This is a genomic window from Cellulosimicrobium cellulans (genome assembly GCF_042723955.1).
In the GTDB taxonomy this organism is placed as follows: Bacteria; Actinomycetota; Actinomycetes; order Actinomycetales; family Cellulomonadaceae; genus Cellulosimicrobium; species Cellulosimicrobium cellulans_H.
The window spans coordinates 1-55,036 of the sequence record NZ_JBHXIC010000002.1; the positions used below are offsets into that span (position 1 = coordinate 1).

The window sequence follows — 55,036 nt, forward strand, 5'->3', positions numbered from 1 at the left end:
GCCGCCCTGCCGCCCCCCACCCCCCCGGCGGCCCCCCGCCCCCCCCCGCCCCCCCGCGGGGGGGCCGGCCCCCCCGGCGGCGATCGTCGCGGGGGTGGTCACTTCGACTGCGACCAGAACGTGTCGATGAGCGTGGCCACGGTCGTCGAGACGGCCGCGACGTCCTGCGTCGCGAGCGGCGTCAGCTCCATGACGGCGTCGCCCACCTGGGCCGCGTCGTACGCCGCGGGGCGGTACGACGTGTCACCGGGGTTGTAGGCGTTCTCGCCCTCGCCGAACGCGCCGATCATCGCGCCGAGGACCGGGCCGACCGTCGAGGACGGGTCGTCGCCGAGGTCGACCGGCGGGACGTCGAGCGCGTCCTGGGCGAACGTGGCCGCCACGTCCTGCTCGGACAGGTACTTGATCCACTGGAGCGCGCCGTCCTTGTTGCCCGTGGTCGCGGAGACCGACAGGCCGGTGAGGCCGAACGGGGCGAGCTGGAGGTCGTCGATCGCGCCGCCCTCGGGGGCCGGGACCGGGAACGTCACGATGTTCTCGGCGTCCATGCCGTTCTGGGCGAGGAAGGCGAGGGTGAACGTGCCGCCGATGTCGAACGTCGACTTGCCCTGCGCGAACGCGATGTCCGCGTCGTCGATCGTCAGCGACTGCGTCCCCGGCATCCAGTAGGGCTGGATCTGGTTGTACGTCTCCAGCACCTTGACGCCGTGGGGCGACGCGAAGTTCTTGGCCGGGTCCTGGCCGAACAGGGCGCCGAAGTCGTCCTTGCCGAGCTGGCCGTAGGCCATCGGCTGCATGAGCCACTCGAGGCCCGTCGTGGACGACTGGAAGCCGATGCTCACGCCGCCGTCGTCGGGGTTCGTCTGCTTGACGGCGTCGAGCGCGGCGACGAACTCCTCCCAGGTCTTGGGGGCTTCGGTGACCCCGGCCGCCTCGAGGCGCTCCTTGTTGGCGTAGACGATGCCGAACGTCCCGATCGTGAAGGGCACGGAGAACCGCTGGCCCTCCTCGATCCCCGCGGTCTTGGAGCCCTCGGCGAGCGACTGCTCGTAGTACGCCGGGGTGACGGTCCCGTCCTCCGCGACGGCGGGCAGGAAGCGCGAGCTCCAGTCGTCGTCGACGTCGTCGGACAGGTCCTCCAGCAGCCCAGCGCCCCCGAACGTGAAGTCGTCGCCGTGCGTGTGGACCTCCATGACGTCGGGCAGGTCGCCCGTCTGCGCGGCCGCCTGCACCTTGGTGATGAACGCGTCGTCGGGGGTGTACGCCTGCACGTCGACCGAGATCCCGGTCTCCTCCTCGAACGTCTTCGCGGCGTTCTGCAGGGGCTCGACGTGGGACTGCTTGAAGGTCCACATGGTCAGGCTCTCGGGGTCGCCCTCGCCGGAGCCGCCGCCGTTGCCGCCGCCACCGGCCGGCCCGCTGCACGCGGCGAGCGCGCCGGCGAGCAGGGCGGAGGTGGCGATGGTCGCGGTGATGCGGGCGGGGAACGGACGACGTCGGTGTCGGTTCACGGGAAGCCTCTCGGTCCACGGGCGACGCCGGGGCAGCGTCGCGGTTCCGGAAACATAAATCAATTCGATGTACAGTGTCAACGACGGCGACCGGACGCCCCCTCGCCCGGCCCCGCCCACCGTCGCGCGGAAGGCCCCGCGCGTCCCCGAACCCGCGGAACGAGGTCATCGATGACAGCAGCGCAGCAGCCCGGCACGGACGGCACCGGGGCCGCCCTCCCCGAGGTCGGGACCGAGGTCGTCCGGGAGGTCGTCCGGGAGGTCCTCGCCCCCGCGCCGTGGACGCCCGAGCGCTCGGGCGCCGGGGACGAGGGCCTGCGGATCACCGCGGTGCGCACGTTCCTCACGGGCCCGCAGGGCTGCCCGTACGTGGTGGTCCGCGTCGAGACCAACCAGCCCGGCCTCTACGGGCTCGGGGACGGCAGCGACCCGCAGCGCCCCGTCGCTACGCGCACCGTGATCGACGAGTACCTCGGCCCGATGCTCGTCGGCCGCGACCCGTCCGACATCGAGGACCTGCACCGCCTGCTCCTCAACAGCGGCTACTGGCGCGGCGGCTCCATCGAGCACAACGCGCTCGCGGCGGTCGACGTCGCGCTCTGGGACCTCAAGGGCAAGGTCGCCGGCCTCCCCGTCCACCAGCTCCTCGGTGGCAAGGCCCGCGCGTACGCCGACGCCTACACGCACGTGGACGGCGCCGGCGCCGCCGAGGTCGCCGAGAAGGTCCTCGCCGCCGTCGAGCGCGGCTACCGGCACGTGCGCGTCCAGGTCGCCGTCCCCGGCCGCGACACCTACGGCACCGCACCCCGCGACGAGGCCGAGGCCGCGCGCCGCCGGGCCCGCACCGACCGCTGGGACACGCTCGCCTACCTGCGCCACGTGCCCGGCATCCTCGCCGACGTGCGCGACCGCGTCGGTCCCGACGTCGAGCTGCTCCACGACGCCCACGAGCGCATGACCCCCGCCGAGGCCCGGCAGTTCGTGCGCGCCGTCGAGGACGCCCACCTGTTCTTCCTCGAGGACGCGCTCGCGCCGGAGGACGCCGCCCACTTCCCCGAGCTGCGCGCCGCCGGCACCACCCCTCTCGCGGTCGGCGAGCTCTACCACGACCCCCGCGCCTACCTCCCGCTGGTCGCGGGTCGGTCGATCGACTTCGCGCGGATCCGCATCCCCACGCTCGGCGGGCTCACGCCCACGCGCAAGCTGGTCGCCGTGTGCGAGATGTTCGGCGTGCGCACCGCCCCGCACGGGCCGGGCGACGTCACGCCCGTCGGGATGGCGGCCAACATGGCGCTCAACATCTCCTCCCCCGCGTTCGGCGTCCAGGAGGCGGCGACCTTCCGCGACGCGACGCTCGAGGTCTTCCCCGGCGCCCCCGTCCCGACGGACGGCCACCTGCTCGCGCCCGAGGCCCCCGGCCTCGGCGTCGACTTCGATGAGGCCGCGGCCCGGAGGTACCCCGTCGGCGCCCCGCTCGAGCACGACCGCTGGGCCCTCCTGCGCGCCACCGACGGCAGCGCCCACCGCGCCTGACGCACCGACTGCCAGGGATGGCTCTGAGTTGCGGAGCCGCACGCCACGTCAGGATCCGGTGTTTTGTTTTCCGGGGTTGTGCAATATCGGCAGCGCCCCTACCTTGAGCACCACTGTCCGATGTTCGACGACGAATGTTGAGGGGAAACAGTGATGCGCAAGGGAACGAAGGGGGCCTCGGCGCTCCTTGCGGTGGCGGTCTCGGTAGGGCTGATGGTGTCGACGGCGGCACCGGCGTCGGCCGGACTGGCGTCGCGGCTGTGCAGCACCGGCGGTGAGGTGTTCGGCGCCTCGAACTCCTCGACGGTGCAGTCGGCGGCGAGCGGAAACTGCGGCACGGTGGGCGTCCGGGGCTACTACACCCACGTGGGCGGGGCGTCGTGGACCACGTGGACCTACCAGAGCGGCTCCAACGCGGTCGCCAAGCGGACCGGTACCAACTTCACCAAGGCGAACCACAGCGGGGCCGGTACCGGCACGTTCACCACGTACGTGTGATGCCGCGGTTCGCACGCTGCCCCGGCATGCTCGCGGGAGCCGTCCTGGGCGCGCTCCTGGTGGCGAGCTGTTCCGGCACGGGCTCCGGCTCCGACGACGTCCCGCACTTCGACGCGTTCAACGCCGACGAGGACCTCTCGCTCGCCAGCCCGGCGCAGCGCGAGGCGCTCGCGGACGGGGAGGTGACCCAGGACGAGTACACCGAAGGGTTCGAGCGGTTCAGGGCCTGCCTGCGCGCCGAGGGCTACGAGCTGCGTGACGTCGAGCTCGTCGGAGTCGTGTGGCAGGCCGGGATCCCGACGGAGGCGGTGGACTCGGGCGTCGAGGGCGAGTGCTACCCGCGCGAGTACAAGTTCGTCGACATGGTCTGGCAGACGTCGCACAGCGAGGAGACCACGTTGTTGGAGGCGTTGCGCCACTGTCTGCGGGAGCGCGGCCTGGGCGTCCCGTCGACGATCGACGAGGCACAGCGGGCCGTCGCCGGCGCCGGCCTGGAGGAGGCGACGTGCGTCGCGGAGTACGACGCCCTGTGAGGAGCGACCGATCTCGCGGCTGGGTTCGCCTGGTCCCCTTGGTGGCGCTGTGGGCGGTGCCCGTGGTGGCCGTCGCCGTAGCGTTCCCGCTCGTCGACGCCGCGGAGGAACGGAGCGTCGCCGTGGCCGCGCCGACGGTCGTGGAGGTCGGCGCCCGGTCCGAGGACGGACGGATCGCGGTCGAGGTCGCGACGGTGCGCGCGGAGGCGCCCGAGGTCCGTGCCCCGGCGGCAGGCGTCGTCACCGCTCTCGCAGAGCCGGGGCCCGTCGAGCCCGGCGCGGCGCTGTTCGCCCTGGACGGTGTCGACGTCCTTGCGTACCGCGGCAGCCCCTTGTGGCGCGACCTGGGCCCGGGTGACCGCGGTGCCGACGTGCGGGCGCTCGGGGACTACCTCGTCGCGCTCGGCCACCTGGACCCCGCGCGGGTCGACGACCGGTACGGCACGGCGGTGCGCGAGGCGGTCCGCGCGGTGCAGGACCGCCTCGGGGTCCCCCAGGACGGACGGTTCCGCACCTCGTACGTCGTGCGCGTCGACGACGCCGTCCCGTCGGTCGCCGGTCCCCTCGTCACCCTCGGGGACCGCGTCGAGGCGGGGGACGCGGTGCTTCAGGGCGCGCAGCCGGTGGAGGCGCTCACCGTCGCCCCGATCGCCGAGGGCGGCGGGCTCGGGCAGCTGGGGCGAGAACCGGTCGTGCTGCGCCTCGGCGAGGTCGAGGTGCCCATGTCCAGCACGTCGCCCCAGGGAGCCGAGCTGGCCGAGCTGGTGGCGGTGCTCGAGGACGCCGCCGCCACGGGCACGATCGAACGAGTCGTCGACGAGTCGACGTCGACGGTGCGCTACCGGGGCGGGATCCTCGCCCTGCAGGACGCGGTCGAGCGTGGCGCCGTCCCCTCGACGGCCGTGCGCGTGGACCACGACGGCGCGACGTGCGTCCTGCTCAGCGACGGAGACGCGGCAGGCGCACGCCCTCACCGGCTCGAGGTCGCCGAGCCCGGGAACGAGCTCGCGACGGTCCTCGTCGACGCGGACCTCGTCGGCGCCCACGTGCTGCGCGACGCGACCCAGGCCACCGGGACGCCAGGGTGCGGGGAGGGACCGTGAGGGTCGACGTGATCGACGCCGCGATCGCGTTCGACGCCGTCACGGTGTTCTCCGGGCTCACCGCGACGTTCGACCCCGGGCGCGTCACCGCTCTCGTCGGTCCCTCGGGGAGCGGTAAGTCATCGCTGCTCGCCGCCGTCGCGGGGTATCAGCATCTCGCCGCGGGGCGCATCGAGCTCCACGATCCCGACGGGACGAGCCGACCGCCCGCGCCCGGCGTCGTCGCCTGGGTACCCCAGGGGTCCAACGCGCTGGGACGCCGCTCGGTCCTCGACAACGTCCTCGTCGCACCGCTCGCGGCGGGCCGCCCCGGACGGGAGGCCCGGGACACCGCGCGCGCCGCGCTCGACCAGGTCGGGCTCGCGGACCGGGCCGGCGACCAGGCTCGGCGCCTGTCCGGCGGCGAGCTCCAACGGGTCGCGCTCGCGCGCGCCCTCGCGTCGGGCAAGGAGCTCATCCTCGCCGACGAACCGTCGGCGAACCTGGACGCCGCCAACACCGAGCTCGTCGCCCGGATCCTCGCCGGGCTCGTGTCGCACGCGACGATCGTCCTCGCGACCCACGACCCCACGCTCGTCGCCGCCGCCGACGCGACGGTCCCGCTCCGGCCCCAGGCGGTCGTCCGTGCGTGACGGCTGGCGCGTCACCGACCTCGCGCGCGAGGCCCTGCGCAACACCGTCGGTCGCTCCGCCCGCATGCTCCCTGCCGTCGCTCTCGCCGTCGTGCTCGGGTCGGGGACGGCGGCCTTCGTCGCGCTCGAGACCGCGTCGCTCCAGGACGAGCTGGACGACCTCGCCGGGCGAGGGCGGGGCGTCGTGAGCTACATGCAGGCAACTCCAGATCGACCCGCACTCGTCTCGCGCGCCTCGTGCGAGGCGCTCGCGCGAGCACCCGGGGTCGAGGCCGCGGGCGCGGTCGTCCCGGGCGGCAGCGCGCTCGTCGTGCCGGTCGGCCCGGACGTCCCTGTGCAGCGCGCATCAACCTCTCTCGTGCCCGGGCTCGCCGACGTCGACGCCCTCGTCGGCGGGGGCCTGCTGGACCAGGCCGGAACTGCGGACCAGCGAGTTCTCGTCGGCGACGAGACGCTCGAGTCCGCGCAGGCCCCGACCTTGCGTGAGGGGGTCGGGACAGGACGATCCATGACCGTGCCGCTCCGTCCCGACGACGCCCTGGTCGAGCGCTGCGTCGTCGTGCTCGATCCCCTGGTGGCCCTCGACGACGTCGCCGCGACCCAGATCGCCACGCTGCACGTGAGCGGCAACGCCGTGGTCGGCACCGAGGCGCTGCGGGCGACCAGCGACCCGGTGCAGGCGTTCCTCGACCGTCCGAGCCGCTTCCTGCCCGTCCTCCTGGGACTCCTCGGCGCCGTCACCACCGCTGTCATGTACCGGCTGCGCGCGAGCGAGCTCGCGGTCTACCGGCTCTCGGGCACGTCCGCACGCTCGCTGCTCGTCCTCGTCGCGCTCGAGAGCCTCTTCGTCGCGGGCGTCGCCGCGACGGCGACGACGCTGGCCGCCGTCGCGCTCCACGCCCGGTTCCTCGATCCGACGACGCCCGTCCTGTGGGGGCTGGTCCTCGCCGGGACCTGGGCCGCCGTCACCCTCGTCGCAACCGTGGACCTCGCGCTCCGACGCCCGACGGACCTCGCGAAGGACCGCTGACCCCGGTCGGCGGGACCTCGCCCTCAGCCGAGGAGGAGGGCCTGGGGCTGGGGCGAGAGGGTCTGGTCGAGCACGAGGCAGGCGGCGCCGACGGCGCCGACGTCCTCGCCGAGGTGCGTGCTGACGACGCGGATGTCGTGCATCTTGTCGACGAACGGCGAGCTGGAGATCATCGGCTCGACCGTCGCGAAGAACCGGCGTGAGAGCAGCGGCCAGTTGGGGCCGCCGAACACCACGAGCTCGGAGTCGAGGAGGGCCGCGGCGGCGGCGACGCCCGTGCCGACGCGGCGCGCCCAGCGGTCGATGATGACCTGCGCGCCGCGCTCCCCCGCCGCGGCGAGGTCCACGAGCCGGGCGAGCTGCTCGCCCTCGACGCTCGGGCCTCGGCCGGGGACGGCGTCGAGCACTCCCGCGGAGACCGCCTCGTTGACCAGGGCGCGCGTGGTGCAGTTCGCGTCGAGGCCGCCGACCTCGCCGGCGTTGCCCGACGCACCGCGCAGCACGACGTCGTCGACCACCACGCCCATGCCCGACCCGGCGCCGAGGTAGAAGAAGAGGAAGTTGCCCGAGTGGGTCGCCGCGCCCGCCCACCGCTCGGCGACCGCGGCGGCGATGACGTCCTTGTCCATGAGGACGGGGAGCCCGGTCGCCTCGGCGAGCCGGTCGCGCAGCGGGACCCGCCCCCACCCTTCGAGCCGGGGCGGGTCGACGACGGACCCGCTCGCGAGGTCGATCGGCCCCGGCACGGCGATGCCGAGCCCGAGGATGCGGTCCCGGTCCGCGCCGGACGCGTCGATGACGGCGTCGATCGTCTCGGCCATCGCGGCGATGGTCGACTCCTGGTCGACCACCGCGGGCGTGGGGCGCCGGAGGCTGTGGACGACGCGGCCCGCGAGGTCGAGCACCACGTACGTGATCACCGCCGGGTCGAGGTGGACGCCGAGCGCGTACCGGCCGCCGGGCACGATCTGGAGCACGGTGCGCGGCTTGCCCGCGCGGCCGCTCTTCTTGCCCGCCTCGGCGACGAGGCCCGACTCGAGGAGCCGGCGGCAGATGTTCGAGACCGTCTGCGCCGACAGGCCCGTCGCGCCGGCGAGCTCGACGCGGCTCAGCCCCTCGGGCGCGCGCCGGATCGCGTCGAGGATGACGGACTCGTTGAAGTCGCCCATGCGCGGCAGGTTGGTACCGCGGCGCGCCGCGGACTGCGCGCCCGCCTGCGGCTCCGCCTGGTCGATCGTCACGCCCTGCCTCCTTGCTCGCGCCCGGTCGACGACGACCGGGCCGGGCGCCCGCCCCGCCACATCTTCCCACCGGCGGGCACGGTCCGGCCCCTCACGCGACCTGTCGGGCGAGGAGGAGCGACCAGGGCGCGAGCGTGCGCTCGACCCGCAGGACGCCGTCGGCCGGGACGACGACGGACTCGCGCCGCGTCGCGCGGGCGGCGGTGTCGAGGAGCGCAGTCTGCTCACGCGTCGGGGACGACGGCGCTCCCATCGCGCGCCACGCGGCGACCGGGTTGGCGTGCTCGGGGTCGAGCGTCTCGAGCTCGACGACGGCGCCGGGCGCCAGGCCTTCGACGACGAGCGCGACGTCGAGGGGTGATCCGGCCGACTCCGTCTCGTCGGCGACGGTGCGGTCGTCGAACGAGGCGGGGACCGAACGCGTGACCTCGGCCGGGTAGTGGTGCACGAGCGCCGTCACGCGGCCGGTCGCGTCGTCGCGCGTCACGACGCCGTCGTCGGCGGTCGCGAGCAGGGTGCCGCCGAGCGCGTGCAGCATGCGGTAGGCGTGGAACGTCGGCTTGGGCACGCCCTGGAGCGTGATCATGCCGAACCCGCCGTGGAACATCTCGTCGCCCGCGCCGCCCTCCTCGAAGACGTCGGTGAACGTCCAGTACGCGAGCGAGTCGACGGTCCCGATCGAGCGGAGCACGGAGCGGACGACGTAGACGGCCGCCGGGACGGTGTCGTGCGTGAAGTCTCGAGGCGAGGACGACGAGTTCCACTCGGTGAGGTGGATCTCGGCGTCGGGGAACGCGCTGGCGTCGACCAGGCGGCGCAGAAGGGCGAGGTCCTTCGGGGTCGCGTCGACCTCCCGCGTCAGGCGCGCGCCCTGGCCGTGCTCGTCGAGCGCCCAGTCCGTGGGGTACGGGTGGGTCGAGACGAAGTCGACCGGCAGGTGTTCACGCTCACAGAAGTCGAGGAACGCCTCGAGCCAGACCGGCTTCCAGTCGAGGGAGTCGAGATCGGCGCCGAGCGTGGCCTCGTGCACCTGGAAGTCCTCGGTCTCGCCGTCGAAGCGCGCGTCGGGGACGAAGTTCGACGTCGCCGGGCCGCCCACGCGCAGGCGCTCGTCGACCGCCTTCACGGCGCGGGCCGAGGCCGCGTAGAGCGCGAGGTACTCGCTGCGCGTGCCGCGGAAGAAGCCGCGCAGGTTGGCCTCGTTCCACACCTCGAAGTACCACTCGCGGACCTCGGCGAGGCCGTAGCGCGCGACCCAGTGCTCGACGAGCGAGCGCACGAGGAACGACCACCGGTCGAGGTCGACGGGGGGCGCGCCGTGCGCGCCCCACCAGAACACGGTCTCCGTCTCGCGGGCGAGCGCGCGGGGGCTGAAGCCGAGCTCGACGAACGGCCGCACCCCGGCGTCGAGCAGGGCGTCGAAGAGCGCGTCGACGTACTGGAAGTTGAGGACGGGCGTGCCGTCCTCGCGCTCGGTGTAGACGAACATGTCGTCGTGCAGGAGCCCGTGGAACCGCACGTACTCGAACCCGCACTCCGCGCGCACCGTCGCGAGGTGGCGCTGCCAGTCGGCACGCAGCCCCTCGTTCGCGCGCCCGGCGCCGACGACCGTGCTCCAGAAGTGGGCCAGGGGTCGCCCCGCCTCCGTCGCGCTCGCGTGCAGGGTGATCGGCTCGGCCACTCGTCCTCCTCGTCGGGGTGCGCGCGACGTGCCGGCGCACGGGCGCTCGACGCGCTCGCGCCGTTGCGACGAGTATAAATCAAACTGATGGATTTTCTGCTCGGCGGTGCCGGCCTGCCACCTTCCGGCCTGCTCCGCGTCCGTGGGCGGGTCCGCGTAGGTTGGTCCCCATGCGGATCGGAGCCCACCTCGACCAGTCGGACGTCGTCGCGCAGGCCGCGAGCATCGGCGCGGACGTCGCCCAGATCTTCCTCGGCGACCCTCAGTCCTGGAAGGGACCGGAGTTCACCTTTCCGGGCGGCGCGGAGGCCCTGAAGGACGCCGCCGCAGCGGCGGACCTCGAGCTCGTCGTGCACGCCCCGTACGTCATCAACGTCGCGAGCCCCAACAACCGGATCCGGATCCCGAGCCGCAAGCTGCTCCAGCAGATCGTGGACGGCGCGGCGGCGGTCGGCGCGACGGGCGTCGTGGTCCACGGCGGGCACGTCACCGCCAAGGAGGACCCGGAGAAGGGGTTCGACAACTGGCGCAAGGCGATCGACGCGCTCCAGACCGACGTCACGGTCTACGTCGAGAACACGGCGGGCGGGGACTTCTCCATGGCGCGCCGCCTCGAGCGCATCGAGGGCCTGTGGGCGGCGATCCAGCAGGCCGACGGCGCCGAGAACGTCGGCTTCTGCCTCGACACGTGCCACGCGTGGGCGGGCGGCATCGACCTCACGACGGCGGTCGACCAGGTCCGCGCGATCACGGGCCGCGTCGACCTTGTGCACCTCAACAACAGCCGCGACACCGCGGGCTCCGGCGCGGACCGCCACGCCGGTCTCACCGCCGGCACGATCGACCCGGAACTCCTGCTCGGCGTCGTGCGTGCGGCCGGGACGTCGGTCGTGTGCGAGACGCACGCGGACGTCCCCGCCGACGTCGCGTGGCTGCGCGAGCAGGTCGGCTGACCCGGTGGGCGACGCGACGCCGATGCGGCTGCACAACACGACGATCGACACGCGCGACCCCCGCGCGCTCGCCGAGTTCTACCGCCGGCTCACCGGGTGGACCTACTGGCCGGGACACGAGGTGCCCGACCCCGAGGGTGACCGCTGGCTCATGCTCGAGGTCCCCGGGAGCACGTCACGACTGGCGTTCCAGCGGTCCGACGCGCTCGTCACGCCGTGGCCCGGCGGCGCGCGCGTGCACGTGGACCTCTGGGTGCCGGACCTCGATGCCGCCCACGAGCACGCGCTCGCGTGCGGCGCACGGCCGCTGACCGGCACGCCCGAGGAGGAGGGTCACACCGAGGACCCGTTCCGCGTCTACGCCGACCCCGAGGGTCATCCCTTCTGCCTGTGCGCCCCGCCGCTCGACCACCCGTGAGCCGACGCCGGTCCCGCTGACCGGGTCTGGACGAGCCGGCGCACGGGCCCCGGCGGACACTGGGACCATGCGCCCGCCCTCGGATGCCCGCACGGCGCTCGTCGCGACGCTCGTGCTGCTGGCCATGAGCGTGCCGGCCGCGTGCTCGTCGGAGTCGCCTGCCCCGACGTCCTCGGTCGGTGCCCCGAAGGGGGTCGCGACCGCGCCGCCCGGCCGGTCGGCGGCTCCTGACCCGGCGGCGTCCGCGCCGTCGACGCCGTCCGCCCCGGCGGCGACCGCGTCACCGGTGCCGGACGAGGCGGCACCCGCTGCGGCGGCGGCCGAGGCGGTTCCGCCGGAACCCACCTTCACCGCGACGGTCTCCGCGATCGGCGCCGACGTCGCCGCACGCATGACGCCGACGTCCTGGCGCGAAGGCTGCCCGGTGCCGCTCTCCGACCTGCGGTACCTGACGGTGAGCCACCGCACGTTCGAGGGCGACGTCGCGACCGGGGAGCTCGTCGTCCACGCGGACGTCGCGGACGGAGTGACCGACGTGTTCCGCGCGCTGTTCGACGCCGGATACCCGATCCGGTCGATGCGCCTCGTCGACGACTTCGGCGGGGACGACGACGCGAGCATGGCGGCGGACAACACGTCCGCGTTCAACTGCCGACCCGTCGCGGGCACGGACCGATGGTCCGAGCACTCGTACGGGCGTGCGATCGACCTCAACCCCGTCGAGAACCCGTGGGTCCGCGGCACGGCGGTCGCACCGCCCGCCGGTGCCGCCTTCGTCGCGCGCGAACCCGCGCCCGGCGTCATCCTGCCCGACGACGTCGTGGTGCGGGCGTTCGCCGCCGCCGGCTGGTCGTGGGGCGGGTCCTGGGAGAGCCCCGTGGACTACCAGCACTTCTCGACGACCGGGCGGTAGCGGGAGGCGCGCCGCTCGCCCACGCCCGGACCCGGGCCGGGCGGTCAGTAGCCCGACCCGGCTGCGGGGGCCGCGTCCTTGATCTCGGTGCCGTCCGGTGCGACGACCCACCAGACCTCGTTCACTCCCTGGCCGGACACGTCGCCCGGGGCCTGGTCGCCCGCGTACGTGTAGACCGGGCGGCCGTCGACCGTGACCTGGAGCTCGCCGTCGACGCCGGTGATCGTGCCGACCTCGGCCGTGACGCCCTCGACCTCGGGCTCCGCGCTCTCCGCGTGGACCGCGGGCCACGCGGCGGCGCACTCGCCCTCGCACGCGCTCGTCCCCGAGCCCTTCGTGTCCTGGTCGTAGTAGTAGACGGTCATGCCCCGCCCGTCGACCACGACGGTGCCGAGCGAGGTGTCGTCCGTACCGAGCACCGGCCCGGCTCCCGACGCGCCGTCGCCGGTCGAGTCGTCGTCGGTCGACGTCGGCCCGGAGGAGGTGGGGCTGTCGTCGTCACCGCCCCCGTACAGGCCGCCGCCACCCCCACCGGAGCAGCCGCCGAGCACGCCGACCAGCGCGGCGACGAGCACGACGGTGGGAGCGGCGCGGACGGAGCGGGCCGGGACGGTGGTGGTCAGGGTGCGTCGCATGTCGACTCCTCGAGAGGACGGTCGGGGTCGCGAGCACGGCCCCTACTCTCACGACGTCGCGACGCGGCGCGAGGTTCAGCCGGCCGACGCGCGTCCTGCGAACCGACGGTGCGGGCGCCCGGGACGGATCCGGGTGAACCGATCGGCCGGCTGCCTCGTCTCCCTGGGTGACGGGGTCGACGGAGGATGATCGGGAGGAGCGGACGTGCGCAGGAGGACGAAGGTGCTGGTGGGGGTCGGGGTCGGCGTCGTGGTGCTGGGCGGTGCTGCCATCGCGTTCGGCCCGGGCCTGTACGCGGACTGGAACAACCGCGCCGCGGCCGAGGAGCCGACGCTCGACGCGGCGTCGGGCGACGCCGGCGCGCTGGACCCGGCGAGCCTCGCGGGCGACTGGACCGTCGCCGACGGCTCGTACGCGGGGTACCGCGTGCACGAGGTGCTCCAGGGCGAGGACGTCACGGTGACCGGCCGGACGGACGAGGTCACGGGGTCGTTCACCGTCGCCGACGGCGCGCTCACGGACGCGACGATCGAGGTCGACATGGCGAGCGTCGCGACCGACGAGCCGCCGCGCGACGCGTACTTCCGGGGCGACGCGCTCGAGGTCGGCACCTACCCGACCGCGACGTTCGCGCTCACGTCACCCGTCGAGCTGCCCACCGGCTCGAAGGACGTCGAGCTCGCGGGCGACCTGACGATCCACGGCGTGACGCAGGCCGTCACGGTCGAGGCGCAGGTCGGCACGACGGCCGACGGCGTCCAGGTGGTCGGCAGCGTGCCGATCACGTTCTCCGACTTCGACGTCGAGGCGCCGAGCCTAGGGTTCGTCACGGTCGACGACGCGGGCAGCGTCGAGTTCGGCCTCGACCTCGTGCCGGCGTCCGGGTCGTGACGGACGGGGAGGTGCCGCGCGTGCGCGCCGACGCCGACGACCTGCTGCGGGCGGTCCACGCCGCGCACGGTCGGGCGCTGGAGCGCTACGTCGCGCGCCTCACCGACGACCCGGCGCAGGCGCAGGACGTGGTGCAGGAGACGCTGCTGCGCGCGTGGCGCCACCCGGAGGTGCTCGAGCGGCCGGAGGGCTCGGTGCGCGCGTGGCTCTTCACGGTCGCGCGCAACCTCGTCGTCGACGAGCTGCGCAGCGCGCACCACCGCCGCGAGCTCGCGAGCGCCGACGTGCCCGACCACGGCGAGGCGGACGCGACGCAGGCCGTCCTCGACGCGTGGCTCGTCGCGGACGCGCTCGTGTCGCTCTCGCCCGAGCACCGGGCCGTCGTCGTCGACGCGTACTACCACGGGCGTTCCGTGGCCGAGATGGCGTCGGCGCACGGCGTCCCGCCCGGGACGGTGAAGTCCCGCATGCACTACGCGCTCCGCGCGCTGAGGCTCGCGCTGCAGGAGAAGGGAGTCTCGTCATGACCACCACCCCTCCCCCGGACCCGTACCGCGAGTGGGACGCGGCCTACGTGCTCGGCGCGCTGAGCCCGCGCGACCGGCGCGCGTTCGAGCAGCACCTGGCCACGTGCCCCGCGTGCCGCGAGGCGGTCGGCGAGCTCGCCGGCATGCCCGGCATCCTCGGCATGCTCACCGCCGAGCACGCCGACGCGCTCGTGGACGGCACGGGCGACGCGGGCGCCCGGGGCGACGCACCGGGCGGGTCCGACGGCGTCGTCGTCCCGCTCGCGGTCGTCGCGGCCGGTGCCCGGCGCCGTCAGGTCCGACGCCGCGCGCTGCTCTCGGCCGCCGCCGTCGGGCTGGTCGTCGCGGGGGTCGCGGGCGGCGTCGCGGTCTCACGGCCCGACGACGTCCCGCCGCCGGTCGCGACCGGCACGACCGAGGTCGCGCTCGAGCCGGTCGGCGCCGCGGACGTGCGCGCCGAGCTCACGCTCACCCCGGCGGCGTGGGGCACGCGCCTCGACTGGTCGTGCTCGTACCCCGTCGGGGAGTGGGAGGACGGCGCGACGTACGAGCTCGTCCTCGTGGACGACGCCGGCGCGCGCGAGGTCGTCGCCACGTGGTCGTCGACGGACGCGGGGTCGTCGGACGGGCTGGGCGCGTCGTCCGCCGTCCCCGTCGACGGGATCGCACGCCTCGAGCTCGGGGTCGTGGGGCTCGACGGCGCGCTGGCCGCAGCCGACGTGTGAGGCCGGACGGAACCTCAGGAAAAGCGCTGGTTGAATCCTCAACCAGCTTGCGGGAACACTGAGCAAGATCGCGCCGATCCCTGCAGACGCCCCGCGGGAACGCTGAGGCGCCCCCCGGAGGCTCCTTGTCGACAGCACTCGTCGACCTGGAGCACCTGGTGAACACCACTACCGCACGCACCCCCCGACCCGGCACCGAGGCGGCCGCCCGCCCCCACGTGCGGCCCGTCGCGAGCGTCGTCGTCATCATCCCGGCGCACGACGAGGAGCAGGCGCTGCCCGCCACCGTCGCCTCGCTCGCAGCCCAGACGCGGCGACCCGACCGGGTGCTCGTGGTCTCGGACAACAGCACGGACGCGACCGTCGAGGTGGCGCGCGCCGCCGGCGCCGACGTCATGGAGACCGTCGGCAACACGGCGCGCAAGGCCGGCGCCCTCAACCAGGCGATCGCGTCCGCGACCGAGGACGTCGTCATGGTCCTCGACGCCGACACGACGATCGCCCCCGCGTTCGTCGAGGAGGGCCTCGCCGTCCTCGCCTCCGCGCCGCACGTCGCCGCCGTCGGCGGCGTCTTCCGCGGCCGGCCCCCGCACGGCTACCTCCAGTACTGCCAGGCCAACGAGTACACGCGCTACGGCGTCCAGGTGGACGTGACCGGCCGCACCGCCGTCCTCACCGGGACCGCCGCGCTCGTGCGGCGCGCCGCCCTGGAGGAGGTCGCCGCGGCCCGCGGCACCGTGCTCCCCGGCGAGCGCGGTGACGTCTACGACCGCCACGCGATCACCGAGGACTCGGAGCTCACGCTCGCGCTCCGCACCCTCGGCCACGAGCTGCGCTCCCCCGTCACGATGACCTGCACCACGGAGCTCATGCCGACGTCGGGCGACCTCCACCGTCAGCGCGTGCGCTGGTACAAGGGCATGCTCGACAACCTCGGCGAGTACGGGCTCACGCGCACCACGTGGCGCTACGTCGGTCAGCAGGTCATGCTCGCCCTGGGCACGCTCATGATGGCCGCCTACCTCCTGCTCACGGCTGTCACGCTCGTCACCGGCACCTTCACGCTGTCCCCGCTGTGGGCGGCCGTCGGTCTCGTCTTCGTCGCCGAGCGCCTCGTCACCGTGTGGGGCGCGGGACGCCGGGCCCGGCTCCTCTCCGTCCTGGTGCTCCCCGAGCTCCTCTACGACCTCGCCCTGCAGCGCGCGTTCGTGCACGCCGCGGCGCTGTTCGTCACGCGTCGGCAGACGACGTGGAACCACGTCGCCGCCTCCGCCTGACCCCCTCCCCCCACCTGTCGGCTCCGCCCGGTGCGCGCTCGCGCCCGGGGCGTCGTCGGCGTGCCCATCACCCGTCCCGGAAGGACAGCACCATGTACAACTCGACCCTCGCCCAGACCGCCCCCGTCCTCGCCGTCACCGGCGTCGCGACCGCCTTCCACGTCGTCGCCGCCTGGACGATCCTCGTCGCCGGCCTCGCGCTGGTCACGACCGCGCGCGTCCTGCGCCGCCGGGCGATGGCCCGCACCGCGCGCTGACCTCTGGCCTCCCCCGGTCGCGCGCGAGCGCCCCGGGGCGCTCAGGGGGGCTCAGTCGTCGTCGCCCGGCACGTACGGGCCGCGACGCAGCTCGAGGTCGATCTGCTCGGCGTCGAGCAGGTCGAGCGCGTGCCGCAGGGCCTGCGAGCTGTACGCCCCGGAGGTCCGCGCGGCGAGCAGCGCGACGCGCTGCGCCGCGATCGCGCGCAGGCGCAGCTCCTTGTACTGGGCGAACAGCTCGGCCGACGTCGCGGCGTCCGTGTCGCGGTTCTCCAGCTCGCGCACGACGTCGCGGCGCACGCGGGCGACGACGTCGCCGTCGTACGTGCTCCCGTCGGACCGGCGCAGGTCGGGCGCGTCGATGACGGCCACGGCGGCGGCGTCGAGCTCGACGCGGACGGCGCCGCGGTCCTCGTCGGCCCGGGACGACCCGCCGGCCAGGCCCAGCCGGCGGACGACCCACGGCAGCGTGCCGCCCTGGACGACGAGCGTGCCCGCGGCGACGCCGAATGCGACGAGCACGAGGAACGACCGCTGCGGCGTGTCGGTGGGCAGGGTCTGCGCCGCGGCGAGCGTCACGACGCCGCGCATGCCCGCCCAGACCAGCAGCGTGCCCTCGCGCCACCCCAGCGGCTCCGCCGTGAGGTAGTCGATGTCGGCCGCGCGGCGGCGCAGCGAGGTGCGGATGCGCCCGACCCGCGCCTGCGGGACCTCCTTCGGCCCGCCCGTCCGGGGCGCGTCGCGGTGACGCCCCGAGGGCTCGTACGTCTCGAGCGGCGCCTCGGCCGGACCGAACCGCGCGTCGATCTTCTCCTGCATGCCCTGGATCACGCCACGCATCGACTCGCCGCGGCGCGCGCGACGCGCCAGGGACCGCAGGAGCGTCGCGACGTACGCCGACCGCACGACGAGGATGACGACCGCCGCGAGCGCCGCGATCCCGACGGCCCGCCACAGGCTCCCGTGCGCCTCCTGCACGTCAGTGACGAGCGCGAACAGCTCGAGGCCCATGAGGAGGAAGACGCCGCCCTCGAGGAGCAGCTCGACCGTGCGCCAGTTCGACTCCTCGGCGAGCCGGTGCTGGGGGCGCAGGTACTTGGCGGCGCCGTTGCCGGTGACGAGCCCGGCGGTCACGACCGCGACGAGGCCCGACGCGCCGAGCTCCTCCGTGGGGAGGTACGCGATGAACGGGACGACGAACGAGACGGCGGTGCTCAGCGCCGGGTTGGCGAGCCGACGTCGGACGGTGAGGCCGACGAACCCGACGAGCGACCCCACGAGCACCGCGACGACGACGGCGAAGACGAAGTCGCCCGCGACCGCCCAGAGCGAGAACGCGGGAGCCACTCCGTCGCTGGCCACCGTGAGCGCGATGGCGGCGATCGCCGACCGCAGGAGCACGAGCGCGGAGGCGTCGTTCAGCAGGCTCTCGCCCTCCAGCAGCGTGACGACGCGCGGCGACGCCCCGAGCCGTTTGACGATCGACGTCGCGACGGCGTCTGTCGGGCTGACGATCGCGCCGAGCGCGAAGCCGGCCGCGAGCGGGATGCCGGGGATCAGCCACGTGAAGAGGTACCCGAGCAGCACCGTGCTGAGCAGCACCAGCACGACCGAGAGCCCGCTGATCGCGGTGAAGTCGCGCCGGAAGTCCATCGTCGGCAGGCCCACCGCGGCCGAGTAGAGGAGCGGCGGCAGGATGCCCGCGAGGATCCACTCGGGCTCGAACTCGATCTCCGGCACCGCGGGCACGAAGCTCACCGCGACGCCGACCGCGACGAGGACGAGCGGAGCGGCGACGCCCGCCTTGGGCGCGAGGATGTTCACGCCGACGATCGCGACGACCGCGAGCGTGCCCACGACGATGAGGGAGAGGATCTGCTCCTCGGTGAGGCTGAACGGGAACTCCATCGGCACCTCCGGCGGCCGCGGCAGCGCGCGGCTCGGCGCGCGGGGACGGGTCCACGCTAACCGCCCGGACCGCCGTCGGGCCGCGCGCCGAGCCCGGGACCAGGGTCCACGGCACCGTGCCGAACCCGGGTTCGCTCCTCACGGCGGGCTGGTCGTGGGGAGGGATCCCGGGTTCGGCACCCTGCGGGCGGTCGACAGCGGGTCCTCCTCAGGACGGTGGCCGCCGCCGGGTCGGGCGCGCGAGGATCGGCGGCATGAACGCCGTCGCCTCTCCGCCGCAGGACGCTCCGGTCCGGCCCGTCACGCCCGACGTCGCGACGGGCCGGTGGGCACGCCTCCAACCCTGGGTGCTGCCCGGCTTCCTGGCGCTCGTCGTCGGGCTCTTCCTCCTCGCAACCCCGACGTGGGGCCGGTCCGGGGCTGCCGGGCTGTGGGAGTCCCCCGTCCTCACGGACGACCTCCTGCTCGGCGCCGGCCTCGTGCTTCCGCTGCTCGACCTCTGCGTCGTCGGGGGCGTGCTCGTCTCCCGCCGCTCTCCCGTGCTCGGCACGGCACTCGCGACGCTCCCGTTCGTCACCGTCGTGGTCACGGGCGCGTTCGTGTGGGGCTGGTGGCTCGGGGTGCTGTGCGTCGCGGTGGTGGCAGCCGTCGACGGTTGGCGCCGGGCCGTGATCCCCGGCCTCGTCGCGATCGGGCTCGCGGGGCTGTACGCGTGGCTGCCGATCGTCGCCCTGCTGCCGATCGGGCCCGTGTGGGCGGTGTCGAGCAACGACCCACGATGGACCGAGATCACGGAGTCCGGCACGACGAGCGAGATCTCCTCCGCGCCTGGCGACCACCTGATCGTCTGGGTGCTGTACTGCTTCTGGGGCGTCGCCGCGATCGCCGTCGCAGCGCTCCTCGGGACCCAGGCACGGTGGCGGGGGGCCGCACGTCGTGCGGCCGTCGCGACGCGGCGCGCCGCCCAGGCGCAGGCCGTCACCGCGGAGCGGGCGCGGGTGGCGCACGACCTGCACGACGTCGTCGCGCACCACGTCTCGCTCGTCGCCGTGCGGGCGGAGTCGGCGCCGTACGTCCACCCGGAGCTCGACGACACCGCGCGCGCCGTCCTCGCCGACATCGCGACGGACGCGCGCGAGGCGCTGGGCGAGCTGCGCCAGGTGCTCGCGGTGCTCCAGCGCAGCGAGGACGCCGCGCCCGACCTGGCGCCGCAGCCGGGGGCGGGGGACGTCGTCGGACTGGTCGAGGCGGCACGGGCGGCGGGCCAGGACGTGACGCTCACGGGAGGGTTCGACGCCGTGCCCGCCGCACCGGGCTACGCGCTCTACCGTGCCGCGCAGGAGGCGCTGACCAACGCGCGGCGCCACGCGCCCGGCCGTCCCGTCGTCGTCGACGCGCGGGTCGTCGGACCGGACCGGCACCGCACGGCGGTGCTGCGGGTGACGAACCCGGTCGACGGCGCGGAGCAGAGCGGCGCGGGCGCGGCCGGGCGCGGCCTCGCCGGGATGCGCGAGCGGGTCGAGGCTCTGGGCGGCACGCTCTCGACCGGGGTGGGCGACGACGGCGCGACGTTCGTGGTCGAGGCCCGCATCCTGCTCGTCGGGGTCGCGAGCCCCGTGGCGTCCGAGCCCGTGGCGAGCGCGTGAGCCCGCACGCGGCACCGCCGGACGCGACGCCCGCGACGATCGACCCGCCCCGCACGCCGGTGCGCGTCGTCGTCGCGGACGACCAGCCCGTCGTCCGGCACGGGTTCGCGGCGATCCTCGACGCCGCGGACGGGCTGGAGGTCGTCGGGTCCGCGGGCGACGGGTACGAGCTGCTCGACGTCGTCGCGGCGGTCGAGCCCGACGTCGCCGTCGTGGACGTGCGCATGCCGCGACTCGACGGTCTCGCCGCGACGCGCGAGCTCGTGGCGCGGCACCCGGGCACCCGGGTCCTCGTGCTGACGACGTTCGACCTCGACGAGTACGTCTACGACGCGCTGCGGGCCGGGGCGAGCGGGTTCCTGCTCAAGGACGTGCCGGCGCCGCGCCTCGTCGAGGGCGTGCGGCTCGTCGCCGACGGCTCGATGCTGCTGGGCCCGAACGTGACGCGCCGCCTCGTGGGCGACTTCGCGGCGCGCTCCGCGAGCCGCCCGTTCCCCGGCGTGGACGACCTCACGGCACGCGAGCGGGAGGTCGTGCTCGCGGTCGCGCGCGGGCTGTCCAACGCCGAGATCGGGGCGGAGCTGTTCATCTCCGAGACGACCGTGAAGTCCCACGTCTCGGAGTCCCTGCGCAAGACCGGCTGCCGCGACCGCGTCCAGCTCGTCGTCGCGGCCTACGAGTCGGGGCTCGTGCGCTGACGTCGGCGGCGGCGCCGGACGAGCAGCTCCGCGACGACGAGGTTGGGCACCCAGGAGAGGAACGGCGCGAGCGCGTACGCGCGCTCGAAGGCGACGTCGGGGTCGACCGCGTCGCCGAGGGCGAGCGCCTGGGCGACGACGAGCGCCGTCGTCCACAGCCGCAGCGTCACGCCGGCGTAGGTGAGCGCGAAGCTGCGCGTCATCCAGTCCTGGTGCGCGGCCACGTCGCCGCCGCGGACCGCGCGGTAGCCGCGCCACGTCGTCCACAGCCACAGGACGGCGAGCGCCCCGAAGCCGAGCGTCCCGACGAGACCGGCCTGGTTGACCGGGACGAGGACGAGCCCGGCCGCCCCGCCGACCGCGACGGCCGTGACGTAGGCCCGTCCCGTCCAGCGGTGCACGCCCGGGTGCCGGTGGCGCAGCCCGGCCCAGAGCTGGAGCGGGGCGCACACGAGCGCGACCCCGCCCGCGACGACGTGGGCGTAGAACGCGCCCAGGACGAACCCCGGCGCCCCGGCGTACGCGGCGGCGAGCCCGACGTCGTCGCGGGCCAGCGCGGGGAGGGACGCCGTGAGGTACGGCAGGACGGCGAACGCGGCGACGGCGAGCGACGTGAGGGTCAGCGTCGCGACGGCGGTGCGGGTGCCGCGCGCACGCGGGACCACGGGCGCAGGGCGGACGAGCCGGGTGGCGGTCATGACGGCACCGAACCACGCCGGCTCGCCCCGACGGATCCGGGAACGCCCTGGTCGTGGCCCTGACCGCTCCCTGAGCGGCGGGTGCGCGGGGACACCCCGCGCGCCCAGTCATGTCAAGAACTCTTGACATGAGGTCTAGTCCGCCTTACCTTCGCCATGTCAGCAATCTTTGACATCGAGACGGGAGCCGGCATGTCGTACGAGGAGAAGGGCACCTGGGTCTACCTCGTCGTGAGCGTCGTCGTGTACGCCGCGTACGTCGGGGTCGTGCTGTCCCGCGCGGACGGCGGGCCGCTCGCGGACGTCGCGTACGTGGCCCCGCTGCTGTGGTCGATCGGGACCGCGATCGTCGCGGCGATCGTCGTGCGGGTCGTGGTGGAGATCGCCCGCCCCAGCGAGAGCTACCGCAGCGACGAGCGCGACCGCGACCTCGCACGCCGCGGCACCCTCGCGGGCCAGTGGGGCGTCGTCGCCGGCGCGCTCGGCGCGCTCACCCTCGCCCTCGCGGAGGCGGACACGTTCTGGATCTCGAACACGATCTACCTCGGCTTCGTGGTCATGGCGGTCGTCTCGTCCGTCGTCACGCTCGTCGCCTACCGACGGGGGGCGTGACGTGGGAGGGAAGCCGACGCGCGTCACGAACACGATCCGCGCGCTCCGCTTCGCGCGCGGCGAGATGACGCAGGCCGAGCTCGCGGAGCGCGTCGGCGTGACGCGCCAGACCGTCATCGCGATCGAGCAGGGTCGCTACTCGCCGTCGCTCGAGACCGCGTTCCTCATCGCCCGCGCCCTGGACGCCCCGCTCGACGAGGTGTTCGCCTACCCCGGCGAGGAGCCGGTCCGATGAGGGCGGCGACGTCCACCACCTACGGACCGCCCGACGTCGTGCGCATCACGACGCTCCCCGACCCCGTCCCGGGCCCTCGCGACCTGCTCGTGCGCAACCGCGCGAGCACGCTCGCCGCTGCGGGCGTCGCCGCGCGCAGCGGCACGCCGTGGTTCGCGCGGCTCGCGTTCGGCCTGCGCCGGCCGCGCTACCCCGTGCTGGGCGGCGAGGTCGCGGGCGAGGTCGTCGCGGTCGGAGCCGAGGTCGCGGGCTTCACCGTCGGCGACCGGGTCACCGCGCTCACGCGCAGGGGTGCGGGCGCGCACGCCGAGCTCGTCGTCGTCCCGGCGGACGGCGCCGTCGTCCCGACGCCGCGCGGTCTCTCCGACGTGGACGCCGCGGTCCTGGCCGCCGGGCCGCTGACCGCGCTGCCGTTCCTCACCGACCACGCGCGGCTGCGACCCGGCGCACAGGTCCTGGTGATCGGCGCGTCGGGGTGCGTCGGGACGGCGGCGGTGCAGCTCGCCGTGGTCGCGGGCGCGCACGTCACCGCCGTGTGCGGGCCGCGCGGCCTCGACCTGGTGCGCGCGCTCGGCGCGGCGGAGGTCGTCGACCGCACGCAGCGGGACGCCACCGCGAAGCCCTCCGCAGCCGGAGCGGTGGACACAACACGCTACGACGTCGTCTTCGACGTCGCGGGCGCGTCGTCGTACCGGAGGTGCCGGAACCTGCTCACGGACGACGGGGCCTACCTCACGACCGTGCCGTCGGCCGCGATCCTCGCGCGCACCCTGTGGAGCGCGCGCCGCGCGGGCGGCCGGCGGGGCGTCGTCGCCTTCACCGGCCTGAAGTCCACCGAGCTCCAGCGCGCAACCCTGCGCGAGGCGCTCGCGCTCGGGTCGTCCGGCGCGCTGCGCGCCGTCGTCGACCAGGAGTACCCGCTCGACCGGATCGCGGACGCGCACCGGCACGTCGAGCACGAGCACAAGGCGGGCACCGTGGTCGTCGCCCTCGGGTGAGGTGCGCACCCGCCGGCGCCGGGACGAGCCGTTCGGGTCGCGACCGCGCGCGGGTCGTCGGAGGCTGCTGGGGACGGTGGCCGACGACGAGAGGGAGAGACGTGGACGCCCGCACGATGCTGGAGGACCTCTTCGGCCGGATCGGACCGACGACGACCCGCGCCGTCGACGGTCTCGGGGAGGACGCTCTCGCCGCGCGCCTCGACCCCGGCGCCAACACGATCGCCTGGCTCGCGTGGCACCTCGCGCGGGGCCAGGACGCGCAGGTCGCCGCCGCGGTCGGGCGCGAGCAGGTGTGGACGCGCGACGGCTGGGCACGCCGGTTCGACCTGCCGTTCCACGACGGGGCGACCGGCTACGGGCAGTCGGCCCAGGACGTCGCCCGCGTCCGCGCGAGCGACGACCTCCTGCTTGGCTACGTGCACGCCGTCCAGGTCGAGTCCCACGACGTGCTCGCCGCGCTGACCGACGAGGACCTCGACCGCGTCGTCGACGAGGCGTGGGACCCGCCGGTCACGCTCGGCGTCCGGCTCGTGAGCGTCGCGGTGGACAGCCTCCAGCACGCGGGCCAGGCCGCCTACGTGCGCGGCGTCCTCGAGCGCTCCGGCCGTGCCTGACGACGCGTCAGACGGGTACGCGCCCGCGGGTCCCGTTCACGATCGCTGCTCGAGCTCGTCCGCGACCACCGCCTGGAGCTCGGCCACGCTCGGCAGCGCTCCGCGCGCCTCGTCGGGCAGCCCCTGGAGGTCCGCGACCGCGACGGGCGCGTTCGTGCTGGCCAGGGAGTAGCGGACGACGGCGCCGCTCCGGCCCGTACACAGCAGGATCCCGACGGTCGGGGCGTGGATCTCGTGCCGGCGGTACTGGTCGTCGACGATCGCGACGTAGGTCCCGAGCTGACCGAGGTGCGCGGGTTCGAACTTCCCGACCTTCAGCTCGACGACGACGTAGCGCAGCTGCTCGACGTGGAAGAACAGCAGGTCGACGAAGAACTCGTCGACGGCGTCGCTCTCGTCGTCGGGCACGGTCAGACGCACCTGCCGCCCGACGAACGCCATCCCGCGCCCGAGCTCGAGCATCGTGTCCTGGAGACGGTCCATGAGCGCTTGCTCGACGTCGCGCTCGGCGCGCTTCTCGACGAGGCCGAGGTGCTCGAAGACGTAGGGGTCCTTGACCATCGCCTGTGCCAGCTCAGAGTCCGCGGCGTCGAGTGCCGCGGTGAAGTTCGTCGGCGCGGCCCCGAGAGCATCGCGCCGCCGGAACTTGATCTGGTACTCGAGCACGGGGCGGGTCCAGCCGTTCTCGGCAGCCTCCGCGGCATACCAGTCACGCTCGTCACGGGTGCTGAGCCGCTCGAGGAGGGTGATCACGTGTCCCCAGGGCAATCGGCCAACGGGACGTTGGCCGAACTCCTCGAGCGTCGGCCAGACCTCGGCGACCCTGCGCATGTTCTTCAGGTTCGAGGGCGACCAGCCACGCTGCTCCGGGAACTCCCGCTGCAGGTCAGCGGCGAGCCTGGTCACCACCTTCGCACCCCAGCCCGCGGTACGTTGGCGCTCGAGGATGTCGTGGCCGATCGACCAGTAAAGCCGCAGCACCTCGGTGTTCGCAGCGCGCGCGGCGCGGAACTGCGTCGCGCGGACGCGCGCCTTGAGGTCGGTCAGCAGCTCGGCGTATCCCGCCGGCTCGAGGTCGTCGTTCGATGACGGCACGGCACGTCCCCCTGACGGTCGCGCGCCGCGTCCCGGCGCTCCGCTGCGAACGTAGGGCATCGCGGCTTTGCGCTGTCAAGGGGTCGTGCGGGCGACTCAGCCGGACGCCTCCTCGCCGTCGAGCACGACCTCGCTGTCGCTTTCGGACGGATAACGACACTGATGTCGTTCTCGGCCGGTGGGATTCACCCGCGATCGAACTGGACGCCTGTCCAGTTGGCTGTCTAGCGTGGGGGCCAGCCGGTGCCCGTACGCTCAGCCCCCTGCCAGTACGGGCACCGGCGATCACGGCGGTGCCGCCTCACGCGTCCGACACGCCCGCGCCCTTGCTGCCCCGAACCGCCTGTCCGGCGGCGGCACGGGCGCGCCCTCAGGACGGTACCCGTCGCGCTCGACCGACCACGACCCGACGGGAACGACCATGAGCACCTCGACCGGACGCCGCACCCTGGTGCGGGCCACCACAGCCGCCGCCCTCGCCGCCTCCGCCGCGCTCCTCGCGGGCCCGGCCGCCCACGCCGCCGAGGGCGACACGTACGTGCCGTCCCAGCCGTCGATGCGCCTCACGACGCTCGTCTCGGCGTGCGAGCAGGACGCCGCCTACCTGGACTACGCGATCGAGGTCGAGGGCACCGACCACGACACGGTGACGGTCACGTGGATCAACCCCGACGGCGAGAGCGTCGTCCGGTCCGGCCTCCCCCTCCAGGGCCGGTTGCTGTGGCCGGGGGCCGTCGTCGACGAGCAGGGCAAGGGCGTCGACTGGCCCGGGTGGCGGTTCGAGGACGGCGAGTGGGTCGAGGGCGACGAGTACGACTGGGTCCGGCCCGCCGTCGACGTGAGCTTCGAGGTCAACCCGCACGTCCTCGTGACCACGGTCTACCCGCCGTCGTCGCCCGACTGCGCGACGAACCCGCCCGGGGAGGACGACCCGGCCGGCGTCGTCCCTGTGTCGAACGAGGTGAGCGCGTCCGCGCAGAACCCGAGCCTGGCGGAGACCGGCGCGACGGTCGGTCTCTACGCGGCCCTCGCCGCCGGCCTCGCCGCGGTGGGCACCGCCGTCGTGCTCCTGTCCCGTCGCGCGCGCCGGAGCTGATCCCGCCGCCGGCCCGCGTGCGGTCCGGCGAGCGCTGGCTCTCGGCCGAGCGATGCGCCCCGCCGTGCGTCACCCGGCCGGGAGCGCGTCGCTCGGCGCGGGCGCGTCGACCGACCGCCGCGACAGCAGCGCCGCGACGAGGAAGCACACCGCGCCGACGAGCGTGCCGGCGTCGTCCCACCACTCGCTCACGTAGGTGCCCGTGGCGAGCGAGACGTACGCCCCGACGGCAGACACGCCGAACGCGACGGAGCCGAGCAGGTTGAGCCAGGTCCCGTGCCAGGTGCGGGCGTCCGTGTCCCACAGGTGCCCGCGGTCGCGCGTCGCGACGACGGCGAACGCGGACGACACGAGGAACGCGACGGAGCCGTAGGCGTCCGGCTTCCAGCCCGCGCCGAGCGCCGTCGGGTCGTCGACCGCCGCGACGAGGGCCGTCGTCGTGCTGACGTTGAAGCACAGCGTCCCGACGAGCTGGACCGCCGCCGCCCACCAGTCCCACCGGTCGGCCGGGTGCGTCCCCGCACGCGGCGGGCGCCGCCCGCTGAGGCCGAGCTGCACGAACGCGGCGGCGGTGAAGAACACCGCGCCGACGACGAACGTGACGTTCGTGGCGACCGCGCCGACGGCGTCGGCGTAGGGCGGGAGCGCCCCGACGAGGAAGCACAGCGACCCGACCGCGAACCCCCACGCCTCGCGCCGCAGACGACGCCCCCGCCCGTCCACGACCGTCAGTGGTGGAAGCCCGAGCGCCGGCCCTCGGCGGGCATGGGCGACGTGAGGCCGTCGAGCCACTCCGTCTCGACCCGGATGTCCTCCAGGAGGTCGTCGGCGAGGTCGCGGCTCACGCCGTTGCGCACGACGATCCGCTGGACGGTGAGGTCCGCGAGGTCGTCGGGCATCGGGTAGGCCGGGACCAGCCAGCCCTTCATCCGCAGCCGGTCGGAGAGGTGGTACAGGTCCCAGTTCTCGGTGTGGCCCTGCTTGAGCCGCCACGCGAACACGGGGATGTCGGACCCGTCGTTCCACAGGTCGAACGCGCCGATCTGCTCGATCCCGTGCGCGAGGTACTTCGCGACGTCCTGGCACTCCTGCTGGATCGCGGTGTAGCCCTCCCGGCCGAGGCGCAGGAACTGGAAGTACTGGAGCAGCACCTGCGCGCCCGGACGCGAGAAGTTGAGGGCGAGCGTCGGCATGTTCCCCCCGAGGTAGCTCACGCGGAAGACGAGCTCCTCGGGCAGGGCGTCGAGCGTGCGCCACACGACCCAGCCGACCCCGGGGTACACGAGTCCGTACTTGTGGCCCGACGTGCTGATCGAGTGCACGCGCTCGAGCCGGAAGTCCCACTCGATCTCCGGCTGGAGGAACGGCGCGATCATGGCGCCCGACGCGCCGTCGACGTGGATCGGGACGTCGAGCCCCGTGCGCTCCTGGAGCGCGTCGAGCGCCGCCGCGATCTCTTTCACGGGCTCGTACATGCCCGTGTAGGTCACGCCCATGATCGCGACGACGCCGATCGTGTTCTCGTCGACGTACTTCTCGAGGTCGCTGCCGTCGAGGCACGGGTGCTCCTCCGAGATCGGCACGTACCGCGCCTCGACCTCGAAGTAGTTGCAGAACTTCTCCCAGCACACCTGCACCGCCGAGCTCATGATGAGGTTCGGCCGGTCCGCGGGCTTCCCCGCCGCCCGGCGCGTGAGCTGCCACCGCCGCTTGAGCGCGAGGCCCCCGAGCATGCACGCCTCGGACGACCCGATGGTCGACGTCCCGATGCAGTCCTGCACGTCGGGCACGTTCCACAACGACCCGAGGATGCGCCAGCAGTTCTCCTCGACCGCCGCCGTGCGCGGGTACTCGTCCTTGTCGACCATGTTCTTGTCGTAGACCTCGGCGTAGAGCCGGTCCGCCTCGTCACCCATCCACGTCGCGACGAACGTCGCGAGGTTGAGGCGCGAGTTGCCGTCGAGCATCACCTCGTCGTGGACGACCTGGTAGGCGGACGTCGGCTCCATCTCCGCGTCCGGCATGGTGAAACGTGGCGCGACCGCCCGCACGCCGGCTCGCGTGTAGGTCGGGCGCAGGACGTGCTGCTCGTCGGTCATGCTGGTTCCTTCCGACACGCCGGGGACCCGGCTCGGGTGGGTGACGTCGCGCCCGGTCAGGTCAGGCGAGCGCCTTGGCCTTGAGCGCCGCGAACTCCTGCTGGTCGATCGTCCCGGCGTCGAGCAACGCCTTCGCGTCGGCGATCTGGGAGCTCGGCGACGTGCCGGAGACGCTGCGGATGTACGAGTCGGTCGCCGCCTGGGCGTTCGCGACGCTCTGCGCGTGCCGCTCGCCCATGCCCTTGCCGCGAGCGATGAGGTAGACCAGCGCCGAGAGGAACGGGACGACGATGAGCGCGAGCACCCACACCGCCTTCCACCACCCGCTCAGGTGCCGGTCGCGGAACAGGTCCGCGACGATCTGGAAGAGGATCACCAGATACATCACGAAGAAGAACCACCACACCATGAGCCAGAACCAGTCCCAGAAGGTGTCCATGTCGCTGCCTTTCGTCGTGGGGGTGCCGACCGTCGTCAGTCGGCGAGGATGCGTGCCTTCTGCGCCTCGAACTCCTCGGCGCTGAGCACGCCCTGGTCGCGGAGCGCGCCGAGCTGGGTGAGCTGTTCGATGCGGGCGTCCATGCCCGACGGCGCCGCCGGCGCGGGCGGCGCGTACGCGGGCTCCGGGGGCGCGTACTGCTGGGGCGGCGGCGCGTACTGCGGCGCCGGCTCCTGCGCGGCCTCCTGGGCGGCCCAGCGGCCCGCCTGGCGGCGGGAGACGCGGTTCGAGACCGCGGTCGCGGTCCCGGCGATGACGGCGGTGCGCGCGACACCGCGGAGCAGTCCTGGCACGAGGGTCTCCTTCTGCGAGCGCCGGCTCAGGCGTCCGGCTCGGTGGCGTCCAGCGACGCGAGGAGCGCCTGGACCGGGATGCGCCCGCTCGCGACGAGCTGGGCGCCGTTGCGGCGCAGGGCGGTCGCGAAGGGGGCCGCCCACACGTTCTCGTAGACCAGCACGACCGCCGTCATGCCGGGCTCGACGGCGCTCGCGGCCTCGTCGAGGTCGTCGTCGCCGAGCAGGCCCGACCTCGACCCCTCGAACACCGCGAGGTTCGTCGACCCGTCGTCGAGCTCCTCGAGCCCGAGGCCGACGACGCTGCCGTCCTCCTCCCGCCGGACGACCACGAGGTCGAGCACGCGGATGATGCCGCGGTCCACGAGGTCGACGAGGTGCGGGAAGGCCGCGTCGCCCGTCGCGCGGTCCGTCGGGAGCTCGATGACCAGGAAGTCGATCGGCCCGCTCTCCGCGAGGTCGCCGAGCTCGCTCTCGAGCCCGTCGTTGAGTTCTTGCGTCATCGTCGCGTCCTCTCCGCGTCCGCCCGCGCCACGCGCGCGGGCCTGTCCTCAGGCTCGTCCTGGCCGCCGGGCGAGTCCTCACCCAGAACGCGTGAACTCCTGACCGGCGGCCTGCTCGGCCCCCTACCGGCTCGCGCCGTCCGTCGCGGGCAGGAGGTACTCCACGTGCACGGCGTCGATGCGCCCGTCGAGCGCGAACGGCATGCGGTCCGCGTACGCGCGCGACACGGCGCCGCCGTACGCGCGCCCGACGTCGAGGCAGTCGTTCGCGGAGAAGAGCAGCGGCGCGCTCACGGGGACCGTGCCGGAACCGACCTCCTCGCCGTCGACCTGCAGCGCGACGTCGAGCGGGCCGCCGGGCCGCGGCTCGACGTACGTCGTGACGATCTCGACCGTGTGGTCGCCGGCCGCGAGCGGCGTGCTCGACCGGACGACGGTCCGCTGGATGAGGAAGAGGTTGTACTCGTAGGTGAGCACGCCGTCGAGCAGGAAGCACGTGAGCCCGCCGCCCGCTCCGCCGAGCTTGTAGAGCACGCCGTTCGCGGCGTCCGGGACGGACAGCCGGATCTCCACTCGGTTGGGGCGGTTGCCGAGCGCCGGGGCGCAGAACTCCGGGACGCGCACCGTGTCGCCCGAGAAGTCCCACGCCGTGTACGGCGGGCTGATCCGGTCCTCGGGGTGCATCGCGACCACCCAGAGCCCACCGCCCACGGGCAGGACGTCGTTGCGGGCCGCCTCGATCGCGAACAGCTCCCTGAGCTCGGCGAGCTTCTCGGGATGCTCGGCGGCGAGGTCGCGCGCCTGGCTCCAGTCCTCGTCGAGGTGGTACAGCTCCCACGGGTCGTGGTCCGGGGTCCAGGTCTGGATCCCCGGTGGCATCCCCTGCACCCACGGGAGCCGTGGACCGGTCGCCGAGGCCATCCAGCCGTCGGCGTAGATGGAGCGGCTGCCCATGATCTCGAAGTACTGCGTCCGACGGCGGCCCTCGGCCCCGGCGTCGTCGATCGAGTACGCGAAGCTCGTCCCGTCGATCGGGTCCTGCGGGATGCCGTTCACGGTCTCGGGGTGGGAGATGCCGATGATCTCGTAGATCGTCGGCACGAGGTCGACGACGTGGTGGAACTGCGTGCGCGGCACGCGGTCGGGCTCGATGCGCCCGGGCCAGCTCACGAACATCGGGTTCCGCGTGCCGCCGAGGTGGGACGCGAGGAGCTTCATGCCCTGGTACGGCGACGAGCCGGCCCACGCCCACGCGGCGTGGTACTGGTTGTCCGTCGCGGGCGTGCCGAGCGCGTCGAGCCCGCCGAGCTCCTCGAGCGCGGCGATGTGCTGCTCGACCGTCGACGGGATGCCGTTCTGCGCGAGCAGCTCGCTGATCGTCCCGTTCTGCCCCTCGCCCGAGGAGCCGTTGTCGCCCCAGATGTAGACGACGATCGTGTTGTCGGCGAAGCCGAGCCGCTCGACCTCGTCGAGCAGGCGCCCGGCCTGCACGTCGGCGTGCTCGCCGAACCCTGCGGCGACCTCCATGAGCCGCGCCTGGAACGCCTTCTGGTCGTCGGGGATCTCGTCCCACCCGGCGAGGCTCTCGGGCCGGGGCGTGAGCTCGGCGTCCTCCGGCACCCAGCCCGCGGCCTTCGCGCCCGCGAGCGCCCGCTCCCGGTAGGCGTCCCAGCCGTCGTCGAACTGCCCGGCGTACCTGTCCGCCCACTCCTTCATGATGTGGTGCGGCCCGTGCAGCGCGCCGGTGGCCCAGTAGACGAAGAACGGCTTGTCCGGCGCGTTCGCCTTGTGGTCGCGCAGCCAGCGCATCGCGTCGTCGGCGATGTCCTCGCTGAGGTGGTAACCCTCCTCCGGGGTCTTCGGCGGCAGCGTCGGGGTCGTGTTGCGCACCAGGTGCGGCTCGTACTGCGACGCCTCGCCCGCGAGGAACCCGTAGAAGTACTCGAACCCGTACCCGGTGGGCCAGCGGTCGAACGGTCCGGACGCCGTCGTCTCCTCCGCCGGCGTGTTGTGCCACTTGCCCCAGGCGCCGGTCGCGTACCCGTACTGGCGCAGCACCTCGGCGATCGTCGCGCTGCTCTTGGGGATGTGCCCCGAGTAACCGTCCCAGTCGTTCGCGAGCTCCGCGATCTGCCCGTTGCCGACCCGGTGGTGGTTGCGCCCGGTGAGCAGCGACGCGCGCGTCGGGGAGCACATGGCGGTCGTGTGGAACCGGTTGTAGCCGATGCCGCCCGCGCGGACCCGGTCGAGCGTCGGCGTCCGCACGGCGCCGCCGAGCGTCGTCGGGAGCGCGGGACCGGCGTCGTCGATGAGGATCACGACGACGTTCGGCGCGTCCGGGGGCAGGTGCCGCTCCGGTGGACGCGGGGAGTACGTGGACTCCTGGATCGTCCGCCCGGCGACGCTCCCGGACCGCCGGGGCGGGAACGGCAGCGACCTCTCGGCGGGCAGCGGCGGTCCGACGACCGTCCGGCGGGGCTCGTCACTCATCGTGTCTCTCCTGTCTGTCCAGGACCTCACGGACGGCACGGGCGCGGCCCCGGCCCGGCGCAGGTCGTCGGGCCGTCGTGCAGGTGGGGAGCGCCCGGCGGCCCGACGACTCGTCGACCGTAGGTCCGCCACGACGGAGAGGGCATCACGCAGATCGCGCGAACGACGGCGCGGTGGTTCCCGCAGCCGGGGCGCCGCTCAGCTCCCGAGGAGGCCCAGGGTCACGGCGCGCTCGACGGCGGCGCCGCGCGTCGTCGCGCCGAGCTTGCGGTAGATCGCGCCGACCTGGGTGCTCACCGTGTTGCGGGAGACGAAGAGCCGGCGCCCGATCTCCGCCATGGTGAGGTGCGTCTGCAGGTAGGGAAGCAGGCGCAGCTCGGCGGGGGTGAGCGGCGGGGCGCCGCGCGTCGCGGCGACGCTCTCGAGCCGGTCGCGGAAGGCGGCGACCTCGCCCGCCAGGAGCCCGACGCGCGGGCGGCGGCGCAGCAGTTCGGCGGCCTCGGCGGCGAGGTGCGACGCCGTCGTGCGGTCCCCGAGGGCGAGGCACGCGTACCCGAGCTGGAGCCGGACGCGCAGCGCGAGGTACGGCATGACGTGCGTGCACGGCACCCGGGCGCGCATCCCGCGCGCGACGAACCGCTCGGCCGCGGTGCGCTCGCCCCGGTGGGCGGCGACGCGGGCCCGTACGGCCAGGGCGATCGCCGTGGTGGAGTAGCCCTCCATGTGGTGGTCGTCGACCGTGCCGACCGCGGCGCGCGCGTGCCGCTCGGCGTCGTCCCACCGTCCCTCGTCGAGCGCGAGGATCCCCAGCTCCGCCTCGCTGAGGAGCACCGAGTCCGGGTTCCCCGCCTCCGTGCCGCAGGCCACGGCCTCCGTGAACGCGTCCCGCGCCGCCTCCCGGTCTCCCACGAGCAGCTGGGCCGAGCCCAGCAGGTGGAGCGCCTGGTCCCGCCACGGGCTCCAGGCCGGCTCGTGCTCGACGGCGTAGGCCGCGCACGCGAGGGACGCCTCCGGGCCGTCGACGCACATGGCGGCCCGCACCTGGCACCGCGCGGACTCGAGCGCGACGCGGTCCTCGTCGGGGAGGAGGTCCGCGTCGAAGCCCTCCAGGACGGCGGCCCACCGCTCGGCCGTCGCGGACTCGCCGAGCAGCAGCGCACGCCACGCGGCGACGACCGTCAGCTCGGGGAACGCCTCGACGACGGCGTCGCCGAGGGTCTCGAGCCAGCGGGTCACGACGGCGACGCCGCCGTCCTGGTAGGTCGACAGCGCGAGGCGCCCGACCAGGACGGCCGCCTCCTCGACGTCGCCCGCCGCGAGGAGGTGCTCGACGGCTCGCGCCTCGATCCCCTCCTCGACGTGCCACGCGGCGGCGCGCCGGTGGAGCGGCGCGACGGCCTCGGGCTCCACGCGCCCGAGCTCGGCGAGCAGGAACTCGCGAAAGAGCGGGTGGTAGCGGAACCAGCCGCGGTGGTGGTCGAGCGGGACGAGGAACAGGCTCGCGTCCTCGAGCTCGCGCAGGCGCGCCGCGGCGTCCGTGGTGCCGAGCACGGCGTCGCACGTCGCAGCCGAGAGCTGGTCGAGCACGGCCGTGGCGCGCAGGAAGTGCTGCGTCTGCGCGGACAGGGTGGTCATGCACTCGCGGTAGAGGTAGTCGGCGACGAACCGGTCGGTCCCGGTGAGCGACGCGGGGTCCTCCCCGTCGCGCACGAGCAGCGCGCAGAGGAACACGCCCGTGGGCCAGCCCTCGCACCGCTCCACCACGGTGTCGATCCCGGCGTCCGGCATGGCCCCCGCCGCGCGGAAGATCTCGCGCGCGCCGTCGACGTCGACCCGCAGGTCGTCGGGCCCGATCTCGACGAGGTCGCCCTCCACGCGCCGTCGCGCCCCGTGCCCGGGCGTGCGACGGCTCGCGACGACGACCTGCGACCCCGGCGGGACGCCACCGAGCACGATGTCGAGCGCGTCCCGGCACGCCACGGAGCCCGCCTCGTGCAGGTCGTCGACGAACAGCACGAACGGGGTCGCGGTCCGCGCGAGCGCCGCCGCGAGCAGCGGGGCGGACCTCCCGAGCATCGCCGCGCCCGTGCCGCGCATCTCGGCCGACACCGCGGCGACCTCGGGCGAGACGCGCGCGCACGCGAGCGCGAGGAGCGTGAGCAGGGCCCCGGGGTCGTCGTCGAGGCGGTCGAGGCTGGCCCAGGCGACCGCGCGGTCCTCGAGGCTCGCCCACTCGGCGAGCATCGTCGTCTTGCCGTAGCCCGGAGGCGCCGTCACCACGACGACACGGGCGTCGTCGCGCCGCGCGCGGTCCACGAGCCCGCGCCGGGACACCGCACCGCGGCGTGGCGCCGGCGGCTCGACCTTGCCCGCCAAGAGCGCCGTGCTGAGATCCGGTCGCGCGGTGACCGCCTGACGGCTCCCGTCGGACACGCAAGCAGCCTAGGAGCGCCCCAGAGACCCCTCAACAGGAGCGAGGGAAATCACCCGCGGGACGCGGGGGGCCCGCCCGGCGGGACGTCGTCCAGCCCACCGCCGGGGTCGTCCTCCCACCCCTCCACGGGCTCCAGGCCCAGGGCCAGCGCGACCCGCGGGGCTGCCGCCACGACGGTGGGCAGGCCGACGACCGGCACGACCGCGGCGAGCACGCCCACCACCTCGGCGGGGTCGACCCCGGCCTCGACGGCGCCGTCGATCTCCGCGCCGTACGTCGGGACGGACGCCCCGACCGCGACGGCCGCGGCGATCCGGACCAGCGCCCGGTCCCGGCTCGAGAGCGGCGCGTCCTCGAGACCTGCGCCGTCGCCGACGCGCTCGTCGTTGACCGTGAGCCGCCGGAGCACCTCCGCATGGTCCACGACGACCACCCACCCCTTCCGACTCCGGGTCGACGGGGGCCGACGCGGTCGCCTCGCCCCTCCTGCCAGCATGCCGACGGCACGACGTGCGGTCGTCACGCAGAACGCATGACGGGGCGCGCCAGGAGCGGCGCGACGACGTCCGGGTGCCGCGCCGCCCCAGCACGAACGGCGCGGCACCCGATGGACCCTCAGGCCGGTCGGACGGATTCCGACAGGCCGGTGAGGACGTCCCCGCCGGTGACGTGCTGTCCTGGCACGCGGGCCAGGAGGATCTCGGTGAGCGCGGACTCGAGCGCGCCCGGCAGGCCGAGCGCCTGCAGGTGCGAGAGCCGCACGGACAGCGGCCGGTCCGCCGTGAGCACGCCGTGCGCGCGCTCCTTGTCGTCGTACGGGACGTGCGCACGATCGAGCGCCACGAAGAGGCGGGCGTCCACGTCGTTGTCCGCGAGACGGGGGGCGGGCCCGAGGTCGACGACGAGGCAGGACGACGGCGCGAGCGCCTCGACCGTGACGTGCAGTGCCCGCTCGTCCCGCTCGACGAGCGCGCCCACGGGCGCGCCGTCGACGGTGACGACGGGCGCGACCTCGTGGTCGTCGCTCCCGGTCGGCGCGAGCCCCGGGAACGTCAGGGTCCAGCGCCGCGACGACGGCACCACGCGCGCGTCCCCTGCGACCGGCCCGACCGCCGCACGGCCCGTCGCCTGGTCGAACGCCAGCGGGGTCCGTGCCTCGCCGAGGGTGCTCTCGGGCGCGCCGTCGACGACGGTCCCCGGCGGAAGGCCCTCCGCGTCCTCGACGAGGTCGAGCGCGCCGTCGGCCCCGACGACGACGAGCACCTCGACGTGCTCCGGGTGCGCGACGCCGTTGCCGGGCACCGTCGCGCCGTCGAGCGGCACGATCGCGCCGGTGCGCGCGAGGACGGGAATGCTCGACAGGTCGCGGTGCAGCCAGGTCTCGCGGCCACCGTCGTAGACGAGCCCCCCGAGCACGTCGACCCACGTCCCCTCGGGCAACCACGCGCGCACCGCGGCGACCCCGGCCGCGGGGTCCGCCGGCGCGGTGATCGGCGCGACGACCAGCTCGGACCCGAAGAGGTACTGGTTGCGCGCCGCGTACGCCTCGGGCTGCTCGGGCCACTCGTGGTACAGCGGCTGGACCAGAGGCACGCCCTCGCGCGCGGCCCGGACGTTCATCGTGTGGAGGTACGGCAGCAGGCGGTGACGCAGGCGCAGCGCCGCGACCTGGGCGTCCCGGGCCTCGGGGCCGAACGTCCACGGCTCCTTGCGCGTGAACGGGTTCCCCGCCGAGTGCAGGCGCAGGATCGGCGAGAAGACGCCGAGCTGCACCCACCGCGTCGCGAGCTCGTCGTCCTTGGTGCCGTGCATGTGGCCGCCGACGTCGTGGCTCCACCACCCGTACCCGATGTTGCTCGCGGTCGCGGTGAAGTACGGCTGGAAGTCGAGCGACTCCCACGAGATGACCGAGTCGCCCGAGAAACCGACCGGGTAGCGGTGGCTGCCCGGTCCGGCGTACCGGGAGAAGGTCAGGGCGCGTGTCGCGCGACCCGCGGCGGCGCGCGACGCCTCGCCCGCGTTGTCGACGTAGTGGACGTGGTTGAGCATCCACAGCGGGTCGACGCCGGGCACGCGCGAGACGCCCCCCTGCTGCCAGTCGACCCACCAGAAGTCGACGCCGTCGCGCTCGAGCCCGCGATGCAGCACCTCGGCGTAGGCACGCAGGAAGTCCCGGTCCGTCGCGTCGAACGCGATCGGCTCGCCGCCGTCGGGGTCGCGACCCAGCGCCGCGGCCATCGCCGGGTAGGCGTCCTCGAACGCCCGGACCCCGTCGGCGGGGTGCACGTTGAGCGTGACGCGCAGGCCGTCGTCGTGCAGCGACCGCAGGAACGCCGCCGGGTGCGGGAACAGGTCGCGGTTCCAGGAGTACCCCGTCCAGCCGCTGCCGTGCCGCGGGTCGACGTCGGTCACGTGCCAGTCCATGTCGAGGACCGCGACCGCGAGCGGGACGCCCTCGCGGCGGAAGCGTCGGACGAGCTCGGCGTACGAGTCGGCCGAGTACCGGTGGAACCGGCTCCACCACGTGCCGAGCGCGTACCGGGGCAGCACCGGCTGCGGCCCGGACAGCGCGTAGAGCGCCCGCAGCGCGGCCCGGTAGTCGTGCCCGTACGCGAAGACGTACAGGTCCTGGCGCGACCCGTCGCGCGGCACGACCCAGCCGTCCTCCTCCAGGACGAGGCTCCCCGAGTCGTCGATCACGGCCCAGCCGTCGCGCGAGACCACCCCGGGGCCCAGCGGGACCGGGCCGTCCGCCTCGTCGAGCGTGCGCGCCGTCCCGCCGAGGTTGCCCGGGCCGTTCCCCACAGCGTCCGGCTCCAGGGGGACGACCGTCGCCGGGACGCCCGGACCGCGCTGCCCGTACCGCCACACCCCGTGGTAGGCCGAGTGCGCGCCGAGCACCTCGACGCTCAGCCCGCTCGCGCTGAACGGCCCACCGTCGTACCGCAGGCGCAGCCTGTCGGTGACGACCTCGATCCCGTCGTCGGACCCGGTGCCGGACGAGGTGACGCGGAAGTCCGGCACCGGCAGGTCGCGGTGGAGCGCGAACGCCGACGCGCGGTCCTCGAACACGCCGTCCTCCGCGCGCTCGAGGCGCACGAGCCCGTCGGCGAGCACCGTGATCCGGTACCGGTCACCGAGGATCGTCGCCTCCGGGCGGGCGACGGGGCTGGTGGCGAGGCGGGGCGGGAAGGTCATGTGCGGTGGTTCCTGTCGGTGCGCGTGCGGGATGTGGTCGTGGCGGTGCGAGGCTCAGGTCAGGAGCGGGTCACCCCGCACGCGAGGCCGTCGAGCGTGGCGGCGTCGAACGCCGGGCCGACGCCGAGGCCGGGGAGGTGCGTGGTGCCGAGCACGACGAACGTCGTGCTGCGCCCCGGGCGCAGCACGGTCCGGCCCGACGCCGTGACCCGCGTACCGTCCTGCGCGACGGTGGCGCCGACGCCCGCGGTCGCGACGTCGCCCGGCCGCCCGTACCACGCGAGCTCCCAGCCGCTCAGCGGCTCGGTGCCGGTGTTGGTGACGCGCACGGTCGTGAGCGTCGTGCTCCCGACGGTGAGCGTCCCCGCCTCGACCGAGCACGTCGCGGGCGCGTCCTCGAGGAGGCCGTAGTTGCCGCCCTCGTCGTGGACGGTGCCCCACAGGTGGTGGTCGCCGTCGGGCTGCGTGGTGACGCCCGAGACGCGGACGTCGGAGAACCGGTGGTCGCCGCCGAGGCGCGCGGCGACGCCGTACGACCCGGTGCGGTCGATCCTGGTGTCGCTGACCCGCAGGTCGTCGACCCGGTGGCTGCCGCTCACCAGGAGTCCCTCGTACGTCGAGTCGAGGATCTCGGTGCCACGGATCACGACGGGCGACGTGATGTGGCTCGTGTCGGCGAACACCCAGATGCCCCCGAACGACGTGCTCCAGTTGGGCTCCCACCCGCCGGTGCGGATCAGCGTGCTGTCCTCGACGACCGTGGTCCCGGAGAACGGCACGGGGTTGAAGCGCGTGCTCACGGCGACGCCCGCGGCGGCGGTGAGCGTGTCGCGCACGACGAGCCCCGAGACGCCGTTCGAGTCGCCGCCGTAGATCGCGGCGCCGTTGCCCAGCAGCGGGCTCGTGACCGTGCTGCGCACGAACGACGAGCGCGTCACCGCACCGCCCGAGGACCACATGGCCATCGCGTCGTCGCCGGTGTTGCGCACCGTCGTGTGCTCGACGCGCGTGTCCGCGACCCGACCGTGCAGGTGGACGCCGTCGGCGAACGTGTCCCGCACGCGGAGCCCGAGCGCGTAGAGCCCGTCCGTGCCCGTGTCGGCCCAGAGGCCGACCTTCGTGTGGGAGATCCAGACGTTCTGGACGAGCGAGCCCTGCCCGAAGCTGCCCTCGAGCGCCGCGTCGAACCGGGCGTCGTCGCGGTACCGGACGTCGCCGTCGACCATGAGGTCCGCGATCGTCACGCCGGACCCCTGCGCGTAGAACCCGCCCTTGCCGTCGCGTCCCGCGACCACGGAGTACCAGGGCCCCGCGCCGCGGACCGTGACGTCGTGCACGCGCACGCGGTCGGTCAGCGTGAAGCGGCCCGGCGGGACCCACACGCCCGTCCCGGTCTCGCGCGCCGCCGCGACGGCAGCGACGAACGCGGCGGTGTCGTCGGTCGGGCTGGCTGCGGACGAGTCTGTGGAGGAGTCGTCCGTGGCGCCGTGGTCGCGGACGTCCACGAAGCCGGGAGGTACCGTGAGCGGCGCCGGCGCGACCTCGGTCTCCACGAGGTCGACGGTGTACGGGAGGTCGGCGGAGGCGCTGTCGCGCGCCAGACGCAGCGTCGTGCCGGCCTTCAGCTCGCGCGGGAGCAGCACACGCGTCTCGTCGAAGAACCGCTGCGCCCCGCCCTGCGTCGGGTCGTTGCCGTACGGGTAGCCGCCGTAGACGTGGGAGTAGCGCGAGGTGACGTCGACGTCGGCGACCTTGCGCCCGCCCGCGTAGACGCCGAGCGAGCCGTCCTGGCCCGTCCCGTCGGCCGAGTCCGGGACCGACGCGCGCAGCACGAGCGCGTTCGCCGGCTCCGTGAGGGTCCACTCGACGTGCTCGCCGGTGCGGTCGAGCGTGACGGCCTGACGGCCCGACGCCTCGGCAGCGACCGTGCGGAGCTCGCGGCTCGGCGCGAGCACCTCGCCGGTCGTGCGGCCGTGCTCGGCCTCGTACGTCGTCCCGGCCGTGGCTGCGCCGCGGTCCGGGAACGCCTCGCCGCGCTGCAGCGTGACGCGGTCGATCTCCAGGCCCGACGGCGTCGGCGCGCCCCGGTCGGGCACGTCGCCCTGGTCGGCGACCGTGCGGCGCAGCTCGACGCTGCCCAACCCGGCACGCAGCGGGAGCGTCACGGCGACGTCGCCCCAGCGCTCGCGCGGGGCCAGGACGAGACGCCCGACGGGCTGCCCGTCCACCGCGAGGACCGCGTCCTGGTCGGCGCCGGTCGCGTTGCGGTACCGGAACGTCACGGTCTGGTCGCCGGCCCTCGCGGCGTCCACCGCGACGACGACGCGCGCGCGGGGCGCGGCCAGGTCGACGCCCTCCGTCCCGACGGTCGCGCCGTTCGCGGTGAACGCGTCCTCGGCCTCGTACGCCTGCCCCGCGCGTGGCGCCGTGGTGCGCAGGACGTCCGCGACGTCGTCGTACCGCGTGTCCGGGCCGGAGCCCGGCTCCGTGCCGGGCACGGTCGCGCCGCCGCCGGGCGTCGAGAGGTCGCCGACCGTCGTCAGGGCGACCGCGTCGAGGTTGACGTTGCCCGTGTCGTCGGCGTCGAAGCGGTAGACGACGGTCTGCTCGCCCGCCTCGAGCGACACGACCTCCTGGTGCACGAACCACGTGCTCCACGACGCCCCCACCGCGGAGGGCAGCGTGACCTGCCGGTCCTCGGCCGCGCCGTCGTGCACGACGACCTGCGAGAGCGTCATGTCGGAGCCGAGCCCGTTCGCGTACCGGAGGTTGAGGCCGTACTCGCCGGCCTCCGGGACGTCGAGCGTGAACGTCACGCTCGCGGTCCCGGTGTGGTCGATGACGAACCCGTCGACGAACCCGGCACCGGAGAACCCGAGGTGGTTGTCGTTGACACCCGCGCCCCCGGCGAGCACCGCGTCCTCCGCCTCGAGCTCGATCGGCAGCACCCCGGCCACCGCCGACGCGGGCGCGGCGAGCATCACCGACCCGACGAGCGCGGCGACCACAGCCCCCGCCGTGGGCAGGGAACGAGCCCTGTCGGAGCGATACGAGCGTGCCCGTCTCCTGCCTACAGCAAGGCCAGAGGTGGGGGTGGGCCAGGTTCGGTGCACGACGATCTCCTTCGATCGCGAGACGGATCGGTGGGGCGGCGAGGGGGCGTGGGGGGGGCCGGGGGGGGGGGGGGGGGGGGGGGGGGGCGGGCGCCGCGGGGCGGGGGGGGGCGCGCGGCGGGGTGGGGGAGCCGAGGGGCGGCCCCCCCCGGGGGGGGGGGGCGGGGGGGGGCCCCCCCGGGGCCGGGGGGGGGGGGGGCCCCCCGGGGGGTGCGGCAACCCCGGGTTCGGCGAGCGGCGCGAGGCCGCGGAGCGGGCGGTCAGCCCTGGGCGGCGTCGAGGAGCGCCTGGGCTTCCTTCTGCACCTGGGCGACGAGCGCGTCGATGTCCGCGTCCTCGTCGGTGAGCACGGCCTGGACGACCGGGTCGAGCAGCGCGTAGATCTCCTGCGTCGAGCGCGCCGGCTCGGGGACGACCGGCTGGTCGAAGATGTTCTCCGTGTAGGAGCTCATCTGGTCCACCGGCACGTTGACGTACTCCGCGGTCCAGGCGCGCGACTCGAGGTAGGTCTGCTCGTCGAAGACCGGGAGCTCCGGGGCACCGACCGGCTGGTCGTTGGCGACGGCGGTCTCCGCGTCGAGCTTCGCCGCCGCCTCGTCCGTGAGCTTCTCCATGTAGTAGAAGTCGATCCACTCGACGCCGGCCGCCTGCTCCTCGGGCGAGGCCTTCGCGCTCACCGCGGCGAGCGTGCCGCCGCCGAGGACGCCGCCGTCGCCGACCAGGGGGATGACCGTGAGCCCGTAGTCGTCCGGGTTCATCGCGTTCTGCGTGAAGAGGTTGCCGTAGTTGCCGCCGCCCGAGACGTACATCCCGATCTGGCCCGCGGCGAAGTCCTGGTTGATGCTCCCCCAGTCGTAGAGGAAGTTCGCTCCCATCGAGTTGTCCTCCCACCGCAGCGCGTGCAGGTACTCGAGCACCTCGGTGAGCTCGGGCGTGTCGATCGTCGACGTCGCGGTCTCGCCGTCGAACTCCTGGACGGAGCCGCCGAACGCGTTGGTGAGCGTCGTGAGGATCCAGCCCCCGGTGTTGCCCGACGTCATGGTCGCGTAGCCCGCGACGCCGGTGGCGTCCGCGATGGTCTTCGCGTCCTCGCGGACCTCCTCCCACGTGGTCGGCGGGTCGTCGGGGTCGAGCCCGGCCTGCTCGAACAGCGTGCGGTTGTAGTGCAGGCCCTGGCTGTAGGCGGCGATGGGCACGGCCCACATCGAGCCGTCGGCGGCCTGGCCGGCCTGCGCGACGTTCGGGTTGAAGTCCTCCGCGTACGGGAGCCCGGCGACGAGGTCGCTGATGTCGGCGATCTGCTCGCGCTCGATGAGGCCGCGGCCGTCGGTGAACGGGAGGGTGAAGACGTCGGGGAGCGTGCCGCCGGCGAGCTCCGTCGCGAACGTCGTGCCCTCCCACGTGTACTCGCGCGCCGTGACGGTGATGTCCGGGTGCTCGTCCTCGAACTGGGCGACGCGCTCGTCGAACTTCGCGCGTGCGTCGTCGTCGAGGCCGGCGTCGATCGAGACCTCGATCTCGACCGCGCCGGAGCTCGCGGCTCCGTCGCCCTCGGCGTCGTCGCCGGTGCTGCACGCGGTCAGGGTGAGGACCAGGGCGCCGGTGAGCGCGAACGCGCCCACCGTGGTTGCTGACTTCATCGTCTCTCCTCGGTGCGGACTCCCGCGGCCATGATGGCCCACGGACTGCTGGCTCGGTTCCCGCGCCGCCCCTCGGCACCCGTGCGGATCGTCCCGCACGAAGCCACCGGCCCCGACATGGTTTAGCGCTACATGTTTAACGCTAAACGCACCTAGGATCGGACGTCAAGGAGCGCCGAGGTCACGAGATGGTCACGAGGCCCGGGCACGAGACCCTCGAGCCCGGCGCCGCACGACGCCGTACCGTCGGCTCCCGGACCGACCAGCGCCCGTCCATGCCCGCCCTCGACCGAAGGAGCCGCGCCGCCGATGGCCCGCGTCACGCTCAAGGACATCGCCCGCGAGGCGGGCGTGTCCGTCATGACCGTCTCCAACGTGGTGAACGGCAACCTCGGCCGCGTCTCCCCCGCGACGGCGCGCGAGGTCGAGCGCATCGTCGCCGCGCGGGGCTACGTGCCCAACGGTCCGGCGCAGAGCCTCGCGGCCCGGCGCACACGGCTCGTCGGCCTCCTGCTGCCCGACCGCGCCGACGGCGGCAGCCTGCTCGGCAGCCCGCACGACGTCGCCGTCGCCGGCGCCGTCGAGGCACGCCTGCGCGAGCGCGACCACCACCTCATGCTGCGGGGGGTCACGCACCACCGCGACGTCCTCGACTCCGTGCAGCGCTGGAACCTCGACGGGATCGTCGTCATGGGGTTCACCGACGACGAGCTCGCGACGCTCGACCTGCCGCGGGGCGTGCCCGCCGTCGTCGTCGACACCTACGTGGACGCCCCCGGAGCCGCGACCGTGCGTGCCGACGACTTCGAGGGCGGGCGCCTCGCGGGCGAGCATCTGCGCCGCCTGGGTCACCGCGAGGTCGTGCTGTGCGGACCGGTGGGCACGACGAGCCAGGTCGTCCGCGAGCGCCTCGCGGGCTTCCGCGCGGGGCTCGGGCTCGACCCGGCCGACCCGGCCGACCCGGGCGCGCCCGAGCGCCGCACCCCGGCGGACGGAGACGCGCGGGACGCGGTCCGCGGGGAGGCTGGGGACGACGTCGTGCTGCACGTCGTGCCGGCGAACACCACGTACGACGACGGCCTCGACGTCGTCGCACGGATCATCGCCGACCATCCCGGCGCGACGGCCGTGTTCGCCACGGCGGACGTCCTCGCGGCGGGGATCTCGCGCGGGCTGGCGCAGGCCGGGGTCCGCGTGCCGGGCGAGGTGTCGGTCGTCGGGTTCGACGACGCGGACATCGCCCGGTACGTCGACCCGCCGCTCACGACGGTCGCGCAGGACACCGCGCTCAAGGGCCGCACGGCGGCCGACCTCCTCCTGGACGCGCTCGACGACGGCGCGTCCCGACCCCGGCGCACCGCTCTCGACGTGACCCGCGACGAGCCGGCCGTGGGCCCGACCGGCGTCACCCGCATCGACGTCGCGCTGGTCGAGCGGCTGTCGACCGCCGCCGCACCGTAGCCGGGTTGCCGGGACGCGGCGTCGGGGCCACGGTCGAGGGGGACGCACCCGCCGGGAGGACCTCATGACCGCCACGACCGCACCGCTGGTCAAGTCGCTCGCCGTGCCCGCCACGCCGGAGCGCGCGTTCGCCGTCTTCGTCGACGAGCTCGCGGCGTGGTGGCCGCTCGGCGCGTTCTCCGTGGGCGGCGAGACCTCGACCGCTGCCTTCGAGCGGGACGCGGACGGCCGGGCCGTCCGGCTCGTCGAGACGCTCGCCGACGGCACGACCACCGACTGGGGCCGCGTGACGCGCTGGGACCTGCCGCACGCCGTCGCCTTCACCTGGCACCCCGGGGAGCGCGCCGACGCCGCGACGGACGTCGAGGTGACGTTCTCGCCCTCCGACGAGGGGACCGACGTCGTGCTCACGCACTCCGGCTGGGCCGCCCGGCACGACGGCGCCGGGGCCCGGGAACGGTACGACGGCGGCTGGGAGCTGGTCCTCGCGCCGTTCGCCGAGCGCGCGGGCGCGTCGCGCTGACCGGTCCCGGCTTGCGGGTGGGGCCCACCGCCCCGAGCGTGGTGTTGGTCCGGGACGGGCCGCGAGGCCGGTCCGCCGACGCGAGCGTCGTGCGCCGAGGCGACGCCCACCGAGGAGGCCGCCATGACCGAGAGCAGCAGCGGGCGCCACGCGCCCGAGACCGCGGCGGACGCCGAGGCCAGGCCTGCCCCCGACGCCGAGCGCAAGCCTGACTCCCCCACCGACCTCAGGAAGCCGTCGTGGGGATTCGCGCTCAAGGGCGCGGTGCGCGAGTTCATGGACGACCAGTGCACCGACCTCGCCGCGGCCCTCACGTACTACGCCGTGCTCGCCTCCGCGCCCGCGCTCCTGGCGCTGGTCTCGCTGCTCGGCCTGGTGGGCGACGGCGAGAAGGCCGTCGACTCCGTGCTCACGAGCGTCGAGGGCGTCGTCCCCTCCACGACGCTGGACATGATCAAGCCGCTCGTCGAGCAGGCCGCGAACACCGACAAGGCCGGGTTCGCGCTCGTCATCGGTGTCGTGCTGGCGCTGTGGTCCGCTTCCGGCTACGTCGGCGCGTTCTCCCGGTCGATGAACCGGATCTACGAGGTCGAGGAGGGGCGCCCCTTCTGGAAGCTGCGCCCCGTGATGCTCGGCGTCACCGTCATCACCGTGGTTCTGGCGGGCCTCGTCGTCGCGAGCCTCGTGCTCTCCGGCCCGATCGCGCGCCAGGTGGGCGAGCTCGTGGGGCTCGGCGACACCGCGATCGCCGTGTGGCAGGTCGCGAAGTGGCCGGTCGCGCTCCTGCTCGTGGTGATCCTCGTGGCGCTGCTCTACCACCTCACGCCCAACGTCAAGCAGCCGAAGTTCCGCTGGATCAGCCCGGGCGCGATCCTCGCGATCCTGGTGTGGGTGATCGCCTCCGCCGGGTTCGGGCTCTACCTGGGCAGCGGCCTCAGCAGCTACGGCGCGACGTACGGCGCGCTCGGCGGCGTCATCATCTTCCTGCTGTGGCTCTGGCTCACCAACCTCGCGCTCCTGCTCGGGGCGGAGCTCGACGCCGAGGTCGAGCGCAGCCGGGAGCTCCAGGGCGGCATGCCGGCCGAGGAGCGGCTCCAGCTCCCGCCGCGCGACACGCGCGCGAGCGACAAGAAGGCGGCCAAGCGCGAGGAGGCGGTCGAGCAGGCGCGCGCCCTGCGCGAGAGCGGCGGGCGTACGTCTGACGCCGACGGCGGCGACCACGGCACCGACCGCGGGTCCGCGCGGCCCTCCGACGGCGGGGCCGACGGAGGCACGAGGCGGGGCGGCGCGTAGCGCGCGGCCTACCGGGTCGGGGCGGGGTCCGGGATCTCGTCGGGCCGGTAGCGCGGCAGCCGGCTCGCGGGGAGGATCGCCGTCGCGCTGACCCCGGCGAGGATGAGGAGCCCGATCCGCAGCGTGCCGAGGCGCGCCTCCTCGTTGAGCGCGACGGCCGCGTCCACCTGGGCCGGCGTGGCGTCGGTGCCCGCGAGGACCGTGCGCAGGTCGTCGTTGCTCACGAAGTTGACCGTGTCCAGGTCGACCTGGGCGACGAGCGACGGCGGCAGCTCGGGGTGCTCGACGACGGCGCGCCCGACGCTGAACGACAGGATCGTCACGAGCAGCGCCCCCGCGAGCGCGGTGCCGACCGCCGAGGCGAGGTTCTGCGTCGTGCCGCGGATCGAGCCGACGTCGCCCGCGAGGGTCTTGGGCGCCGCGGTGACGAGCACGTTGAACACGAGCGTCACCAGGGCGCCCTGACCGACCCCGAAGACGACGAGGCCGAGGATCGTGGGCAGCGTCTCCCAGTTGTTCGTGACCACGAGCGACAGCCAGAGCAGCGCGACGGTGGTCAGCGTGAAGCCGAAGACGCCGATCGTGCGCGGCGGGTAACGCCGGTAGAAGCGCACGACGAGCGTCGCGGTGACGAACACCGTGAGGTTGAACGGCATCATCGCGAGCGCGGTGTCGAACGGGGTGCGGCCCTGCACGATCTGGATGTAGAGCGGGACGGTGAAGTTCAGCGCCGCCTCGAGCGCGACCACGACGAACATCGCGTACACCGCCGCCCGCTCGCTCGGGCGGGCGAGGACGGACAGGTCGACGAGCGGCACCTTGCCGGCGGCGGTCCGCCGCCGCGTCCACCAGAAGAACGTCTGCCCGAGCACGACGCCGAGCACCACGAGCAGGGGCGCGGGCGAGACCCCGACCAGGTCGAACGGTGCCCCCGGCGAGGCGAAGAACAGGCCCCAGGCGTTGAGGTTGTTGAAGCCGAGGGTGAGCGCGACGACCGCCGCACCGATGAGCACCGCGGCCACGAGGTCGATCCGGATGCCGGGGTCGCCGGCGTCGGAGCGCAGCCGGAAGCTGAGGACGAAGACGGCGACGGCGAGCGCCAGGACGATCGCGAACGTGGGCCGCCAGCCGATGAGCGTCCCGAGCGCGCCACCGATGAAGAACGCGCTCATGCCGGACACCGCGCGCGCCGAGCCGAGCGAGCCGATCGCCGTCGCCTGCTGTGCTCCCCGGTAGTTCTCCGCGATGAGCGCGACGAGCGCGGGCACGATGATCGCGGCCGAGGCACCGGCCACGGCCTGGCCCGTGATCGCCCACCCCACGGTCGGCGAGAGGATCATGAGCAACGCCGACCCGGCGAACGTCGCGACGACGACCCGGAAGATCGTGACCCACCCGATCCGTTGCCCGAGCTTCGCCCCGGTCATGACGAGCGCGGCGACCGCGAGGCCGTAGACGACGATCGTCGTGCTCGCGACGGTCGGCGGGACGCCGAAGTCCTCGACCATGCCGCCCAGCGACACCGGCAGGGCGGCGACGTTGAACGACATGAGGACCTGCGCGAGGAACAGGCCGACCATCGGCACCCACGACCGGCGGTCCTCCGTCGCGGGTGCGGTGCTGCTGTCGACGACGTCTCGGGTGCTCACGAGGCCGGGTCCCTTCTCTCGGTCGGGCGGGTGGGCGACACGGTGACCTGCGCGGACGACGCGAACAGGTTGAGGCCGAGGGTCCGCGAGAGGTACGCGGTCGCACGCTGCCCGCGCACGCTGTTCCCGGCCGGGTCGAGGGGCGGGGAGTACGTCCCGATCGCACCCTTCCCGGGGGCGACGGCGACGATCCCTCCTGCCACGCCGGACTTGGCAGGAAGGCCGATCTCGAACAGCCACTCCCCCGACCGTTCGTACATCCCGGTCGAGGCGAGCACGGCGAGCGTGTCGCGGCACACCTGCGCCGAGACCACGCGCTCGCCCGTGACCGGGTTGACCCCGCCGTCCGCGAGGGTCGCCCCCATGACGGCGAGGTCGCGCGCGCTCACGCGCAGCGCGCACTGCTTGGTGTAGACGTCGACGACCTCGAGCGGGTCCAGCTCGATGCGCCCGTAGCTCTCCAGGAGCCGGGCGATCGCCTTGTTGCGCATGTTCGTCGCGGACTCCGAGCGGTACACGACGCCGTCGAGCTCGAGCGGCCGACCGGCGAACCGGGACAGCCCGGTGCGCACGTTCTCCCACTGCTCGGCGAAGGACGCGCCCGGCATCAGAGCGGTCGTCGCGAGCGCACCCGCGTTCACCATGGGGCTGCGCGGGTGGCCGTCGTGGAGCTCGACCGCCATGACGGAGTTGAAGGCGAGTCCCGTGTTGTCCACCCCGACCCGTTCGAGCACGCCCTCGTGCCCGTAGGCCTCGCACACGAGCGCGTAGACGAACGCCTTGGAGATCGACTGGACGGAGAACTCGACGTCGGCGTCCCCCACGGCGTGGACCGCACCGCCCGACTCGGCGACGCACACGCCGAACAGCGACCGGTCGACCTCCGCGAGGACCGGGATGTAGTCGGCGACCGCGCCGTCGTCGTCCCCGCGGTAGCGCTCGTGCGCCGCGCGGACGTGCTCCTCGACGCGGTCCCAGCCCGGGAGCGACCCGGTCGCGACCTCCTGCTCGACCCCGTCGACGCCGAGTCCCATCCCGTCCCCTCCGTCCGGATCGTCCGAGACGACCACGCGCGATGCTGCCACGTCCCAGCGCGGGGCGCAGGGCGAGGCGGACGCGGGCGGCCCGTGTCCGCGCGGCGCCGGTGCGCATCCGACCGTCCCCCCGGACCGCGACCCGGCGAGCGGGCGGTGCCGGTCGCGCGAGCCCGCCCGCGCCTCAGGCGCTCGTGCGGCGGACGACGACGGACGGGAACGTGCGCTCGTCGTCGCGGCGGCGGCGGTCCAGCAGGGCTGCCGTCGCCGCGGCCGCGATCCGCTCGACGGGGTGGGTCGCGGTCGTCAGGCCGGGACCGGCCTGCTCCGCGAAGGGCTGGTCGTCGAACCCGGTGACGGCGACGTCGTCGGGCACGCGGACGCCGTCCTCCGCGAGCGCGCGCATCGCCCCGACGGCGAGCGTGTCGCTCATCGCGACGAGCGCGTCCACGCCGGGCCAGCGCCGGCGCGCCTCGCGCGCCGCCTCCGCGCCCGCGAGGGCCGTGAGGTCGGCGGCCACGACGCGGTGCGGGACGCCGGCGGCGCGCACGACCGCGTCGTACGCCTCGACGGCCCGTTGCGCGCCGGGGAGCCAGCCCGGCCCGGTGAGCATGACGACGTCGCGGCGCCCGTCGGCGAGCACGTGCTCGACGAGGGCGGCGATCCCGGCCGCCGCGTCGACGTCGTAGGAGGGCACGCGGCCGTCGGCGGGACCGATCGCCGCCACGCGCGAGAGCAGCGTGCGCGGCACGCTCGCGAGCACCTCGGCCGAGTAGTCGACGAGGAGCACGCCGCCCACGCCCGGGTCGCGCGCGAGCCGGGCCAGCTCGTCGCGCGGGTCGCGCCCGAGCCAGCGCAGCGCCACGCCGACGCCCTGGGTGTCGGCCGCGCGGCTGGCCGCCGCGACCACGCGTGCGACGTAGGGGTCGCCCAGCAGGTCGGCCGACGGCGACCCCACCGCGACCACGACCCGCTCGCCGCGCCCGCTCGCGAGCGAGCGCGCACCGGGGTGCGGCACGTACCCGAGCTCCTCGACGGCGGCGAGGACGGCGCGGCGCGCCGCGTCGGACACGGGACCCGTGCCCCGCACGACGCGCGAGGCCGTGGACCGCGAGACGCGGGCCGCCGCGGCGACGTCGTCGAGCGTGGTGGGCGGCATGGCGATCTCCTGGGCGAGTCCTGTCGGCGGTGACGGGCGGCGCCCGGAGCACCACGCTATCCCGAGGAAGGCCATCGGTGGAAGCGTTCCCACGGTCGTGTCGAGGCCCGGGTCGTCATCCAGCCCGGGGTCGCTCCTCAGGAGCGGCGCACGGTGGGGACCGAGCCCGGGTTCGTCGCGCGATCCCGGCGGGCCGCGAGCCGCAGCGCCACCACCGCGAGACCCGCGCCGAGCAGCGCGCCGATCGCGTTGGAGAGCCAGTCGTTCGTGTCGCACGACCGCCCGAGCGCCGGGACCAGCGCCTGGACCACCTCGATGAGCGCGGAGGCGACGACGCCGCCGAGGAGCGCGACGAGCGGCCTGCCCAGCGCGACCGCGGCGAGCAGCACCGGCGGCACGAACAGCACGACGTTCGCCAGGAGCTCCACGCGTCCCGGTGTCGGCAGCGACCAGCTCACGGTGCAGACGGCGAAGAGCTCGCGGTCGACCGGCACGAGCGTGAGCAGGAGCACCGGGAGCAGGGAGACGCCGAACAGCACCCACGCGAGCGGACGGCGGCCCGCCAGCCATGCGCCCACGAGCGGTCCGGCGACGGCGAGGACGAGGAGGGCGAGCGGCGACAGCCAGGGGTGCGCGACGAGAACGGTGGAGATCATGGGGGCGCCAGTCTCGCAGGTCGACGGGTGCAGGTGACGCGTGTCGGCGGGGCACGGTAGACCTGTGCCCATGACGACGACGCCGTCCCCCGAGCACCTCGCGCCCGACCCCGCCGCCTCCCCCGAGGAGTGGTGGATCTGCCGCACGTGCGCGGTCGAGCACGCCGAGCGACCCGACGTGTGCGCCATCTGCGCCGACGAGCGCCAGTGGGTCCCCGCGACCGGGCAGGCGTGGACCACGCTCGCCGAGCTCGCCGCCGCCGGCGAGCGCCTCGTGCTGGAGGAGCTCGAGCCCGACCTGTTCGGCCTGTCGAGCGAGCCGAGCGTCGGCATCGGGCAGCAGGCCAAGATCGTGCGCACCCCGGCGGGCAACCTCCTGTGGGATCCGCCCGGCTACGTGGACGACGACGCCGTCGAGCGGGTGCGCGCGCTCGGCCCGATCGTCGCGATCGCGGCGAGCCACCCGCACATGTTCGGCGTCCAGGTCGCGTGGAGCCGCGCCCTCGGCGACGTCCCCGTGCTCGTCGCCGAGGCCGACGCGCACTGGGTCGCGCGGCCCGACCCGGTCGTCGAGACCTGGACCGGCGAGCGCGAGGTGCTGCCCGGCGTCGTCCTGTCACAGCCGGGCGGCCACTTCCCCGGCAGCGCCGTCGTGCACTGGGCGGCCGGTGCCGACGGCCGGGGTGTGCTCCTGTCCGGCGACACGATCTTCGCCAACCCCGACCGCACGTCCGTGAGCTTCATGCGGTCCTACCCCAACCGCATCCCGCTGTCCGCCGCCGTCGTGCTGCGCGTCGCCGAGCACGTCGCGCGCCGCCCGTTCGAGCGGCTCTACAACAACTTCGAGGGCGTGATCCCGGCCGACGCGCGCGAGGTCGTGCTCCGCTCCGCGCAGCGGCACGCCGCCTGGGTCCGCGGCGACTTCGACCACCTCACCTGACCTGACTGCCCCCGGACCGCGCTCGCCGCCCCGAACCAGGGCTGCGACGACCCTCGGCCCGACGCAGGATGAGTGCGGGAGGTGAGGGCGATGCCCAGACGCGTGTCAGGGGCGGCGGTGGCTGCGACCGGGACGTGGATCGACCCGGACGGCGTGCGGATGCCCGCCGGGGAGGTCCACGCATGGGAGCGCGGCACGAACGCGACGGTGTGCCGCCTTCAGCTCAGCCGCCAGGGCCTCGTCCGGTTTCCCCACGTGACCTGGGCGGACGTCCAGCCCGCGACCGGGCGCGACGCCGACGCCGTCACGTCCGTGTGCCGCCGCTGCGCCGCCGGCACCGGCGCACGGCGCGACGACAAGCCGTGGCGCCGGGTCGACCCACGGCCGTGACGGCGGGCTCCCGGATGAAGCGACGCCCCCGACACGGCCCCGGCCTTCCTGAGCGGAGTCGGGAGGGCCGGGACCGTGCGGCTCAGCGCCGCATCACAACGCGGCGATCAGTGCGTTGCGGGCCACTCGTCGATCGTGGAGCGGTCTCAGGGCCAACCGCATCAGAACGAGTGCGTTGTCGTCTCCCGCGATGCGGTTGACGCTGAGTCCGCCGCAGGTCAGGCACTGATGGATGATCAGCCATTCACCGTCGGGACGTGCGGTCAGGCTCAGGGCCTCCATCCTGCCGTGGCAGTCGGCGGCACGGTCGCCGGGAACGCGGAGGTCGACGTGGAGGCTCGTCAGGCAGTTCGGACAGTGGTTCCGGTGCGCGCTGCCCGGAGCGTCGAGCGAGACGTCGAGCCGGCAGCTCACGCACCGGAAGTCGTTGCTCCGGTGTCGGCCGTTGGCGTGCAGGACGGTCTTGTGCCGCTGAGCACGGCCCTGCCGGGGGTACTTTCGTCGTGGCATGTCAGGTCCTTCAGGACGCGGGTCGCTCAGAGTGTTCCGAACGACTCGAGAGGGAACGGGGGTTCGGCCAGAGGCCGGACGGCCATCCGCATGAGGATGATCTGGTTGTCGTCGGGGGCGACCGGACTCGAGGTCAGGTGCGCGCAGGCGACGCAGCGATGGATCAGCATCCACTCGCCGGTCCGGAGCACGGCGATGGCGATCGGCCTCATGCGCGAGCCGCACGGGGTCTCGGCCTCGGTCGGCGCGACGTCGTGCCTCGAGTAGAGGCAGACGGGGCAGTGGTTGCGCCACCGGTCCTGCGGTGCGCGTGCGGGCACGCTGAATCCGCACTGGACGCAGGCGAACGTCTCGAGAGAGGAGACGTGGCGGGTCGGGGTGTGCGACGAGTCTGTGTTGTTGCTGGACACCGGAGTGCTCCTTGCTGGAAAAACGTACGAAGACAGCAAGAGCAGCCGAACGACCTCTGACCCACGCGTCCCGACGGTGCGCGGGCGCAGACGATCCACGTCTGCGCCGCGTCGGGGTCGCCGAAGAGGGCCTGGGAGAGCACCGGGAGTCCGTCCCGGAAGACCACCGCGTGATCGCGGCAGCGTGGACGGAGCTACGCGGAGCGAAGAGGTCGCTCGGCGAGGTCCGAGGTCAACACAAGCACACCTTGTCTAGGGCTCAGCGCCCGGTCTGGGGCCGACACGGCCCGAGAGTGAGTACCTGGCGATCGTATCCGCCAAGGATCACGCGGCGCTCGTGTTTTTCCGAGGGCACCCGCCTCGCGGAGCATCGGGCCGTCGACATGCCGGTCGTCGGAGCACCGCCGAGGCACCGCGGTACGGCGCACGGCGCACGGCGCACGGGCCGCTCGCGTGGGTGGCCCGCGCGACGATGGCCGCATGAGCACCCACGCGCACGGCATCCACCACTCGATCGACTACGTCGAGCTCCCCGTGACCGACCTTGCCGAGGCGCAGGCGTTCTACGGCGCGGCCTTCGGCTGGGAGTTCGTCCCCTACGGCCCCGGGTACGCGGGGATCCGCACGGCCGCGGAGTCGGGCGAGGACGAGGCGGGCGGCCTGCGCCTCGCGGAGGCGGGCGACGTCGCGCGCGGCGGTCCGTTCGTCCTGCTGTTCTCCGCGGACCTCGACGCGACGCTCGCCGCCGTGCAGGGCGCGGGCGGCCAGGTGGTCGAGGGCCCGTACGAGTTCCCCGGCGGCCGACGGTTCCACTTCCTCGACCCGAGCGGCAACGAGCTGGGGGTCTGGGCGACGTCCTGAGGACGACGCCGCGTCAGCCGCCGAGCAGGAGCGACACCCCGATCGTCGCCATGACCACGGCGATCGCGCCGTCGAGCACGCGCCACGCGCCGGGGCGGGCGAACACGGGCGCGAGCAGCCGTGCCCCGAAGCCCAGCGCGGTGAACCACAGGACGCTCGCGACCATCGCGCCCGCCCCGAAGAGCCACCGCGCGGCGTCGGGGTCGCCCGCTGCCCCGGCGTGCGCGGCGGCGTAGCCGGCCGCGAGCGACCCGAGCAGCAGCACGGTGTCGAGGTAGACGTGCGGGTTGAGCCACGTGAGGGCGAGCGACGTCCCGACGGCGGCGCGGGCGCTCGTCGCGCCGGCGCCCGAGGCCGGGTCGAGCCCGCCGGGTCGCAGGGCGCGGCGGGCGGCGAGCGCCGCGAGCGTCAGGAGGAACGCGGCGCCGCCCCAGCGCACCACGGTGAGCAGCGCGGGCGCTCCGGTCACGAGTGCGCCGAGCCCTGCTGTCCCGGCGGCGATGAGGACGAGGTCGGAGAGCGCGCAGACGAGCACGACGGGCAGGACGTGCTCGCGACGCAGGCCCTGGCGCAGCACGAACGCGTTCTGCGCCCCAATCGCGACGATGAGGGACAGCCCGGCGGCGAGACCGGCGGCGAGGGGCGAGAGAGCGGAGAGCACGTCCTCGACGGTAGGCAGAGCAGGGGATGAAGTACAGCGAAAGATTCTTCACTTTCCTAAGATGTGCTTCATGGACCTCCAGCCCGACCAGCTCCGCACTCTCGCCGCGATCGCCGCCGCCGGCACGTTCGAGGCCGCGGCCCAGCGGCTCGCGGTCACCCCGTCCGCCGTGAGCCAGCGCGTGCGCGCGCTCGAGTCGGCCGTGGGTCAGGTGCTCGTGCGGCGCGGGAGGCCCGCCGAGCTGACGCCGCCGGGCGAGGTGCTCGTCCGGCACGCACGCCACCTCGCGCTGCAGCAGGCGGACGTGCTCGCCGAGCTGGGGATCGAGGCTGCGGAACGGCCCGTGGGCGACCCGGCCGCGGACGACGGCGGCGCGGCGCCGCTGCCCGAGATCACGCTCGTCGTCTCCGGCGACGCGATGACCACGTGGGCGCTGCCGGCCCTCGTGGAGGCGTCGGCGTGGGCCCGGCTCGAGGTGCTGCGCGAGGACGAGGAGCACTCCATCGGCCTCCTGCGCGACGGGACGGCGGTCGCGGCCGTGAGCTCGGTCGCTGAGGCCGTCCCCGGCTGCCGCTCGACCCTGCTCGGCCAGATGCGCTACCGGCCCATGGCGAGCCCCGCGTTCGTCGCGCGCTGGTTCCCGGACGGCCCGACCGCCTCCGCGCTCTCGCGCGCGCCCGTCCTCGCGTTCGACCGCAAGGACGACCTCCAGGAGCGCTACCTGCGGCTGCGCGCGCAGGGTGCAGCGGGGACAGAAGCGGGGACAGCGGCGAGGACGGTGATCGACCCGCCCCGCCACTACGTCCCCGCGTCGAACGAGTTCCGCCGCGCGATCGAGCTCGGCATGGGCTGGGGCATGCTCCCCGACCTCCAGAGCGCCCGGGCCGAGCGCGCGGGGCGCCTCGTCGGCTTCGACGACGCCCGGGCGATGGACGTGCCACAGCACTGGCAGCAGTGGCGGCTGCACTCGACGTCGCTCGACCGCCTCGCGGCGGCCGTCGCGCGTGCGGCCCGCGCGGCGCTCGGCTCCCCCTGACACGTCTCGACCTGCGGACCACAGGCCACGGGCGAGCACGGGCGACGGACCGCGACCTCAGGATCGGGCACACTCGTGCTCGTCCCGCTCGTCCCGCTCGTCCGCTCGTCCCGCTCGTCCCGCTCGTCCCGCTCGTCCCGCGCGTGCACCCGCCGCGCGCCCCCACCCCCCCAGGGGGGCACCCGGGGGGCCGGGGGACGCCACCGCGCGCCGACGGGCGCC

Annotated in this window: 53 protein-coding genes; 28 read left to right on the forward strand and 25 right to left on the reverse strand. The window is 74.4% G+C overall.

The window, feature by feature from the left end:
• Nucleotides 1-98: 98 nt before the first annotated feature.
• Nucleotides 99-1,511, reverse strand: a complete 1,413-nt coding sequence (locus ACFWH7_RS00740) for an ABC transporter substrate-binding protein (protein ID WP_378214561.1) — start codon at nt 1,509-1,511, stop codon at nt 99-101.
• A 171-nt stretch (nt 1,512-1,682) separates the two neighbouring features.
• Here ACFWH7_RS00740 and ACFWH7_RS00745 point away from each other — a divergent pair, with 171 nt between their 5' ends.
• The 6 genes from ACFWH7_RS00745 (at nt 1,683) to ACFWH7_RS00770 (ending at nt 6,840) form a co-directional block, all read left to right on the forward strand.
• Nucleotides 1,683-3,044: an enolase C-terminal domain-like protein gene (locus ACFWH7_RS00745; protein WP_378214562.1), complete on the forward strand. Its 1,362-nt coding sequence runs from the start codon at nt 1,683-1,685 to the stop codon at nt 3,042-3,044.
• Nucleotides 3,045-3,197: 153 nt separating this feature from the next.
• Nucleotides 3,198-3,542 (forward strand): hypothetical protein, encoded by a 345-nt coding sequence (locus tag ACFWH7_RS00750; RefSeq protein ID WP_378214563.1) that lies wholly within the window; start codon nt 3,198-3,200, stop codon nt 3,540-3,542.
• A 26-nt stretch (nt 3,543-3,568) separates the two neighbouring features.
• Complete coding sequence (locus ACFWH7_RS00755) at nt 3,569-4,075, forward strand: hypothetical protein (RefSeq protein ID WP_378214564.1); 507 nt, start codon at nt 3,569-3,571, stop codon at nt 4,073-4,075.
• A 65-nt stretch (nt 4,076-4,140) separates the two neighbouring features.
• The gene (locus ACFWH7_RS00760) at nt 4,141-5,178 is read left to right on the forward strand and encodes a peptidoglycan-binding domain-containing protein (RefSeq protein WP_378214565.1); all 1,038 of its coding nucleotides are present in this window, start codon (nt 4,141-4,143) and stop codon (nt 5,176-5,178) included.
• Nucleotides 5,175-5,810 (forward strand): ABC transporter ATP-binding protein, encoded by a 636-nt coding sequence (locus ACFWH7_RS00765; protein WP_378214566.1) that lies wholly within the window; start codon nt 5,175-5,177, stop codon nt 5,808-5,810. The genes ACFWH7_RS00760 and ACFWH7_RS00765 overlap by 4 nt, the downstream gene beginning before the upstream one ends.
• Nucleotides 5,803-6,840, forward strand: a complete 1,038-nt coding sequence (locus ACFWH7_RS00770; protein ID WP_378214567.1) for a hypothetical protein — start codon at nt 5,803-5,805, stop codon at nt 6,838-6,840. Before ACFWH7_RS00765 ends, ACFWH7_RS00770 begins: the two co-directional genes overlap by 8 nt.
• 23 nt (nt 6,841-6,863) lie before the next feature.
• Here ACFWH7_RS00770 and ACFWH7_RS00775 read toward each other — a convergent pair whose 3' ends face one another.
• Together ACFWH7_RS00775 and ACFWH7_RS00780 are read right to left on the reverse strand one after the other, a co-directional pair.
• Complete coding sequence (locus ACFWH7_RS00775) at nt 6,864-8,081, reverse strand: ROK family transcriptional regulator (RefSeq protein WP_313662661.1); 1,218 nt, start codon at nt 8,079-8,081, stop codon at nt 6,864-6,866.
• Between the two features lie 91 nt (nt 8,082-8,172).
• On the reverse strand, nt 8,173-9,762 hold the full coding sequence (locus ACFWH7_RS00780; protein ID WP_378214568.1) for a GH39 family glycosyl hydrolase: 1,590 nt from the start codon (nt 9,760-9,762) through the stop codon (nt 8,173-8,175).
• A 170-nt stretch (nt 9,763-9,932) separates the two neighbouring features.
• Here ACFWH7_RS00780 and ACFWH7_RS00785 point away from each other — a divergent pair, with 170 nt between their 5' ends.
• From ACFWH7_RS00785 to ACFWH7_RS00795, 3 genes are all read left to right on the forward strand, one after another.
• The gene (locus tag ACFWH7_RS00785; protein WP_378214569.1) at nt 9,933-10,715 is read left to right on the forward strand and encodes a deoxyribonuclease IV; all 783 of its coding nucleotides are present in this window, start codon (nt 9,933-9,935) and stop codon (nt 10,713-10,715) included.
• A gap of 4 nt (nt 10,716-10,719) precedes the next feature.
• Nucleotides 10,720-11,133 (forward strand): VOC family protein, encoded by a 414-nt coding sequence (locus ACFWH7_RS00790; protein WP_378214570.1) that lies wholly within the window; start codon nt 10,720-10,722, stop codon nt 11,131-11,133.
• Between the two features lie 67 nt (nt 11,134-11,200).
• Complete coding sequence (locus tag ACFWH7_RS00795) at nt 11,201-12,046, forward strand: M15 family metallopeptidase (RefSeq protein ID WP_378214571.1); 846 nt, start codon at nt 11,201-11,203, stop codon at nt 12,044-12,046.
• 44 nt (nt 12,047-12,090) lie between these two features.
• On the opposite strand, the gene ACFWH7_RS00800 is transcribed toward ACFWH7_RS00795, so the two are convergent.
• On the reverse strand, nt 12,091-12,681 hold the full coding sequence (locus tag ACFWH7_RS00800) for a COG4315 family predicted lipoprotein (RefSeq protein ID WP_378214572.1): 591 nt from the start codon (nt 12,679-12,681) through the stop codon (nt 12,091-12,093).
• 205 nt (nt 12,682-12,886) lie between these two features.
• Here ACFWH7_RS00800 and ACFWH7_RS00805 point away from each other — a divergent pair, with 205 nt between their 5' ends.
• The 5 genes from ACFWH7_RS00805 to ACFWH7_RS00825 all read left to right on the forward strand — a co-directional run bounded on the left by ACFWH7_RS00805 (nt 12,887) and on the right by ACFWH7_RS00825 (nt 16,359).
• Nucleotides 12,887-13,573 carry a YceI family protein gene (locus tag ACFWH7_RS00805; protein WP_378214573.1) on the forward strand — a complete coding sequence of 229 codons (687 nt, stop codon included), beginning with the start codon at nt 12,887-12,889 and terminating at the stop codon, nt 13,571-13,573.
• A 20-nt stretch (nt 13,574-13,593) separates the two neighbouring features.
• Entirely contained in the window at nt 13,594-14,100 is a 507-nt protein-coding gene (locus ACFWH7_RS00810) for a sigma-70 family RNA polymerase sigma factor (protein WP_378214574.1), read from the forward strand.
• Nucleotides 14,097-14,825 carry a zf-HC2 domain-containing protein gene (locus ACFWH7_RS00815; RefSeq protein ID WP_378214575.1) on the forward strand — a complete coding sequence of 243 codons (729 nt, stop codon included), beginning with the start codon at nt 14,097-14,099 and terminating at the stop codon, nt 14,823-14,825. The genes ACFWH7_RS00810 and ACFWH7_RS00815 overlap by 4 nt, the downstream gene beginning before the upstream one ends.
• A gap of 125 nt (nt 14,826-14,950) precedes the next feature.
• Nucleotides 14,951-16,102, forward strand: a complete 1,152-nt coding sequence (locus ACFWH7_RS00820) for a glycosyltransferase family 2 protein (RefSeq protein WP_378214576.1) — start codon at nt 14,951-14,953, stop codon at nt 16,100-16,102.
• A 92-nt stretch (nt 16,103-16,194) separates the two neighbouring features.
• Nucleotides 16,195-16,359: a hypothetical protein gene (locus ACFWH7_RS00825; RefSeq protein WP_378214577.1), complete on the forward strand. Its 165-nt coding sequence runs from the start codon at nt 16,195-16,197 to the stop codon at nt 16,357-16,359.
• A gap of 51 nt (nt 16,360-16,410) precedes the next feature.
• Here the strand turns inward: ACFWH7_RS00825 and ACFWH7_RS00830 are convergent, their stop codons facing one another.
• On the reverse strand, nt 16,411-18,267 hold the full coding sequence (locus ACFWH7_RS00830) for a cation:proton antiporter (RefSeq protein WP_378214578.1): 1,857 nt from the start codon (nt 18,265-18,267) through the stop codon (nt 16,411-16,413).
• 254 nt (nt 18,268-18,521) lie between these two features.
• On the opposite strand from ACFWH7_RS00830, the gene ACFWH7_RS00835 reads away from it, so the two are divergent.
• Together ACFWH7_RS00835 and ACFWH7_RS00840 are read left to right on the forward strand one after the other, a co-directional pair.
• Nucleotides 18,522-19,913, forward strand: a complete 1,392-nt coding sequence (locus ACFWH7_RS00835) for a sensor histidine kinase (protein ID WP_378214579.1) — start codon at nt 18,522-18,524, stop codon at nt 19,911-19,913.
• Nucleotides 19,910-20,611 (forward strand): response regulator transcription factor, encoded by a 702-nt coding sequence (locus tag ACFWH7_RS00840; RefSeq protein ID WP_463054444.1) that lies wholly within the window; start codon nt 19,910-19,912, stop codon nt 20,609-20,611. Before ACFWH7_RS00835 ends, ACFWH7_RS00840 begins: the two co-directional genes overlap by 4 nt.
• Here the strand turns inward: ACFWH7_RS00840 and ACFWH7_RS00845 are convergent.
• Complete coding sequence (locus ACFWH7_RS00845) at nt 20,587-21,309, reverse strand: DUF2306 domain-containing protein (protein WP_378214580.1); 723 nt, start codon at nt 21,307-21,309, stop codon at nt 20,587-20,589. The genes ACFWH7_RS00840 and ACFWH7_RS00845 overlap by 25 nt on opposite strands.
• Before the next feature lie 156 nt (nt 21,310-21,465).
• On the opposite strand from ACFWH7_RS00845, the gene ACFWH7_RS00850 reads away from it, so the two are divergent.
• The 4 genes from ACFWH7_RS00850 to ACFWH7_RS00865 all read left to right on the forward strand — a co-directional run bounded on the left by ACFWH7_RS00850 (nt 21,466) and on the right by ACFWH7_RS00865 (nt 23,771).
• Nucleotides 21,466-21,921 (forward strand): hypothetical protein, encoded by a 456-nt coding sequence (locus ACFWH7_RS00850; RefSeq protein ID WP_378214581.1) that lies wholly within the window; start codon nt 21,466-21,468, stop codon nt 21,919-21,921.
• A gap of 1 nt (nt 21,922) precedes the next feature.
• Nucleotides 21,923-22,156, forward strand: coding sequence for a helix-turn-helix transcriptional regulator (locus ACFWH7_RS00855; RefSeq protein WP_378214582.1), 234 nt, complete (start codon nt 21,923-21,925; stop codon nt 22,154-22,156).
• Nucleotides 22,153-23,154, forward strand: a complete 1,002-nt coding sequence (locus tag ACFWH7_RS00860) for an NAD(P)-dependent alcohol dehydrogenase (RefSeq protein ID WP_378214583.1) — start codon at nt 22,153-22,155, stop codon at nt 23,152-23,154. The genes ACFWH7_RS00855 and ACFWH7_RS00860 overlap by 4 nt, the downstream gene beginning before the upstream one ends.
• A gap of 101 nt (nt 23,155-23,255) precedes the next feature.
• The gene (locus ACFWH7_RS00865) at nt 23,256-23,771 is read left to right on the forward strand and encodes a mycothiol transferase (RefSeq protein WP_378214584.1); all 516 of its coding nucleotides are present in this window, start codon (nt 23,256-23,258) and stop codon (nt 23,769-23,771) included.
• Between the two features lie 36 nt (nt 23,772-23,807).
• Here ACFWH7_RS00865 and ACFWH7_RS00870 read toward each other — a convergent pair whose 3' ends face one another.
• The gene (locus ACFWH7_RS00870) at nt 23,808-24,866 is read right to left on the reverse strand and encodes a PDDEXK nuclease domain-containing protein (protein WP_336726036.1); all 1,059 of its coding nucleotides are present in this window, start codon (nt 24,864-24,866) and stop codon (nt 23,808-23,810) included.
• Between the two features lie 421 nt (nt 24,867-25,287).
• On the opposite strand from ACFWH7_RS00870, the gene ACFWH7_RS00875 reads away from it, so the two are divergent.
• A complete protein-coding gene (locus ACFWH7_RS00875; RefSeq protein ID WP_378214585.1) occupies nt 25,288-25,962 on the forward strand; it encodes a peptidase in 675 nt (224 codons plus the stop codon).
• A gap of 69 nt (nt 25,963-26,031) precedes the next feature.
• On the opposite strand, the gene ACFWH7_RS00880 is transcribed toward ACFWH7_RS00875, so the two are convergent.
• The 11 genes from ACFWH7_RS00880 to ACFWH7_RS00930 form a co-directional block, all read right to left on the reverse strand.
• Nucleotides 26,032-26,685, reverse strand: a complete 654-nt coding sequence (locus tag ACFWH7_RS00880) for a hypothetical protein (RefSeq protein WP_378214586.1) — start codon at nt 26,683-26,685, stop codon at nt 26,032-26,034.
• 5 nt (nt 26,686-26,690) lie between these two features.
• Entirely contained in the window at nt 26,691-28,061 is a 1,371-nt protein-coding gene (locus tag ACFWH7_RS00885) for a glutamate decarboxylase (protein ID WP_378214587.1), read from the reverse strand.
• 61 nt (nt 28,062-28,122) lie between these two features.
• Nucleotides 28,123-28,500: an SHOCT domain-containing protein gene (locus tag ACFWH7_RS00890; protein WP_378214588.1), complete on the reverse strand. Its 378-nt coding sequence runs from the start codon at nt 28,498-28,500 to the stop codon at nt 28,123-28,125.
• 35 nt (nt 28,501-28,535) lie between these two features.
• Nucleotides 28,536-28,853: an SHOCT domain-containing protein gene (locus ACFWH7_RS00895; protein WP_378214589.1), complete on the reverse strand. Its 318-nt coding sequence runs from the start codon at nt 28,851-28,853 to the stop codon at nt 28,536-28,538.
• A 26-nt stretch (nt 28,854-28,879) separates the two neighbouring features.
• Complete coding sequence (locus ACFWH7_RS00900; protein ID WP_378214590.1) at nt 28,880-29,356, reverse strand: DUF6325 family protein; 477 nt, start codon at nt 29,354-29,356, stop codon at nt 28,880-28,882.
• Nucleotides 29,357-29,479: 123 nt separating this feature from the next.
• Nucleotides 29,480-31,846, reverse strand: a complete 2,367-nt coding sequence (locus ACFWH7_RS00905; protein WP_378214591.1) for an arylsulfatase — start codon at nt 31,844-31,846, stop codon at nt 29,480-29,482.
• A gap of 198 nt (nt 31,847-32,044) precedes the next feature.
• Nucleotides 32,045-34,279: an AAA family ATPase gene (locus ACFWH7_RS00910; protein ID WP_378214592.1), complete on the reverse strand. Its 2,235-nt coding sequence runs from the start codon at nt 34,277-34,279 to the stop codon at nt 32,045-32,047.
• 50 nt (nt 34,280-34,329) lie between these two features.
• Nucleotides 34,330-34,704 carry a carboxymuconolactone decarboxylase family protein gene (locus ACFWH7_RS00915; RefSeq protein ID WP_378214593.1) on the reverse strand — a complete coding sequence of 125 codons (375 nt, stop codon included), beginning with the start codon at nt 34,702-34,704 and terminating at the stop codon, nt 34,330-34,332.
• 191 nt (nt 34,705-34,895) lie between these two features.
• On the reverse strand, nt 34,896-37,478 hold the full coding sequence (locus ACFWH7_RS00920; RefSeq protein ID WP_378214594.1) for a glycoside hydrolase family 31 protein: 2,583 nt from the start codon (nt 37,476-37,478) through the stop codon (nt 34,896-34,898).
• Between the two features lie 59 nt (nt 37,479-37,537).
• On the reverse strand, nt 37,538-40,486 hold the full coding sequence (locus tag ACFWH7_RS00925; RefSeq protein ID WP_378214595.1) for a CBM35 domain-containing protein: 2,949 nt from the start codon (nt 40,484-40,486) through the stop codon (nt 37,538-37,540).
• A 365-nt stretch (nt 40,487-40,851) separates the two neighbouring features.
• Nucleotides 40,852-42,231 carry an ABC transporter substrate-binding protein gene (locus ACFWH7_RS00930; protein WP_378214596.1) on the reverse strand — a complete coding sequence of 460 codons (1,380 nt, stop codon included), beginning with the start codon at nt 42,229-42,231 and terminating at the stop codon, nt 40,852-40,854.
• A gap of 309 nt (nt 42,232-42,540) precedes the next feature.
• Here ACFWH7_RS00930 and ACFWH7_RS00935 point away from each other — a divergent pair, with 309 nt between their 5' ends.
• The 3 genes from ACFWH7_RS00935 (at nt 42,541) to ACFWH7_RS00945 (ending at nt 45,508) form a co-directional block, all read left to right on the forward strand.
• Entirely contained in the window at nt 42,541-43,692 is a 1,152-nt protein-coding gene (locus ACFWH7_RS00935; RefSeq protein ID WP_378214597.1) for a LacI family DNA-binding transcriptional regulator, read from the forward strand.
• Nucleotides 43,693-43,756: 64 nt separating this feature from the next.
• On the forward strand, nt 43,757-44,215 hold the full coding sequence (locus ACFWH7_RS00940; protein WP_378214598.1) for an SRPBCC domain-containing protein: 459 nt from the start codon (nt 43,757-43,759) through the stop codon (nt 44,213-44,215).
• 123 nt (nt 44,216-44,338) lie between these two features.
• Entirely contained in the window at nt 44,339-45,508 is a 1,170-nt protein-coding gene (locus tag ACFWH7_RS00945; protein WP_378214599.1) for a YihY/virulence factor BrkB family protein, read from the forward strand.
• 8 nt (nt 45,509-45,516) lie between these two features.
• On the opposite strand, the gene ACFWH7_RS00950 is transcribed toward ACFWH7_RS00945, so the two are convergent.
• From ACFWH7_RS00950 to ACFWH7_RS00965, 4 genes are all read right to left on the reverse strand, one after another.
• The gene (locus ACFWH7_RS00950; protein WP_378214600.1) at nt 45,517-47,157 is read right to left on the reverse strand and encodes an MFS transporter; all 1,641 of its coding nucleotides are present in this window, start codon (nt 47,155-47,157) and stop codon (nt 45,517-45,519) included.
• Nucleotides 47,154-48,191: a glutaminase A gene (gene glsA, locus ACFWH7_RS00955; RefSeq protein WP_378214601.1), complete on the reverse strand. Its 1,038-nt coding sequence runs from the start codon at nt 48,189-48,191 to the stop codon at nt 47,154-47,156. The genes ACFWH7_RS00950 and glsA overlap by 4 nt, the downstream gene beginning before the upstream one ends.
• A 184-nt stretch (nt 48,192-48,375) precedes the next feature.
• Nucleotides 48,376-49,350 carry a LacI family DNA-binding transcriptional regulator gene (locus ACFWH7_RS00960; RefSeq protein ID WP_378214602.1) on the reverse strand — a complete coding sequence of 325 codons (975 nt, stop codon included), beginning with the start codon at nt 49,348-49,350 and terminating at the stop codon, nt 48,376-48,378.
• A 137-nt stretch (nt 49,351-49,487) separates the two neighbouring features.
• On the reverse strand, nt 49,488-50,006 hold the full coding sequence (locus tag ACFWH7_RS00965) for a VanZ family protein (protein WP_378214603.1): 519 nt from the start codon (nt 50,004-50,006) through the stop codon (nt 49,488-49,490).
• A gap of 70 nt (nt 50,007-50,076) precedes the next feature.
• Here ACFWH7_RS00965 and ACFWH7_RS00970 point away from each other — a divergent pair, with 70 nt between their 5' ends.
• Together ACFWH7_RS00970 and ACFWH7_RS00975 are read left to right on the forward strand one after the other, a co-directional pair.
• Nucleotides 50,077-50,946, forward strand: coding sequence for an MBL fold metallo-hydrolase (locus tag ACFWH7_RS00970; RefSeq protein ID WP_378214604.1), 870 nt, complete (start codon nt 50,077-50,079; stop codon nt 50,944-50,946).
• Between the two features lie 90 nt (nt 50,947-51,036).
• Nucleotides 51,037-51,336, forward strand: coding sequence for a hypothetical protein (locus ACFWH7_RS00975; protein ID WP_378214605.1), 300 nt, complete (start codon nt 51,037-51,039; stop codon nt 51,334-51,336).
• A 93-nt stretch (nt 51,337-51,429) separates the two neighbouring features.
• Here the strand turns inward: ACFWH7_RS00975 and ACFWH7_RS00980 are convergent, their stop codons facing one another.
• Together ACFWH7_RS00980 and ACFWH7_RS00985 are read right to left on the reverse strand one after the other, a co-directional pair.
• Nucleotides 51,430-51,846: an RNHCP domain-containing protein gene (locus tag ACFWH7_RS00980; RefSeq protein WP_378214606.1), complete on the reverse strand. Its 417-nt coding sequence runs from the start codon at nt 51,844-51,846 to the stop codon at nt 51,430-51,432.
• A gap of 26 nt (nt 51,847-51,872) precedes the next feature.
• Entirely contained in the window at nt 51,873-52,256 is a 384-nt protein-coding gene (locus tag ACFWH7_RS00985) for an RNHCP domain-containing protein (protein ID WP_378214607.1), read from the reverse strand.
• 480 nt (nt 52,257-52,736) lie between these two features.
• On the opposite strand from ACFWH7_RS00985, the gene ACFWH7_RS00990 reads away from it, so the two are divergent.
• Nucleotides 52,737-53,117 carry a VOC family protein gene (locus tag ACFWH7_RS00990; protein WP_378214608.1) on the forward strand — a complete coding sequence of 127 codons (381 nt, stop codon included), beginning with the start codon at nt 52,737-52,739 and terminating at the stop codon, nt 53,115-53,117.
• 13 nt (nt 53,118-53,130) lie between these two features.
• On the opposite strand, the gene ACFWH7_RS00995 is transcribed toward ACFWH7_RS00990, so the two are convergent.
• Nucleotides 53,131-53,778, reverse strand: coding sequence for a LysE/ArgO family amino acid transporter (locus ACFWH7_RS00995; RefSeq protein WP_378214609.1), 648 nt, complete (start codon nt 53,776-53,778; stop codon nt 53,131-53,133).
• Nucleotides 53,779-53,848: 70 nt separating this feature from the next.
• Between ACFWH7_RS00995 and ACFWH7_RS01000 the strand changes: the two genes are divergently transcribed.
• A complete protein-coding gene (locus ACFWH7_RS01000) occupies nt 53,849-54,814 on the forward strand; it encodes an ArgP/LysG family DNA-binding transcriptional regulator (protein WP_378214610.1) in 966 nt (321 codons plus the stop codon).
• The last annotated feature ends 222 nt before the right edge of the window (nt 54,815-55,036 follow it).

Coding starts and splice junctions, on each gene's coding strand:
- ACFWH7_RS00835 (WP_378214579.1), top strand. CDS start 18,522: ATGAACGCCGTCGCCTCTCCGCCGCAGGACGCTCCGGTCCGGCCCGTC.
- ACFWH7_RS00745 (WP_378214562.1), top strand. CDS start 1,683: ATGACAGCAGCGCAGCAGCCCGGCACGGACGGCACCGGGGCCGCCCTC.
- ACFWH7_RS00755 (WP_378214564.1), top strand. CDS start 3,569: ATGCTCGCGGGAGCCGTCCTGGGCGCGCTCCTGGTGGCGAGCTGTTCC.
- ACFWH7_RS00800 (WP_378214572.1), bottom strand. CDS start 12,681: ATGCGACGCACCCTGACCACCACCGTCCCGGCCCGCTCCGTCCGCGCC.
- ACFWH7_RS00905 (WP_378214591.1), bottom strand. CDS start 31,846: ATGAGTGACGAGCCCCGCCGGACGGTCGTCGGACCGCCGCTGCCCGCC.
- ACFWH7_RS00750 (WP_378214563.1), top strand. CDS start 3,198: ATGCGCAAGGGAACGAAGGGGGCCTCGGCGCTCCTTGCGGTGGCGGTC.
- ACFWH7_RS00825 (WP_378214577.1), top strand. CDS start 16,195: ATGTACAACTCGACCCTCGCCCAGACCGCCCCCGTCCTCGCCGTCACC.
- ACFWH7_RS00975 (WP_378214605.1), top strand. CDS start 51,037: ATGCCCAGACGCGTGTCAGGGGCGGCGGTGGCTGCGACCGGGACGTGG.
- ACFWH7_RS00990 (WP_378214608.1), top strand. CDS start 52,737: ATGAGCACCCACGCGCACGGCATCCACCACTCGATCGACTACGTCGAG.
- ACFWH7_RS00885 (WP_378214587.1), bottom strand. CDS start 28,061: ATGACCGACGAGCAGCACGTCCTGCGCCCGACCTACACGCGAGCCGGC.
- ACFWH7_RS00965 (WP_378214603.1), bottom strand. CDS start 50,006: ATGATCTCCACCGTTCTCGTCGCGCACCCCTGGCTGTCGCCGCTCGCC.
- ACFWH7_RS00970 (WP_378214604.1), top strand. CDS start 50,077: ATGACGACGACGCCGTCCCCCGAGCACCTCGCGCCCGACCCCGCCGCC.
- ACFWH7_RS00945 (WP_378214599.1), top strand. CDS start 44,339: ATGACCGAGAGCAGCAGCGGGCGCCACGCGCCCGAGACCGCGGCGGAC.
- ACFWH7_RS00930 (WP_378214596.1), bottom strand. CDS start 42,231: ATGAAGTCAGCAACCACGGTGGGCGCGTTCGCGCTCACCGGCGCCCTG.
- ACFWH7_RS00920 (WP_378214594.1), bottom strand. CDS start 37,478: ATGACCTTCCCGCCCCGCCTCGCCACCAGCCCCGTCGCCCGCCCGGAG.
- glsA (WP_378214601.1), bottom strand. CDS start 48,191: ATGGGACTCGGCGTCGACGGGGTCGAGCAGGAGGTCGCGACCGGGTCG.
- ACFWH7_RS00960 (WP_378214602.1), bottom strand. CDS start 49,350: ATGCCGCCCACCACGCTCGACGACGTCGCCGCGGCGGCCCGCGTCTCG.
- ACFWH7_RS00875 (WP_378214585.1), top strand. CDS start 25,288: ATGAGCACCTCGACCGGACGCCGCACCCTGGTGCGGGCCACCACAGCC.
- ACFWH7_RS00890 (WP_378214588.1), bottom strand. CDS start 28,500: ATGGACACCTTCTGGGACTGGTTCTGGCTCATGGTGTGGTGGTTCTTC.
- ACFWH7_RS00980 (WP_378214606.1), bottom strand. CDS start 51,846: ATGCCACGACGAAAGTACCCCCGGCAGGGCCGTGCTCAGCGGCACAAG.
- ACFWH7_RS00795 (WP_378214571.1), top strand. CDS start 11,201: ATGCGCCCGCCCTCGGATGCCCGCACGGCGCTCGTCGCGACGCTCGTG.
- ACFWH7_RS00935 (WP_378214597.1), top strand. CDS start 42,541: ATGGCCCGCGTCACGCTCAAGGACATCGCCCGCGAGGCGGGCGTGTCC.
- ACFWH7_RS00845 (WP_378214580.1), bottom strand. CDS start 21,309: ATGACCGCCACCCGGCTCGTCCGCCCTGCGCCCGTGGTCCCGCGTGCG.
- ACFWH7_RS00850 (WP_378214581.1), top strand. CDS start 21,466: ATGTCAGCAATCTTTGACATCGAGACGGGAGCCGGCATGTCGTACGAG.
- ACFWH7_RS00785 (WP_378214569.1), top strand. CDS start 9,933: ATGCGGATCGGAGCCCACCTCGACCAGTCGGACGTCGTCGCGCAGGCC.
- ACFWH7_RS00830 (WP_378214578.1), bottom strand. CDS start 18,267: ATGGAGTTCCCGTTCAGCCTCACCGAGGAGCAGATCCTCTCCCTCATC.
- ACFWH7_RS00900 (WP_378214590.1), bottom strand. CDS start 29,356: ATGACGCAAGAACTCAACGACGGGCTCGAGAGCGAGCTCGGCGACCTC.
- ACFWH7_RS01000 (WP_378214610.1), top strand. CDS start 53,849: ATGGACCTCCAGCCCGACCAGCTCCGCACTCTCGCCGCGATCGCCGCC.
- ACFWH7_RS00860 (WP_378214583.1), top strand. CDS start 22,153: ATGAGGGCGGCGACGTCCACCACCTACGGACCGCCCGACGTCGTGCGC.
- ACFWH7_RS00815 (WP_378214575.1), top strand. CDS start 14,097: ATGACCACCACCCCTCCCCCGGACCCGTACCGCGAGTGGGACGCGGCC.
- ACFWH7_RS00940 (WP_378214598.1), top strand. CDS start 43,757: ATGACCGCCACGACCGCACCGCTGGTCAAGTCGCTCGCCGTGCCCGCC.